Here is a 44,003-nt window from a genome sequence, read left to right on the forward strand (position 1 = left end):
CATTGGCGAGCTCGACGCCGGAACCGTCCGCCTTCACGCGGATCTTCACGTTGTAATCAACCACCCGCTTGACGGGCACCAAGATCTTCATCGCCAGATCACCGTTCAGAAGAGATGAGCCTCGCGCCGCGCTGTCCCTGACAGCAGGACAGCGGCATCGCGGCCCTCGGCTGGAATGCGCTGGGACCGTAACGACGCCCGTTTGCGCTTGTCAACGTCCGTCCGGGCCCGAGTCGGGGGCAAAACAGCGCGGCTTCAGCCACGGGCGGGCTTGCGCCCGAACAGGGCGATGCTGCGGTGCACGAAGAGCGGGGTCAGCGCGGCGCCCGTCGCCAGCCCGCCCAGATGCGCCCACCAGCCGACATTGCCGTCGGCGCCGAGCAGGGCGGAAGCGGCCTGCAGCAGGATCCAGCCGCCGAGCGCATAGAGGGCGGGAATGTGGATCGGAATCCAGTTGAAGGCGAGGCCCCAGATCCGGACCTGCGGATAGATCATCAGATAGGAGGCGATGACGCCGGAGATCGCACCCGAGGCGCCGATCAGCGGCTGCTGCGAATCCGGATACATACCGGCATGGAAGAGCGAGCCGCCGAGCCCGCAGAGGAAGAAGAAGGCGAGGAAGCGGGCATGGCCCATCGCATCCTCGACATTGTCGCCGAAGACCCAGAGGAACAGCATGTTCCCGACGAGATGCGCGAGATTGGCGTGCAGCAGGATGTTGCTGAACAGGGTCGCCCAGGCCGGGACATGGGCAAGCCCTTCCGGCAATTGCGCCGTGCCGAACAGCACGGAGGGAATCATGCCGAAGCCGGCCATGATCGCCAGCTCCGCCTCCTCGCCGCCGGGCCAGAGCTGCAGCACGAGCTGAAGGGCGAGGCTGGCGCCGATCAGCCCGTAGGTGATGTAGGGCGTTCGCATGAAGCGCAGCGGCACGCCGTCATGCAGGGGGACGAACATGGCCGAGCTCAGCGATTCCCGCCGGGCACCCAGAGCACGTCGCCGGCTGCCTTGGCATTGAGGTAGCGGGAGGCGACGAACAGGAAGTCCGAAAGGCGGTTGATGTATTTCAGCGCGGGAGCGGTGACGGTCTCGCCCTCGGTCGCGGCGAGCTCGGTCATCAGGCGCTCGGCGCGGCGGCTGACGGTGCGCGCGAGATGGAGATGGGTCGCGGCCGGCGTGCCGCCGGGCAGGACGAAGGAGCGCAAGGGAGCGAGATCGGCGTTCAGCTGGTCGATCTCGACCTCGATCCGGTCGACCTGCGCCTGGACGATGCGCAGGGGTTCGAAGGCGAGGGGCTTGTCCGTCTCGGGCGTCGACAGATCGGCGCCGAGATCGAAGAGATCGTTGCTGATCCGGCCGAGCATGGCATCGACCAGCGCATCCTCCGTCGTTGCGTGCAGGCGGGCGAGGCCGATACAGGCATTGGTCTCGTCGACCGTGCCATAGGCGGCGACGCGCAGGTCGAATTTCGGGCGGCGCGGGCCGCTCGTCAGCCCGGTCGTGCCGTTGTCGCCGGTGCGCGTGTAGATGCGGTTGAGCTTGACCATGCCACGCTTATAGCGCGGCCCCGGCCGGACGGAAGCGCGTTTGCGGTGGGGCGTCCCGTCAGAATGTGTAACCGAGCCTTGCGCCGATATTGGCGGGGCCGCGGTTGCCGGTGCCCGGCTTGTCGGAGCAGCCGACCGTGCTGAAATGTTCGAGCGTGGTCACGAGGCTCCAGCGATCCGAGAGCCGGAAGCCGAGAGCGGCGGCCTCGCGCGTGCCGGTGTTGCAGCCGACCGCGAGGCGATTCTCCGGGATGACCAGTCCGGTCTTGCCGTCGTTCAAGGCGGCGCCGAAGCTCGCCTCGACGAAGACGTCGCGCGTCACGTCGAAGGTCCAGGTTGCGCCGGCATAGGCATAGCGCGTGCCGTTGAGATTGAGGCTCGCGCCGATGTTGAAGCGCGGGATGAAGGCCGCCGCGAGCCGGTCGCTCAGGGGAATGAGGCGGGGCGACAGCAGATCGGCGCTCAGGTTGGGCAGGCCACCCTCCCGGCCGCCGGGATTGGCGAGGCCGGCGCCGACACGGGCTTCCCATGCGGGAGCGGGTGGTTCGGTGGCGGGCGCGTAGCTGGAGACACTGCCGGAGAGGGACCGGGTCTGCGCTGAAGCGGCAGAGGCTGCCAGGCAAACGGCAAGAAGCGGCAACGCGACGCGAACCATGGGCCTTCGACGGTGAGCGGGTGAAGAGGCGTTAGTGAAGCACACATACTCGTGTCCGGAATGTGGCAAAGCCCGGTGATCCGGGTCTCCATCCACAGTCGCGCAAGTCGCGCGCTTCTTTGATTTCAATGGCTTGCGCGCAGTGTCGCAGGCGATCAGCCGTTGCGCCACCACAGGACGATGACGATCAGGACGATGGCGACGAACTGCAGGATGACGCGCAGGCGCATCAATCGCTGCGAGGTATTGGCACTGCCGCCGCGCAGCATGTTGATCAGCCCGAGCAGCAGGACGACGGCGACGGCGCCGACCGCGACGGACACGAGCGTATTCGAAAACGTCATGGCGACACGCTTAGGACGGTGCGAGGGACTTGGCCAGCGTCCAGATGGGGCTGGCGCCGGTTGGGCAGTGGGTCAGCTCGTCGCAGCCGTCTGCGCGAGCGCTCGGCCGCGGACGGACATGGAGAGGTCGCCGGCGAGCGCGCGGCTGATCGAGGGCAGGCCGTCGAGCAGGTCGGGCACGAAGGCCTGCGACGGGGGCGGGCGGCGCGGCAGGGCATGGAGCGCTGCGGCCATCACGCGCGGGTCGCGCTCGCCCTCGCCGGTCTGCGAGGGGTCGTAGAGGACGTCGACCAGCTTGAGCTCGTCGGCGCGGCCGGCGCGGATCGCCTGTTCGAGGCGTGGCCGGACACGGGGCACGATCAGCGCCGGTTTGTCGAAGGACAGGATCTCGCAGAACGTATTGTAGCCGCCCATGGCGACGACGCAGTGGGCCCGGTTCATCAGCAGTTCGAGGCGAGGCTCGAAACCGAGGCCTTCGAGCTTCGGATTGCGGGCGATACGCTCGGCGAATTCCTTGCGCTTCTCGCGCGACATGAAGGGGCCGAAAACGATGAGCGCGGGCAGCTCGATCGTCGGATCAGCCTCATAGGCCGAGATCACCCAGTCGATCACGCCGGCGCCGTCGCCGCCGCCGCCTGGCGTGACCAGGATGAAGGGCTGCTTGGTGATGCGCGGATAGCGGTTCGGCGGCATCGGGCTCGGCACTGCGCGCTTGAGATAGCCCATGTAGCGCAGCTTGTCGGCGAAACGATGCTGGTTCGGCAGGCCGGTCAGCGGCTGATAGACGTTGTCGAGCCCGTAGACGAAGATGTCGTCATAGACCGTGTCGAGTGCGTCCAGCGCGCCGTTGCGGCTCCATTCCTCCAGTACGGCGGCAGGTTCGTCGAGCACGTCGCGCAGGCCGAGCACGATGCGGGCGCCGCGGCGGCGCAGGATGTCGAGCGAGGGCTTCAGTTCGCCGCGCAGGCCGACCGGTTCCTTGTCGACGATGACGACGTCGGGGTCGAAGGAGAGCACGGTCTGCTTGATGATGTCGGCCCGCAGGCGGATGGTGTCGTCGAGAGCGAGATTGAGATGGTGCGGCTCGTAGCTGCCGTCGCTCTGCTTCTCGACGCCGGGAATGCGGACATAGTCGACGCCGTCGCCGAACTGGAAGCTCGAGATCACCGACGAGCCGGAGACGATGATCACCGAGATATGCGGGAAGCTCGCGATCAGCGCATTGGCGATCGCGCGGCAGCGGCGGATATGGCCGAGCCCGAAGGTGTCGTGGCTGTAGATCAGGACGCGCGGAGCATGGGGGCTACGCGGCGCGCGTTCGGCGCCGGCAAGGTCGACGACGTTTGAAGGCATCGGAACGTCGCCCCCCGGAAAGGCCAGACGACCTCTTGGCGAGGACGAACGCAGTTGAAAACTCTGGAGCGATTATAACTGGTTGCCGGGGACGATCCAAGCCCGTCGGAGCACTGTCGGACGCGATAATCCGCAGGCTGCCGATCACGTCATCGCAAGCCGGCATCGCCGTTCGCGGCGCTGCCGGGCAAGGCGATGAGATGGCGCGGATCGACTACCCGGACCGCAGGGTGGGTGGCGGCGACGCTCAGGATATCGGAGAGGGCGGACCAGGCGGTTTCGTCGTGGTCGCGATGGTGGAGCAGCAGGCCCAACTCGATGTCGCCGGCCTCGCCTCGTCGTCTTTCCGCGAGTTGGGCGACGAGTTCGCCGAGAATATCGGGGGCCGGGCGGCCGATACGGCCGCCATGCCAGTCCATGATGTCGACATGGGTGTTGAGCAGGCGTGGGCCTCCTTCGGCGCCGAGGCGATAGCCCCGGAAGCAGGAGAGGCCGACAAAGCCGAGCGCGCCGAGGCGCGCGGCGTGGCCCTGGGCGACGCGGTTCCAGGGTGGCACGAAGATCGGCAGGGTGGTGTCGCCGAGCAGATCGTGCAGGCGCTGACGGCCTCGCGCAATGTCGCTATCGACATCGGCTGCTGCGCGCTCGGCGCCGAATTCCGATTTCTTGCTGCCGGCAGGGGCGTGGTTCTGATGGACGGCGCCATGCTGGCAGGGCCGCAGCAGCGGCATGCCGCGCAGCGCCGTTGCCAGGGCGGGCTCGGCGAGCAAGGGGATGACCGCGAGCAGGACCGGTGCCGTGAAGCGTTCGGCCAGATCCGAAAGGCGGTCGAGCGCCGGGCTCGGTGCCACGGCATCGTCGTCGCGGAGCCAGAGGCCGATCGTTCGGCCGGATTCGCTCCAGTGGTCGAGTTCGAGGGCGAGTGCCTGCCAATGCTTGGCATTCATGGCGTGGCTTTCCCGGGAGACGATTTCAGCTTGGCGCGGCGGTTCCGGATGGCCAGCGCTAGGCCTTCCGCCAGCCTTTCGGCGGCGCGTGCCGGTGTACGCTCGGCGAGGATGAAGCGGCGCGCGGCCGAGCCCATGCTGTCGCGCAAAGCCTTGTCGCGCAGCAGGCTGGTCAGTGCTGCGGCGAGCGCTGCCTCGTCGTGCTCCGGGACGAGCAGGGCAGTTTCGCCGGATCGCACGGTCTCGGACACGCCACCACTGTCGAAGGCGACGACCGGCAAGCCCGCTGCCTGGGCTTCGAGATAGACCAGCCCATAGGCCTCGCCGATGCCCGGCCAGATGAAGATGTCGTGCCGGGCCAACTCGGCTTGCGTGGCGTCACGGTCGAGCTGGCCGCGCCAGGTGATGCGGTCTGCAGGGAGACGAGCGAAAGCAGCGCCGATCTCGGCATGGCAGGGGCCATCGCCGATGATGGTCAGCGTCCAGTCCTCTTTCCGGCAGCAGTCGAGGATGCGGGCGAGGGTGAGATAGCTCTTCAGCTTGGCGCCGTCGCGCATCATGGCGACGGTGATCAGGCGCGGTGCGCCTGGCGAGGCGACAGACCGGGTGGTTTCAGGGCCGGTTGCGATGAAGGGGGGTAGGGACAGCAGAGCCGTGCCCGCGCTCCGCCAGCGTTCGAGCCCCTGCCGGTCGCGATCGGTGAAGTAGAAATGGACATCGCCGGCCGCGAGCGCCTGCCGGGCGGCTGCGGCGTGCGCGGCCCATTCACCGCTGGTCCGCCGGGTGGAATCGCTGGATTCGGCGGTGACATAGGGGATGCCGAGCGCCGTTGTCATCTCAGGGCCTAGGAAGTCCGGCGAGCGGTAGTAGTTGTGATAGGTGAACCAGAGATCGGGCCGTGGCTTGCCTTCCCGATAGCTGGCGAGCAGGGCATCGCGCAGGCCGGCGGCATCGGCGGCGGCGCTTTCGAAACGAGCGGGGTCGGGCTCGCGAAAATAAGCCCTGGGTGCGCCGACCGGCTCGACGGCATGGCCGAGGCTTTCGAGCGCGGCTACGAGCTGGCGGGCCATGCGGCGGTCGCCGGAGACGCCATCGTCTCCGAGCGGGTTGAGCGGGGTGTGGAACGCGATGCGCAAGGCGGTCTTCGTGGGGCGGTGCGTGTCTGATGTCAGCGGTAGGGATCGGCCGCGTCGCGCAGGCCGTCGCCGAGGAAGTTGAAGGCGAGGATGATCACGATCACGGGCACGACCGGATAGAGCAGCCAGGGATAGAGCGCCACCACATTGATGTTCTGGGCCTCGTTGAGCATCACGCCCCAGCTCGTGATCGGCGGCCGCAGGCCGAGCCCGAGGAAGGACAGCGCTGTCTCGCCGAGGATGGTCTTGGGGATGGTGATCGTGGCCGAGGCGATGAGATGGCTCATGAAGCCGGGCACGAGATGAAGCGCGATGATGCGCTTTGGCTTGGCGCCCATCAATTGGGCGGCAACGACATAATCCTCTTCGCGTAGCGAGAGCAGTTTTGAGCGTACCGAGCGGGCAAGCCCGGTCCAGTCCATCAGGCCTAGGATCACCGTGATGCCGAAATAGACCAGCAGCGGGCTCCAGGTCGGCGGCAGGATCGAGGCCAGCGCCAGCCAGAGCGGGATATGCGGCAGCGACTGCACGATCTCGATGATGCGTTGGACGAAGAGATCGACGCGGCCGCCATAATAGCCGGCGATGCCGCCGATGATGACGCCGAGCACGAAGGAGACGGAGACGCCGAGCAGGCCGATCGAGAGTGAGATGCGCCCGCCATAGAGGATGCGGGAGAGCATGTCGCGGCCGAGTCGGTCGGAGCCGAGCCAGAAGAAGGTGCCGTCCTTGGGCGGGCAGACGAGGCGTCGGTTGCCGGGGATCAGGCCCCAGAACATGTAGCTGTCGCCCTCGCAGAAGAAGCGCAGTTTCTGCGGGCGCGTGGTGTCGACCTCGTACTCGCGCTTCAAGTTCTCCATGTTGAGGCGCATTGTGTAGGGGTAGACGAAGGGGCCGATGAAGCTGCCCTCGTGGAAGAGATGGACGCTCTGAGCGGGGGCCCGGATGAAGTCGGTGTTGCGCGTCGTGTAGTGATAGGGCGCGAGGAACTCGGCAAAAGCCGCCATCGCGTAGATCGCGAGGATCACCACGGCGGAGATGACCGCGAGCCGGTGCTTGCGGAACTTCCACCACATCAACTGCCATTGCGAGGCGAGATAGACCCGCTCCTGCTCCGGCGTCATCGTCTCGGTGGCATAGGGTTCGAACGGGGCCGTCGAGACCTCGTGCGCCAGGGGCGCGCCGTCCGGCGGCAGATGGGAGAGCGAGGTCGCCTTCACTTGGTCGCGGCTCCCTGCAGGCGGATGCGCGGATCGAGGATGGCGAGCGCGATGTCCGAGATCAGCACGCCGATCACGGTCAGGAAGGACAGGAACATCAGGAAGGAGCCGGCGAGATACATGTCCTGGCTCTGCAGGGCGCGGATGAGCAGGGGGCCGGTGGTCTGCAGCGAGAGCACGATGGCGACGACCTCGGCGCCCGAGACGATCGAGGGCAGGATGTCGCCGATATCCGAGATGAAGAAGTTGAGTGACATCCGCAGCGGATATTTCCGCAACGCCTTGCCGGGCGGCAGGCCCTTGGCGCGGGCCGTGACGTAGTACTGTTTCTGCAATTCGTCGAGGAGGTTCGCGCGCAAGGCCCGGATCATGCCGGCGGTGCCGCCGGCGCCGATGATGATGACGGGAATCCAGAGGTGCTCCAGCACCGACTTGAGCTTGGCCCAGCTCATCGGCTGGTTGAGATAGGCGGGATCGACGAGCCCGCCGATCGAGGTCCCGAACCAGACATTGGCGAAATACATGAAGACCAGCGCCAGCAGGAAATGCGGCACGGCAAGCCCGACGAGGCCGAGGAAGGTCAGGCCGTAATCGCCCCAGCTGTACTGGTGCGTGGCCGAGTAGATGCCGATCGGGAAGGCAACGACCCAGGTGAAGATGATGGTGGCGAAGGAGACCATCATCGTCAGCAGCAGGCGGTCGCCGACGATCTCCCTGACAGGGCGTTGGTACTCGAAGGAATAGCCCATATCCCCCTGGAGCAGGCCCGCGACCCAGCGGACATAGCGCTCCACCGGTGGCCGGTCGAAGCCGTATTCCTGCTTCAGGAACTCGATGCGGCTCATGTCCGCCTTCTCGCCCTGGGCCTGCATCTCGGCCGCGAGCGTCTCGAAGTAATCGCCTTCGGGCAGGTTGATCACGGTGAAGATCAGCGCGCTGGTGACGATCAGCGTCGGGATCATGATCAGGATGCGCTTGAGGATGTAGCGTAGCAGCACGGGTCAGGCCTTGGTCTCTGGCCTGTCGAACCAGAAGGTATCGGGCATATAGCGGCCGATGAAGGCGCCGGGCTCGAAGCTGTAGAGGCCCTTTTCGGGCACGTTGCGCAGGTCGCGCGAGACGACGATCGGCTGCAACGTGCTGTTGATCACGCCGATGGTGAAGAGCTCCTCGGCGTTGAGCGCCAGCATCTCGCGCCAGATCGCCCGGCGCTGGTCGCGGGTCGAACTCATGCGCCATTCCTCGTAGAGGCGGACGAGCTTGTTGGCCGCGGGCAGGGCCGGTCGCTCGCCCTCCTTGCCGTTGCTCTCGACGAACTGGCCCCAGCGCGGCCACTGGAACTGGGCCGAGGAGGTCGGAGCCAGCGCGTCGGGCTCCATGTCCGAGGTGACCAGCGCATTGTCCATGCCGGCCCATGCCGACATCACGGTCTGGCCGGCGAGGATGCGGCGGCGGAAGACGTCGCGCTGGGTAGAGCGCGGGTAGATCTTGATGCCGACATCGAAGAAATCCTGCTTGAGCAGGTCGAGAATGTCGGTCTCCTCGGTGTTCTCGCCGGCGGTCTCGATGGTGAATTCCAGTCGGCGCCCGTCCTGGAGCAGGCGGATGCCGTCGTCGTCGCGCTTCGTCAGGCCGATCTCGTCGAGCAGGCGGTTCGCCAGTGCCGGATCATGCTGGGTCCAGAGCGAGGTGAAGCGGGGATCGTAGAGGGGGCTTTCCGGCAGGGCGGTGTTGCCGCTCTCCTTGGCGAGCCCGAAGAAGATGACCTTGTTGACGTCCTGCCGGTTGATCGCGACCGAGATCGCGCGGCGGTAGCGGATGTCGCGGTTGAGATCGCGCCAAACCGGGTCGATGGCGTTGAGGTTGGGGAGCAGGGCGAAATAGGCGCCCTCCGCCCGCTTCCACAGCCGGACGTCGAAATTCATCCGCTTCGAGGCTTCCTTGAGGAAGGTATAGTTGTCGAAGCGGAGATAACGGGCCTGGAGATCGGCCTCGCCGGCCGCCGTCTTGGCGGGGACGAGCGCGCTCGTGCCGATCGTCAGCGTCACCTGGTCGGCATAGGGGAGCTGCCGGCCGTTCCTGTCGACGCGGTGGAAATAGGGGTTGCGCTCGAAGACGAACTGCTCGGCCGGCAGTGGCGTGGTGTTGCGCCAGGGCTCCAGCGTCGGCAGCTTCGGGTTTTCCGGGCGGTACATGCGCGAGAGGCGCTCGTGCAGCGCGCCCCAGTCGCGCACGCGGTGTTCCTTCACGCGCTGGGCCAATTCGTGCTTGGGCGCATGGCGCTCGTGGAACTGTTTCAGGTAGCCGGATGGCATGAAGATATAGGTCGGCTGCGCGCCGGCCAGCGCCGGCAGGAAGACCGGGTTCGGCGCCTTCCAGCTGTAGCGGACCTCGGTCTCGCTCAGGATTTCGAAGCGGGGTGGCTCGCCGGCTGAGAACAGGGCCTGGGGCGGACCGCCCGGCGAGAGCCGCTTGTTATTGGCGATATCCTCCCACCAGTAGCGGAAATCCTCGGTGGTGAGGGGCGATCCATCCGACCAGCGATGGCCCTGCCGCAATCTCAGCGTGAAGATGCGGCCGTCCTCGACCTCGCAGCTCTCGAGCACGTCGGGCACGAGGTCGAGATTGTCGTCATAGACCATCAGGCGGGTGTAGCCGTAGAGGGTCATCATGCGGATGTCGCGCTGGTCGCCCATCAGCATGCGGATATTGCCGCCATGACGGCCCTGCTGCCGGCCGAGCGCCTCCAGATCGATGACGCGCGGGTTGGCGGGCAGGCGCGCGGCGACCGGCGGCAGGGCGCCGGCCGCGACCCTGTCCTTCAAGAACGGGCTGTCGATCGCGGTGCCCGAGAAGGGAGTGGGCGCGGCCTGCGCGAGGCGGGGCAGGCTTGCTCCGGCCAGAGCGGCGGAGCCGAGCAGCAGCGCGGTGCGGCGGGTCGGGTCGTGGCGGCGCTGCGTCATGGCACCAGCTCCCGGATATCGGCATTGGGCCGCGCCAGCACGTAATGGCCGTCGCCGAGCGGGAGGGGCGCCAGCGCGGCCTCGTCCGGCCCGGTCTTGAAGGCCGCGTCCCAGTGGCTGTCGTCGGAAGCGCCGCCGGGTGCGGCCAGCTTGAAGTCGAGCGGGCGGTCGAGATCGGCGAAGGGCACCGAGCGCAGCAGCGCGCGGGTATAGGGATGGGCCGGGCGGGTGAAGAGCGCATGGCGCGGCGCCAGCTCGACGATCCGGCCATTGGCCATCACCGCGATGCGGTCCGCCATGTAGTTTACCACGGCGAGATTGTGGGAAATGAACAGGAAGGTCAGGCCGCGCTCGGCCTGCAAATCCTTGAGCAGGTTGAGGATCTGCGCCTGCACGGAGACGTCGAGCGCCGAGACCGGCTCGTCGCAGATGATCAGCTCGGGATCGAGCGCGAGCGCACGGGCAATGCCGATGCGCTGGCGCTGGCCGCCCGAGAAGGAATGCGGATAGCGATTGAGGAAGCGGGTATCGAGCCCGACATCCTGCATCAGGTTGCGCACCCGCTCGTCCTGCTCGGCCTGATCGCCCCGGCCATGGATGACCAGCGGCTCGCGCAGGATGTTCATCACGGTCATGCGCGGCGAGAGCGACGAGACCGGATCCTGGAAGATCATCTGGACGCGCGGACGGAACCTGCGGAGGTTCTCGCCGTCGAGGCCGAGCACGTCGACCCGCTCGCGCCCGTCATCGAAGACGATCTCGCCGGAATCGGGCGTGACCGCGCGCATCACGATCTTGCTGACGGTGGTCTTGCCGCAGCCGCTCTCGCCGACGAGGCCGAGGCATTCGCCGCGCTGGATGTCGAAGCTGACATTATCGACGGCCTTGACGCTGGTCTGGCTGCCCTTGCCGAAGAAGCTGCGCGAGCCCGTGACATAGGTCTTGTGCAGGCCACGGACGCTGAGCAGCGGGGCGGCATCCGCCGCGGGTTTCGGTGGAGGCGCCGCCACGACCGGGCGCGGGCGCGCCTCGCGCAACGCGACGAGCCGCTCGCCGTCCTGCATGTCGAAATGCGGGGAGGCTTCGAGCAGGGCCTTGAGATAGGGGTGGCGCGGGCGACGGAAGATATCCTCGACCGGGCCGCGCTCCATGATCTCGCCGTGGAAGATCACGACGACCTCGTCGGCCATGTTGGCGACGACGCCGAGATCATGGGTGATGAGCAGGATCGCCATGCCCATCTCGGCCTGGAGATCGCGCATCAGGTCGAGAACCTGGGCCTGGATGGTGACGTCGAGCGCCGTCGTCGGCTCGTCGGCGATCAGCAGGGCCGGCTGGCAGATCAGCGCCATGGCGAGCATGGCGCGCTGGCGCAGGCCGCCGGAGAGCTCGAAGGAATAGAGATCGAAGGCGCGTTTCGGATTCTTGAAGCCGACGCGCTTGAGCATCGCCTCGATCAACTCGCGCGCCTGCGCTTTCGGCATGGGGCGGTGCAGGAGCAGCGCCTCCTCGATCTGGTTGCCGATCGTATGGACCGGCGAGAGCGAGGACATTGGCTCCTGGAAGATCATGCCGATGCGCCCGCCGCGCAGCGCCCGGATGCCTTCGCCCTCGGCCGGCAGCGTTGCGATATCGACGACGGTGTCGGGCGCGAGCGGGTCGCGGAACAGGATCTCGCCGCCGGTGACTCCGCCGGCCCGCGGCAGCAGCCCCATGATCGCCTGCGAGATCACCGATTTGCCGGAGCCGGATTCGCCGACCAGCGCGACGGTCTTGCCGGCGGGGACGCGCAGGCTGACGCCCTTCACGACGTCACGGGCGAGGCCATGGATCGTGAAGCCGATACGCAGGTCACTGATGCGCAGGATGTCCATCGTCTGAAGCGGCACGTTCCCGAGGCGTCTACGGCCCCTTGGTTTTCCTCAGGTCACTAGACGTCGAAAGCGGCGGCTTGCCAATCGCTTTCGACGCCTGCGGCGGTTCCGGCGGGCATTGCCCGATGCGGATGACATCGCTGCAACGGGGGCCGCGCCGGAAATCATCGTAGCTGATGCTCCAGGGCAGGGGAGCCGGGGCGCGGTAGGGACCCATCTTGAAATACTGGTTGTCGTCGAGGCCGGGGCCGCCATGCCCGATATGGCCCTGAACCGTCACGATATGGACGCCGTCGGCGATGACCTCGATATGGCCCTCGCCGTCAGGACCGGGCTGCGAGCGGACGACGAAATCGATCCAGCCCTGCTGCGCCGAGGGCAAATCGGCATGGGGCGTGACCCGGATGCCCGGCGCGCAGGCATTGAAATAGCTGGGATAATCCGTGCTGGTCGCGCCGGTCTCGATGGCAACCAGCGCGCGCGTCTGCTGGGCTTCGGTGCGGCTGAGAACGAGCGCTTCACCGGGCAGGCAGCCTTCGGGGCGCTCGCTGCCGCCGATCGGGTAGGAGGGAATCAAATCGGTCTCGACCGTGATGCCGAGGCGGCCGCGATACAGGCGCAGCGCGAGGAACGGCGAATAGTCGCCGATGGCTTCGGGCAGGATCTCGCGCTTCCACTGCGCGATCACATATCTGCGATCATCCTGGGCAAGCGGGTCATTGAGGCGCAGCGCGAAACCGTACCAGACCGCGCTGCGGAACGGGACCAGCACCTCGGGACGCTCCCAGACCTCGGCGCGTTCGCTGCATCCCGCCGCATGCGGCAGGCAGGATGGAGGCGCGATCAAGGTCAGGGCACCGGCGCCGCTATAGGGGGCGGTGCGATCGAAAATCACGCGCCCTGCACGCTGCTCGGGATTGTCCTTGTAGAAAAGCCCGCCTTCGGGGGCGAAACCGCCCTGCTCGAAACCGTCGCGCAGGATGCGTTGGGCGGCTTCCGTGCCGGCCTCGGCAAGAACCGGCGGCGCCCCGGGCGCGACAAGCCCGAAGGCAACCGCGCAGCCCAGCAATCCCGACGCGACGACCTTGTGCAAGCTTCCCCCGCGGATGAACAGCGTTCCCACTTTGCAACGCCGGCATGGCGGCAGCGTGGCGTGGATTGCACTCGGCCGCAACCTCACCACATATGGTCGCTTCGGGCCCGCCGGACCCGTTCGAGCTTGCGCCGCGCGCGCTTCGGTACAGGGTTGCCTCTTGGAGTCCAATCTCTTCCGTTACATCTGGCAGAAGAGCCGGGCCGAGCAGATCGTCGTCCTGCTGATCATCCTTGTCTCGATTCCCTTCAACTGGGCCTCCTTCGACGTGCCCAAGCGCATCGTCAACGACGCGATCCAGGGCGGCGCCTTCAGGGACGGCAAGACCACGGCGACGCTGCTCGACTTCACCCTGCACCTGCCGTCCTGGCTGGGCGGGGCGAGCTACAAGATCTCTGATGGCATCCAGGTCGGTCAGTACGGTCTGCTTATCGGCTTGAGCACCTATTTCCTGCTGCTGGTGCTGATCAACGGCGCTTTCAAATACGTCATCAACCTGCGCAAGGGCATCCTGGGCGAGCGGATGCTCAGGCGCATGCGCTACGACCTGTTCAGCCAGCTCATGCGCTTCCGGCCGGAGGAAATCCGCGCGGTCAAGCCGGCCGAAATCGCCAGCATGATCAAGGACGAGGTCGAGCCGATCGGCGGCTTCGTCGGCGATGCCTTCATCCAGCCGGTCTTCCTGCTCAGCCAGGCGCTGACCGCGCTGGTCTTCATCATGGCGCAGAGCTTCTGGCTGGGCTCGATCGCGCTCCTGATCGTGCTGGCGCAGGCGATCATCATCCCGATTCTCAGGCGCGAGCAGCTCCGGCTCGGGCGCGAGCGCCAGATCGCCTCGCGCCAGCTCGCGGGCCGCATCGGCGAGATCGTCGATGCCGGGCCGATGATCCAGGGCCATGGCGCCACGGCCTATGTCCAGTCCGATATCGCCGGGCGGCTCGGGCGGCTCTTCGACATCCGCTACGCGCTCTACAAGCGGAAATTCGCGGTCAAGTTCCTGAACAACCTGCTGGCCCAGATCACGCCGTTCTTCTTCTACGCCATCGGCGGCTTCTTCGCGCTGCAGGGGCGGCTCGATATCGGCCAGCTCGTCGCGGTGATCGCCGCCTATCGCGACCTGCCTTCGCCGATCAAGGAGCTGATCGACTGGGACCAGCAGCGCAACGACGTGACGATCAAGTACGAGCAGGTCATCTCCCAGTTCAACAGCGACGAGACCCTGGTCCTCGAGGAGGAGAACGGCGTCGCGGCGCTTCCGGCGACGGGCGAGATCCGGCTCGAATCCGTGCAGATGCTGGATAATCGCGGCCAGCCGCTATTGACGCCGCTGTCGTTCAGCGTTCAGCGGCCGGGCATGGTCGCGGTGGTCGGCCCGCCAGGCGGCGGCAAGAACGTGCTCGGCCGGATTCTCGGCCGGCAGGCGACGAGCTATACCGGCCGTGTCCTGATCGACGGCGAGCCGCTCGCGGCCATGTCGGTCGAGCGGGCGAGCCATTTGATCGGCTATTCCGGTGACGATCCCGAGATCATCGCCGGCTCGATGCGCGACAACATCCTGCTGCCGCTCCGCCGCCGCCGGCCCGATCTCAAGACCGAGGGCGGCGTCTCGCCGCCGGAGCACCGCCGCTTCGTCGAGGCTATCCGCTCGGGCAACTCGCCCTTCCCGTTCGAGGCGGACTGGACCGACTACGAGGGTGTCGGGGTGGCCGATGCGGCCGAGCTTGCGGCGCGCGTTCACGAACTGCTCGACGTCTTCGGCTGCACGCAGGAGGTCTATGAGCTCGGGCTCGGCGGCAAGGTGATGCGCCCGGTCAGCGAGCAGGCGATCGAGCGCATCATCACGGCGCGCCGCGTGGTCGCGGCCGAGCTCGCGCGGATCAAGCAGGGCGACCTGATCGAGCCCTTCGTGCTCGACCGCTACAACCGCAATGCGCCGATCATCGAGAACCTGATTTTCGGGACGCGCACCACGACGCGCTTCGACAGCGCGACCCTGCTGTTCGAGCCCTATGCCCAGTCGATCCTGAAGGCGGAGTCGCTGGTCGAGCCCCTGGCCGAGATGGGCGGGCGGATCGTGGCGACCGTCGTCGAGATCTTCGCCGGCCTGCCGCAGGGCCATGCGCTGTTCGAGCGCTATTCGTTCGGGGCGAATTTCGAGTTCGAGCGCCTGAACGAACTGGCCGCGCTGCTGGCCAAGCACGATATGCGCAACCCGCTCGACCAGGAGACGGAGCGCGACCTCGTCGCGCTGGCGCTCGGCTATATCGAGCCCAAGCACAGGCTGAACCTGATCGATGCCCGCCTGGAGCGGCGCATCCTCCGGGCGCGGGAGAGCTTCCGCAAGCATCTGCCGGCCGATGCGGCCGAGGATGTCGATTTCTACGATCCCGACAAGGTGATGGTCGGCGCCAGCGTGCGCGACAACCTGATGTTCGGCCGGATCGGCTATGGCGTGCCCGATGCCGCGCGCAAGGTCGGCGAGATCGTGCTGCAGGCGCTTTCCCGCTCGGGGCTGGGCGATGCGCTCTATCGGCTCGGCCTCGATACCGAGAGCGGCATTCGCGGGCGCTACCTGCCGGCGCGGCTGCGCCAGGCGGTTCCGCTGGTCGAGGCCCTGATCAAGGCACCGCAGATCGCGGTGCTCGACATCTCGGCCCTGCTCGCGATTTCGGACGAGCCGGAGGCGATCGTGGCCCGCTTGCGCAGCTATTGCGAGGGCATGACGCTGTTTCTTCTGGTCGGAGATGCTAATCTTGCGGGAGAGGTCCCGCTGCGGGTGGTGTTCCACGGAGCGACGGGGACGGTCGAGGCGACGGCTACGCCCGACGCGGCCAACGACCGGGCGTCGCGCTTCGAAAGCGCCGGGCGCGAGAACATCGGGCGAATGGAGGCGCGGTCATGAGTCTGGAAACCGATATCGGCTGCCTGCGCTGCATGCCGCTGTTTCAGGACATGCCGGCATCGCGGCTGAAGCTCGTCGCGCTGATGGGCGAGCGGCTGCAATTCGAGCCGGGCGCCATCCTGATCAGCCCGCAGGAGAAGCTCGCGGGCGTCTACGTCATCATGGAAGGCGAGGTCGAGATCTCGCAGCCCCGCGAGGGCGGCGAGGAGCGGCGCTTCGTCAAGGATACCGGCAGCATCACCGGCGACGTGGCGCTGCTGAGCGGCAAACCTTTCATCGCAACCGTCAGCGCGAAGTCGCATGTGCTGGCGCTGCGGATTCCAAAGGACCTGTTCTTCGAGCTGCTGCAGACCGTGCCGGAGTTCAGCCTCGCGGTCTGCCGCGATCTGGCCGAGCGGGTGCACCGGCTCGCCTCCGTCCTGCTGCGGGAGCATGAAACCGTTTGACGAGGTCGATCAGCGCATGAACCGGCCGCAAGCCGCAGGCACGAACCGCACCGGCATGAGTGCGGGCATGGATCAGGTCTCGTCCTGGAGCCGGGACATCCGGTTCGTCTCCGGGCTGATCCTGCTCACCTTCGCGACGACCCATTTCCTCAACCACGCCGTCGGCATCCTCGGCGTCGACGCCATGGAGAAGGTCCAGGACTGGCGTTATGGCCTCTGGCATTCCTGGCCCGGGACCGTCGCGCTCTATGGTTCGCTGATCGTCCACCCGGTCTTCGCGCTCTTGCGCGTGGTGCAGCGGCGCACCTTCAAGATGCCGCTGCGCGAAATGCTGCAGATCGCGCTCGGCCTCGCAATCCCGCTGCTGCTGATCGACCACATCATCAGCACGCGGATCATGGGCATCTATTTCGGTGTCGACGAAAGCTATCGCTCCGTGCTGCGCCGGCTCTGGCCTGGGCTCGCGCTGACGCAGTCGCTGCTGCTGCTGCTGGTCTGGACGCATGGCATCATCGGCATCCATTTCATGCTGCGCGGCCGCGACAGCTATCGCCACTGGCGCGATCCGTTCCTGCTGGCGGCGATCCTGATCCCGATGCTGGCGCTGATCGGCTTCTCGGTCGGCGCGCGCGAGGCGGAGCGGCTGGCGATGCCGGCCGAACTGGTCAGCGACGCGCAGGCGGCGATGTTCGCCCGTGACGTGATGTGGGGCAAGGGAGGGTTCTACGGGCTCGTCGCCTGTTTCCTGCTCTTCATCGGCATCCGCGAGATCCGGGTCCGCACGACGCGCCAGATCACGGTGCGCTTCGTCGGCCATGGCACGCGCCGGCTGGCGCCGGGGCCGACCGTGCTCGAGATGTTCCGGCGCTTCGGCATTCCCCATGCCGCGCTCTGCGGCGGGCGGGCGCGCTGCGCCACCTGCCGCGTGCTGGTGATGGACGGCAACGACAAACTGCCGAAGCCGGGCATGAACGAGGCGAAGCTGCTCAGGCGCATCTCGGCGCCGGAAGGCGTCCGGCTCGCTTGCCAGATCCGGCCGCGCGACGATCTGCAGGTGCAAATCCTGCTGGCCTCGCGACTGAATGCCGGAGCCGGGCGTGCGCTCGAGCTCGACGATGCCGCCGGCAAGCGCGGCCTGACCGTAGTGGTGGCCGATCTCAGGGCGTTCTCGGCGCTCTCCGAGCGGCAATTGCCGCGCGAGCTGATCGGCCTGCTCAACCGCTTCTTCGACGAGATGGGGCAGGCGATCACGGCGCATGAAGGGCGGATCGACGCCTTCTATGGCGACGGCTTCATGGCGGTGTTTGGCCTGGAAGGCCCGCCGTCGAAGGGGGCGCAAGCGGCGATCGCGGCTGCCGGCGATATCGTGCGGGCGGTCGATGCGCTCAATCGCGAATATGGCGCGGCGCTGCCTTTGCCGCTCAGGATCGGCATCGGCATCCATACCGGCGATGCGATCACCGGATCGGTCGAGAACGACAATCTCGGGCGGCGCGAGATCACGGTCGGCGAGACTGTGATGGTCGCGAGCCAACTCGAATCGGCGACGCGGCGCGTGCTGGCCGATATCGTCGTCTCCGAGGACACGATCCGGGCGAGCGGGCGCAGCTATGCCGGCACCACGGCGCTGAAGATCGCGATCAAGGGGCGCGAGAAGCCATTGACCGCCTATGGCTTCGCCAGCGCGCCGGAAATCGCCCGCCGCAAGCGCGAGGATGTGGCGGTGCCCGCGCCGGTCGTCTCCGGAGGCGAGGCGGATGCTGCTGCCGAGGAGGCGCCGGAGCAGGGCGGGGCACCTGAAAGAGGCTGATCCTTGCGCGCTCGGCTGGTTTTTTGCGAGCGCGCGTGCCTATGGTCCGCCGCCTTCACCTGATGACGATTGACGCATGACACCCGAACAGCCCCAAGAGGCCTTTCACGACCTGCTGCGCGGCATGGCGGCGCTCTCGGGCAACCGCATCGTCGCCGATATCGCGCGGCTTTACGGCAAGGGCGCGCCGCCCGACCTCTCGATCGCCTGCAATCACAAGCAGATCGCCTCAAAGCAATGGCTCGCCGAGGCGTTGGCGCAGACCTATCCCAGACCAGAGGGGCCGGTCTGGGTGCTCGGCGCCTGGTATGGCGTTCTCGGCGCGCTGCTGCTCGACGATGACAGGCTCGCGGTCCCCGGGATCGTCAGCCTCGACATCGACCCAACCTGCGCGCCCACCGCGGAAATCCTGAACCATCGCCACGTCGCGACGGGGCGGTTCCGGGCGGTGACGGCGGATATGATGGCGGTGGATTTCGCGGCGCAGACGCCGGCGCCGGGGCTCGTCATCAACACCAGCTGCGAGCATCTCGAGGATGTGCCGGGCTGGATCGCCACCTTGCCGCAGGGTCTGCCGCTGGTGCTGCAGTCCAACGACTATTTCCGCGAGCCGGATCACCGGAGCTGCGTGCCTTCGCTCGACGCTTTCCGCGAGCAGGCGGGGCTGTCCGAGGTCTGGTTTGAAGGCGCGCGGCCGACGAAGAACTACACGCGCTTCATGCTGATCGGGCGGCGATGACCGAGCGCATGGCGCCGCGCATCGCGGTGGCGATGAAGGGTTATCCGCGTCTGTCGGAGACCTTCATCGCGCAGGAATTGCTGGGCCTGCAGCAGCGCGGTCTGCCCTTCGAGATCTGGTCGCTGCGCCATCCGACCGATGCGGCGAAGCACCTGATGCACCATCAGATCACCGCGCCGGTGCGTTATCTGCCGGAATATCTGCAAGACGAGCCGGCGCGAGTGGCGCACGGCTTGCTTGCGGCTCTTCTGCGGCCGGGCCTGCTGCGTTTGCTGCCAGTCTTTCTGCGTGATCTCGCCCGCGACCGGACGCGCAATCGCTGGCGCCGGTTCGGGCAGGCCTGCGTGATGGCGCGCGAATTGCCCTGGGATATCCGGCATCTGCATGTGCATTACCTGCACACGCCGGCTTCCGTGATCCGCTATGCCGCCCTGCTCGGCGGTCTGACATGGTCGTTCTCAGCCCATGCCAAGGACATCTGGACGACGCAGGATTGGGAGAAGCGCGAGAAGATCGCCTCCGCCGCCTGGGGCGTGACCTGCACGCGCGACGGGCATCGCGAACTGGAACGCCTCTCCGACCGGCCTGACAAGGTCGCGCTGCTCTATCACGGGCTCGATCTTGCGCGTTTTCCGGCGCCGGGACCGCGATCGGCGCGGGATGGTTCGGACGAGACTGATCCGGTGCGCTTCGTCACCATCGGGCGCGCGGTCGCGAAGAAGGGCTTCGACGACCTGCTGGAAGCTTTGGCCAGGCTGCCTTGCACGCTGAACTGGCGCCTCACGCATATCGGCGGCGGCGAGAAGCTTAAGGCTCTGCAAGTGCAAGCGCAGGCGCTCGGCCTCGACGACAAAGTCACCTGGGCTGGACCGAAGGCGCAGGACGAGGTCATCGCCGCTCTGCGGGCGGCCGATCTCTTCGTGCTGCCCTCGAAGGAGGCCGGGGACGGCGACCGCGACGGCCTGCCCAATGTGGTGATGGAGGCAGCGAGCCAGGGCTTGCCGATCGTCGCGACCGATTTCGCGGGGATACCGGAATTCGTGCGTCAGGGCGTCGAGGGCCTGCTGGTGCCGCCGGGCGATGTCGCCGCTCTGGCCGTCGCGTTGGGCGAACTTGCCGGTGCGCCCGAAAAGCGTGCGATGTTGGGTGAGGCGGCTTGTGCGCGCCTGACGGAAGCTTTCTCAGCGCAGGCCGGGCTCGACCGGGTTGCGGCGATGCTGAAGCGCTCGGCCGGGGAGGGTGCATGAGCGCCTCCGTCCTGATTGCGGTGACACATCTGCTCGGCAGCGGCCACCTGGTTCGCGCGGCGAATCTGGCGCGGGCTTTGGCGCAGGGTGGTTTCTCGGTGACGTTGGCCAGCGGCGGCATGCCGTTGCGCGCGATGGAGGGCGAGCCCTTTGCCTTCGTGCAGCTGCCGCCGATCAGGACCGAAGGCACCGATTTCCGGACGCTGCTCGACGAGGCAGGCGAGCCGATCGATCCGGAGCGCAGGACTGCACGCATCGCCAGGCTCGAAGAGCTGGCCGCGCGACTGCGGCCGGATGTCGTGATCGTCGAGCATTTCCCCTTCGGCCGGCGGCAGCTGGCCGGGGAGTTCCTGGCGCTGATCGCGGCCGTGAAGGCGGTGCGGCCCGAGGCGCTCGTGCTCTCCTCGGTGCGCGACGTGCTGGTGACGCCGCGGCCCGACCGGATCGTCGAGGCCGAGGAGCGGATCGCCGGGATATTCGACGCGGTTCTCGTCCATGGCGATGCCGGTTTCCTGCCGCTCGACCGGTCGTGGCCGGTGGGCGAGGAGCTTGCGGCGAAGCTGCGCTATACCGGCTATCTCGCTGATGACCGGCCGGTCGGCACCGCGCAGGACAATGACGAGGTCATCGTCTCCGGCGGCGGCTCGGCCGCGGCCCTGCCGCTCTTCGCCTGTGCCGTCGCGGCGGCACGGCTCGACCGCTCCGGGCGGCGCTGGCGGCTTCTCGCCGGGCGCGGCATGGCGGAAGACGATATCGGGCGGCTCGCTTTCGAGGCGCCCGGAAGGGTCGTGATCGAGCGGGCGCGGCCGGACTTCCCCGCGCTACTGGCCGGTTGCGCGGTGTCGATCAGCCAGGCCGGGTACAATACCGTGCTCGATCTCGTCGCGGCCGGGCGGCCGGCGATCGTCGTGCCCTTCGATGCCGGCAACGAGACCGAGCAGACCGTCCGGGCCGAGGCGATGGAGCGGGCGGGGCTGGCGCGCTGCTTCCGGCTGTCGGGCGACTTCGTCGGGGATGCGGTGGCGCTGGCGGACGCTGCCGGGGACGCGATTGGCTTTCGGTCACCGGCCCTGTCCATCGATCGTGATGGCGCCACCCGCTCGGCTGCTATCGTGAGAGAGCTTCTCGCCGCTGCCGCTGCCCGCGCGCGACACTGAGCCGGCATGCCCTTTGCGTGGGCCGGGGTGCAGCTTTGCGAATTGCCGCTTCCGGTCTTTCGCTCTAATGAGGGACGATCCGCCTCCCTCCTCGGTCGGCTCTGGGTTACCCGGCGAATTCCGGTCATGGCCCTTTGCCTGGAGACAAGATGATGACGACGACGACTGCGCCCGGCCTGCCCGACATCAAGCTGTCGGTGCGCCAGACTTTCGGGATCGATTCCGATCTCGAGGTGCCGGCCTATTCCGCAGCCGATCCGCATGTGCCGGACCTCGACCCGGATTACCGCTTCGACCGCGACACCACGATCGCGATCCTCGCCGGCTTCGCGCATAACCGCCGCGTCATGATCTCGGGCTATCACGGCACCGGCAAGTCGACCCATATCGAGCAGGTCGCGGCCCGCCTCAACTGGCCCTGCGTCCGCGTCAACCTCGACAGCCATGTCTCGCGCCTGGACCTCGTCGGCAAGGACGCGATCGTGCTGAAGGAAGGCAAGCAGATCACCGAGTTCCAGGACGGTATCCTGCCCTGGGCGCTGCAGAACAACATCGCGCTCGTCTTCGACGAATACGATGCTGGCCGCCCGGACGTGATGTTCGTGATCCAGCGCGTGCTGGAGCAGTCCGGCAAGCTGACGCTGCTCGACCAGAAGCGCGTCATCCGCCCGCACGGTGCCTTCCGTCTGTTCGCCACCGCCAACACGGTCGGCCTCGGCGATACGTCCGGCCTCTATCACGGCACCCAGCAGATCAACCAGGGCCAGATGGACCGCTGGTCGATCGTCACCACGCTGAACTACCTGCCGCATGACAACGAGGTCGCCATCGTCCTGGCGAAGTCGAAGCACTATCAGAGCACGCCGGACGGCAAGGACGTCATCAACAAGATGGTCCGCGTCGCCGATCTCACCCGCAACGCCTTCATGAACGGCGATCTCTCGACCGTGATGAGCCCGCGTACGGTCATCACCTGGGCCGAGAACGCGGCGATCTTCGGCGATATCGGCTTCGCCTTCCGCGTCACCTTCCTGAACAAGTGCGACGAGATGGAGCGCACGCTGGTGGCCGAGTTCTTCCAGCGCTCCTTCGGCAAGGAACTGCCGGAAAGCGCCGCGAACGTGGTGCTCAGCTAACAGAAGGGCACGAGCCATGGCGCAGTATCAGGGAAGCTGCCACTGCGGGCGGGTCGCCTACGAGGTCGAAGCCGATCTCGGACAGACGATCACCTGCAACTGCTCCTACTGCCAGCGCCGCGGCTCGATCCTCACATTCTCGCCCGCCAGCGCCTTCACCCTCACCAAGGGCGAGGATGCGCTGACCGAGTACCGCTTTCACACGCAGAAGATACAGCATCTCTTCTGCGAGACCTGCGGCATCGAGTCCTTCGCGCGCGGCGCGATGCCGGACGGGACGCCGACGGTCGCGATCAATGTGCGTTGCCTAACCGGTGTGGAGCCGACCGAGCTCCAGTCGATCCAGTACGACGGCCGGTCGCGGTAACAGTCACGGAACCCAGAGGACGGCCTCAGTCTTGTCCATCTCGAACCGCAAGCCAGGAACGCCGAAGGAGGCTCCGGCCGAGCCGCTGAAGCGGGCGATCTCCGGCGCCATGAAGGCGATCGCGCGCAAGCCGGAGATGGAAATCGTCTTCGCCGCCGACAAGCCGTCGCTCGTCGGCGAGCGGGCGCGCCTGCCCGAGCCGCCGCGCAAGCTCAGCCCCGGCGATGTCGCGATCCTGCGCGGCCATGCCGATTCGATGGCGCTGCGCCTTGCCTGCCATGATGCTGCGATCCACCGCCGCGCTGCGCCTGAGGGCGATGCGGCGCGGGCCGTGTTCGATGCCGTCGAGCAGGCCCGCGTCGAATCGATCGGTGCACGGCGGATGTCCGGCATGGCCGGGAACATCTCCGCGATGCTGGAAGACCGCTATCATCGCGGCGGCCGCTACGAGGAGATCACCGATCGGGCCGATGCGCCGCTGGAGGATGCACTGGCGCTGATGGTGCGCGAGCGCCTGACTGGCCTGAAGCCGCCGAAGGCGGCCGAGAAGGTCGTCGAGCTCTGGCGCGAGCAGATCGAGGCCAAGGCCGGCGGCGATCTCGACAGGCTGACCAAGACGATCGAGGACCAGCGCGGCTTTGCCCGTACGGTGCGCGACATGCTGGCCGCGCTCGACATGGCCGAGCAGACGGCACAGGGCGACGAGCAGGACGAGGACGAGGACAACCAGGACCAGTCCTCCGAAGACCAGCAGCAGCAGGACGGTGAATCCGAGCAGGAGAGCGGCGCCGACCGTTCCGAGGTCGAGGTCAGCGAGGACGCGACCGAGGAACTGCAGGACGGCGCCTCCGAGGCGACCGACGCTCCGGCCGGCGACTGGGAGGAGGAGGACGAGAACTCTGAATCCGAGGAGGCCGGCGAGGCGCCGCGTCCGCGCGAGAGCCGCGGCAACGAGCGGCCGCAGACCGATTACAAGGCCTATACCCAGAAGTTCGACGAGGTCGTCACGGCCGAGGAACTCTGCGACGCCGAGGAATTGACGCGCCTGCGCGCCTATCTCGACAAGCAGCTCGCCCATCTCCAGGGCGTGGTGGCGCGCCTCGCCAACCGCCTGCAGCGGCGCCTGATGGCGCAGCAGAACCGCACCTGGGAGTTCGATCTGGAGGAAGGCGCGCTCGACCCGGCCCGCCTGCCGCGCATCATCCTCGATCCGTTCCAGCCGCTGTCGTTCCGGCAGGAATCGGACACGAATTTCCGCGACACGGTCGTCACCTTGCTGATCGACAATTCCGGCTCGATGCGCGGCCGGCCGATCACGGTCGCGGCGACCTGCGCCGACATCCTGGCCCGGACGCTGGAGCGCTGCGGCGTCAAGGTCGAGTTGCTCGGCTTCACGACCCGCGCCTGGAAGGGCGGCCTGTCGCGCGAGGCCTGGCTGCAATCGGGCAAGCCGGCCAATCCCGGCCGCCTCAACGATCTGCGCCACATCATCTACAAGGCGGCGGATGCGCCCTGGCGGCGCGCACGCAAGAATCTCGGCCTGATGATGCGCGAGGGACTGCTCAAGGAGAACATCGACGGCGAGGCGCTGGACTGGGCGCACAAGCGCATTCTCGGCCGGCCTGAGCAGCGCAAGATCCTGATGGTGATCTCGGACGGCGCGCCGGTCGACGATTCCACCCTCTCGGTCAACGCCGGCAACTATCTCGAGCGGCATCTGCGCCATGTCATCGCCGAGATCGAGACGCGCTCGCCGGTCGAGCTCATCGCCATCGGCATCGGCCATGACGTGACGCGCTATTATCGCCGCGCCGTGACCATCGTCGATGCCGAGGAGCTGGGCGGCGTGATGACCGAGAAGCTCGCCGAATTGTTCGAGGAGGACGGTCCAGGCGGTTCCGGCTCCAAGCGCCGCGGGCATTGATGCGTCTCACGCGCCGCGCTGCGCTGGCAGGGCTCGGCGCGCTCGCGCTGCCCAGTGTCGCGCAGGCGATCGAGCAGACCCGCTTCCCTGTCGGGATATCAGCGCGGCCGATCGCGGCTTTCGAACCGCGACGGCCGGATCAGCGCCGCTTCGGCGCGCTGCAATTCCGGGGCGGGCTCGTGCTCTCGTCCGGCCACCCGCGCTTCGGCGGCCTTTCGGGACTGGCGCGCCTGAATGGCGGGCGCGATCTCGTGGCGGTGTCGGATCGGGGCTACTGGCTGACCGCGAAGGTCGCTTCCAGCAATGGCAAGCTGACCGGGCTTGAAGATGTCGAGATGGCGGCGATTCTCGGTGGCTCCGGCCGGCCGCTGACCCGCTCGGGGCTCTACGACACCGAAAGCCTCTGCATCCATGACGGCGCGGCTTATGTCGGGATCGAGCGCAAGCATGAGATCGCCCGTTTCGACTGGGCCCGCGACGGCGTCGAGGCGCGGGCGCGGCCCGTCCCGCTGCCGCCTGAGCTGAAGCGCCTGCCGCGCAATCGCGGGCTGGAGGCGCTCGGCGTCATGCCTGCGGGGCCGTTTAAGGGCGCGCTGGTCGCCATCGCGGAGCGTTCCGGCAAGGAGGACGAGCCGACGCTCGGCGCGCTCCTCGGCGGTCCGCAGCCCGGCCTGTTCAAGCTCGCCCGGCATGACGGCTACGACATCACCGATCTCGCCTTCCTGCCCTCCGGCGACATGCTGGTGCTGGAGCGCTGGTATCAGCCGCTGCGCGGTGTCGGCATGCGGATCAGGCGAATCGCCGGGCGCGACATCCGGCCAGGTGCGCTGGTGGATGGAACGCGCCTGATCGAGGCCGATATGGGCTTCGAGATCGATAACATGGAGGGGCTGTCGGTCCATCTGGAGGAGGGGCGCACGATCCTCACCCTGATCTCGGACGACAATTTCTCGTTCCTCCAGCGCACGGTTCTGCTGGAGTTCGAGCTGATTCCGTAACCGGCGTCATGGTCGGGCTTGTCCCGACCATCCACGTCTCCTTCATCGGGAGCGGTGTTCAAGACGTGGATGCTCGCCACAAGGGCGAGCATGACGACAAAGCCAAGTCCCAAACGAAAAAAGCGGCCTTGCGGCCGCTTCCTTCAAACCCGAAAAGGCTGACCGCTCAGTTGGCGGCGAGCTTCTTCTCGAGGTCGCGCTTCAGCGTAGCAGCGCCGGTCGAGAGGTCGCCGGCCGAAGCCTTGAGCAGGAAGGCGTCGAGGCCGCCGCGATGCTCGACCGAACGCAGGGCGTTGGCCGAAACGCGCAGGCGCACCGAACGGCCGAGCGCGTCCGACTGCAGCGTGACGTTCACGAGGTTCGGACGGAAGACGGTCTTCGTCTTGCGGTTCGAGTGGCTGACGAGGTGGCCGGTCTGGGTGGCTTTCCCGGTCAGTTCGCAACGGCGGGCCATGGTATCGTTCCTTACGTTCCCGGGGGCGCTCAAACAAAAAAACCGACACGCGACGTGCCGGCGAGCACCGGAAGTCAATTTGAAGTCGGGGGTTCCATAGCCAAGGGCGGAGCTTGCGTCAAGGAAAACTCCGGCAGGCCGTTCACATGGCCTTCAGCGTTAACGGGGTGTAAAGATCGCGGTCCGATGCTTCAACCGGCCGTCGCTTCGCCGCGCGGGGAAGACGGTCACGATTCGGGCCGATTCAGAGTGCATTCAGCGCAGGATCGCGCCTTCCGGAGACAATGGATGAAGTCCGCCGTCGCATCGTCCCTCGCAGGCTTCGTCCTCGCCGCCGGTCTGGCCGCAGGGGCCAACGCGGCTTCGCTCGACGCGCGCTATGACGTCTCGCTCCTGGGAATCACCCTGGGCACGGCGAGCCTCAGCGGCGGCATCGACAATTCTGGCTACAAGCTCGACATGTCGGCGAAGCTGACGGGAATCGCCGGGGGCGTCACGGGGGGGCGCGGCTCGGGCGCGGCGACGGGCGTGCTCGTCGGCGGCCGGCTTGCGCCGAAGACCTTCGCGGTGAGCTCCGCCAATTCCAGCGAGAGCCGGACGGTACGGATGGCCCTGGCCGAGGGCAGCGTCGCCGGAATCGATATCGAGCCGCCGATCGACGAGAAGCCCGATCGCGTGCCGCTGAACGACAGCCACAAGCGCAATATCGTCGATCCGCTGAGCGCCTTCCTGATGCCGGTCAACGGCAAGGGCAAGGATGGCGCCTGCAACCGCACGCTGCCGATCTTCGACGGCGCGGCGCGCTACGACATCAAGCTGACGAGCGCCGGCACCCGCAACGTCAAACTCGAGGGCTATAGCGGCCCGGTCTCGATCTGCCAGGCGCGCTATGTGCCGATCGCCGGCCACCGGGCGCTCCGGCCCAGCACCAAGTTCATGGCGGAGAATCGCGACATCACGACCTGGCTCGCGCCGATCGCGGGCACCGACGTGATGGTGCCGGTGCGCATCTCCGTGAAGACAATGATCGGCACCGCCGTGATCGAGGCCTCGAGCTTCAAGGTCGATCCCGGCGTGACCGCCAGCGCGCGGAACTGAAGGACGCGTTCAAGGCGCGCGCTTGTAGCCCTGATCGTCCTCGAAGACCGGCCGGAAGAACGAGCGCTCGTAGTTGATGATGAAGCGCTCCTTCTCGTTCATCGCGAAGGCGGCCTGGCATTCGGGATCGTCGAACGAACGCTTGCGGTAATCCTCATAGGCCGCGAGCGAGGGAAAGCTGAACATCGCGAGCGCGACGTTCGACACGCCCTCCGACGGCATGAAATAGCCGTGGTGCTTGCCGCCGAATTTCTCGACGAGCCGGATCCAGAGCTTGCCATAGGCCTCGAAGGCATCGAGCTTGTGGGGATCGATGACGTAGCGCAGGTAGCAGGTGACCATGGTCAGGCCGCCTTCGCGGTGCTGAGGAAGGTCTTCATCCGCTCCAGCGCCTTCTCGATATTCTCAAGGGAGTTGGCATAGGAGAGGCGGATATAGCCCTCGCCATGGACGCCGAAATCGGGGCCGCCGATGGTGGCGACACCGGTTTCCTCCAGCAGCGCCGAAGCCAGCTTCTTCGCCTTCCAGCCGGTCTGCGAGACGTTCGGGAAAGCGTAGAACGCGCCCCGAGGCTCGATGCAGGAGACGCCGGGCAGGCCGTTCAGGCCCTTGACCACTGCCTTCCGGCGCCGGTCGAACTCCGCCAGCATCATATGGACCGCGTCCTGCGGGCCGGTAAACGCCGCCAAGCCCGCCCATTGCGCGGGGGCGTTGACGCAGGAATGCGAGTTCACCGCGAGCTTGCGGGCATTGTCGAGCAAGGGCTTCGGCCAGACCGAGTAGCCGAGGCGCCAGCCGGTCATCGCATAGGTCTTGGACCAGCCGTTGAGCAGGATCAGCCGGTCGCGGATCTCCGGATAGCTCAGCAGGCAGACATGCTTCTCGCCGTCATAGACCATCTGGTCGTAGATCTCGTCCGACATCACGGCGACATCGGGGAACTTCGTCAGGCCCGCGACGAGCTTGTCGATCTCGGCCTTGGGCGTGACGCCGCCGGTCGGGTTCGCCGGCGAGTTGATGATGAGCAGCCTAGTCTTCGGCGTGATCAGCGCCAGCGTCTCCTCGGCGGAGAAGGCGAAGCCGTTCTCCTCGCGGATCGGCACCGGGATCGGCGTCGCGCCGGTATATTCGATCATCGAGCGATAGATCGGGAAGCCGGGATCCGGATAGAGGATCTCGGCACCGGGCTCGCCGAACATCAGGATCGCCATGAACATGGTGACCTTGCCGCCGGGCACGATCATCACGCTCTCGGGCGAGACCTCGACCGCGAAGCGCTTGTGCAGGTCGGCCGCGACCGCCTCGCGCAGGGGCAGGATGCCATTGGCCGGGGTGTAGCCGTGATGGCCGTCGCGCAAGGCCTTCACCGCCGCCTCGACGATATGGTCGGGCGTCGAGAAATCCGGCTGGCCGATGCCGAGATTGATGATGTCCTTGCCCTGGCGCTGCAATTCGGTGGCGCGGGCCAGCACGGCGAAGGCGTTCTCCTCGCCGATGCGGGAGAAGGAGGGGACGACGTGAAGGGTCATGGCGCGTTTCCTCGGGCTCTGGCGCGGCGGCCGGCTAACCCTGTCTTGGCGCCAAACCGCCACGGCTGGCAAGCGCGGGCGGCGCATCGCAGGATTGTTGCATGCTGCATACAGCATGATTAAATAGTATGACTATCAGCCAGATTGGGCCTTGCCGAGCCGCGGGCTATGGGCATGATGGCTAGTCTCAAATCGTTTGAATGTGAGATCGGCAAGCGGCCGACAGCGCCGCGCCGAACGAGAGGAAACGAGGATGGCCAAGGCACCCGGCAAGACCCCCGGCAAGAAGCCGGTTCGGCGCATCAAGCCCGAGCAGTTGCGCTCGAAGGCGTGGTTCGACAATCCCGACAACGCCGACATGACTGCGCTCTATATCGAGCGCACCATGAATTTCGGCCTGTCGCGCGAGGAGTTGCAGTCGGGCCGGCCGATCATCGGCATCGCTCAGACCGGCTCCGACATCGCGCCCTGCAACCGCCACCATATCGAGCTGGCTTCGCGCGTCCGCGACGGCATCCGCGAGATGGGCGGCGTGCCCTTCGAATTTCCGATCCATCCGATCCAGGAAACCTGCAAGCGGCCGACCGCGGCGCTCGACCGCAACCTGCAATATCTCTCGCTGGTCGAGATCCTCTACGGCTACCCGCTCGACGGTGTCGTGCTGACGACGGGCTGCGACAAGACCACGCCGGCCCAGATCATGGCGGCCGCGACGGTCGACATCCCGGCGATCGCGCTGCCGGGTGGGCCGATGCTGAACGGCTCCTTCCGGGGCGAGCGCACCGGTTCCGGCACGATCGTCTGGAAGGCGCGCCAGATGATGGCGGCCGGCGAGATCGACTATAAGGGCTTCGTCGACCTCGTCGCTTCCTCGGCGCCGTCGGCCGGCCACTGCAACACGATGGGCACGGCCTCGACCATGAACTCGCTGGCCGAGGCCATGGGCATGACGCTGCCCGGCGCTGCCGCGATCCCCGCGCCCTATCGCGACCGCTACGAGATGGCCTATCTCACTGGCAAGCGCATCGTCGAGATGGTCTGGGAGAACCTGATCCCCTCGAAGATCCTGACGCGCGAGGCCTTCGAGAACACCATCGTCATCAACTCGGCGATTGGCGGCTCGACCAATGCGCCCGTCCATGTCAACGCCATCGCCAAGCATATCGGCGTCAAGCTCGACAACGAGGACTGGACCAAGATCGGCTACGAGATCCCGTTGCTGGTGAACCTGCAGCCGGCCGGCGAATATCTCGGCGAGGACTATTATCGCGCCGGCGGCCTGCCCGCCGTGATCGCGGAGCTGATCGAGAAGGGCAAGCTCAAGCCCGCGATCACCGCCAACGGCAAGACGCTCGAAGAGAACTGCAAGGGCGCCTTCTCGATCGCCCGCGAGGTGATCAAGAGCTACGACCAGCCGATGAAGGCCCAGTCGGGCTTCCTCAACCTATCCGGCAACCTGTTCGATTCCGCGATCATGAAGACCAGCGTGATTACGCCGGAGTTCCGCAAGCGCTATCTGGAGAATCCGAAGGACCCGATGGCCTTCGAGGGCCGCGCCATCGTCTTCGACGGGCCGGAGGATTACCATCACCGCATCGACGATCCGGCGCTTGCCATCGACGAGCACTGCATCCTGTTCATCCGCGGCGTCGGCCCGATCGGGTATCCCGGCGCGGCCGAGGTCGTGAATATGCGGCCGCCGGATTATCTCATCAAGAAGGGCGTCACCGCGCTCGCCTGCGTCGGCGACGGGCGGCAGTCCGGCACTTCGGGCTCGCCCTCGATCCTCAACGCCTCGCCGGAAGCGGCGACCGGCGGCGGACTCGCCATGCTCAAGACCGGCGACAAGGTGCGTATCGACCTGAAGAAGCGCACGGCGAACATCCTGATTTCGGATGAGGAGCTGGCGCAGCGCAGGGCGGCGTTCAAGGCTTCGGGCGGCTACAAGTATCCGAAGAGCCAGACGCCCTGGCAGGAGATCCAGCGCAAGATCGTCGACGAGCTCTCCGAGGGCATGGTCCTTAAGCCGGCGGTCAAGTACCAGAAGATCCACAAGAAGTTCGGCATCCCGCGCGATAATCACTGAGCGGGTTGCCGCGTTCGACTGGGCTTTGAAGGGTGTCTTCCCGCGCGCGCTGCGGCATGTAATGTCGCGGCGCAGACACGGGACCGCCACTCGGAAAGGGCACTGTCTCGAGCGCGGCAAAGGCGCCTTCTCGTCGTACGATCCCGCATCTGCGCAGCGGCACTTCGCGCCGCAGCGCGTGCGGGATGACACATTTCATCGGCGCACTTTCGCCCGCGCCATGCCCCACGCCATTCCGCCCGTGCATCGGCGTTCGCTGCGCGACGCGCGCCCAACGGGGCTGACAAACGATACGACCCTCGACACTATGGCAGGCGTTTCTCCCGCCTCCATTTGAAACGATTTAAACCATGGCACAGAGCCCGCAGGTCGAAGCCTTCCGCAAGCTCCACGAGGCCGGCTGCTTCGTGATGCCCAACCCCTGGGATTTCGGCTCGGCCCGCTGGCTGCGCGGGCAGGGCTTCAAGGCGCTGGCGACGACGAGCGCCGGCTATGCCTTCACGCAGGGGCGCGCCGACCAGGACGTGCCGCGTGACATGATGCTCGCTCACATCGCCGAGATCGTGAAGGCGGTGCCGGATCTGCCGATCAATGCCGATTTCGAGAACGGCTATGCCGATACGCCGGATGGCGTCGCTGCCAACGTCAAGCTCTGCGTCGCGACCGGCGTCGCGGGCTTGTCGATCGAGGATGCGACCGGGCGCCAGGACGAGCCGCTTTACCCCTTCGAGCTTGCGGTCGAGCGGATCAAGGCCGCGCGCAAGGCGATCGACGAGACTGGCTCCGGCGTCGTGCTGACGGCGCGCGCCGAGTGTTTCCTGACCGGCCATGCCGAGCCGCTGAAGGAATCGGTACGGCGGATCGAGGCCTATGCGGCGGCCGGCGCCGACGTGCTCTATGCGCCCGGCCCGAAGACCCCGGCCGATATCGCGGCGATCGTTGCGGCGGCTGGCGGCAAGCCGGTGAACACGCTGATCTATGGCGACTTCGGATTGTCCGTTGCGGATATTGCGGCGACTGGCACGCGCCGCATCTCTATTGGCGGCGCGCTGGCGCGGGCGGCCTGGGCCGCCTTCATCGAGGCGACGCGCCTGATCGCGGAGGAGGGCAGCTTCCGGGGCTTTGCCGGCAACGGTCCCTCGGCGCCGTTGAATCCGTTCTTCACCAAAGACCTCGCGGAGCGCTCATGAGCGGTACGCTCCTGGTCGCCCCGGCCTGGCTCGGGAATAGCGGTCTTTGGACGATCGACGCGAAAGGCCGGCGCAAGGCCATCGACGCCGATGATGCCGGACTTTCGGACGATCTCGCGGACCGGCTGGAAGCCTGGATGGACGCGTTCGACGCGATCTATGAAGAGGATGACGAGGCGCGCTCGCGCTTTCCCGACGCCGTCGAACAACTGGCCTGGGAGGCCGAGGGTGCGGCCATCGTCGAGGCGATCCGCGACGAATTGGGCGCAAGCTGGACCGTGACCGCCGATCTCGCCGGCTGGCAGGAGATGACGAAGCCATGATGCCGATGATCGCACCGCCCGCCCAGTCCACGGTTCCCGCAGGTTGGAAGGCGCCACCGTTCCCGCCGGCCAAGGTTCTGGAAGGCCAGTATTGCCGGCTGGAGCCGCTCGATGTCGCCAGGCATATCGACGATATCTGGGCCTGCGATGTCGCGCGCGACGATGTCTGGGACTGGCTGCCGGCCGCGCCGCCGAAGAGCAAGGACGAGTACCGCGCCCTGCTCGACTCGATGGTGGCCAAGGCCGGCATCGTGCCGCTCGCCGTGATCGACAAGGCCGATGGCAAGGCCAAGGGCCATCTCTGGATCATGGAGATCCGGCCCGAGCATGGCGTGTTCGAGGTCGGCTGGATCACCTATTCCCCGGCCCTGCAGCGGACGCGCGCGGCGACTGAGGCAATCTATCTCGTCGGCGATTACGGCTTTTCGCTCGGCTATCGCCGCTACGAGTGGAAGTGCAACAACCGGAACGAGCCCTCCAAGCGGGCCGCCCTGCGCTTCGGCTTCCTGTACGAAGGCCTGTTCCGCCAGCACATGGTGGTGAAGGGCGCAAATCGCGACACCGCCTGGTTCTCGATTCTCGACGGCGAATGGCCGGTGCGGGCGCAGGCTTTCCGGCGCTGGCTGGCGCCGTCGAATTTCGATGGGCAGGGCCAGCAGAGGCTCTCGCTCGGGGCTTTCAACCAGACCGGCGGCCATGTCGGCGCGGTCGCGCTGCGCCGGGCCGGGTTGGCTGATATCCCGGCGATCCTCGCGCTCAAGAATGCGGCCTATACGCCGAACGAGAGCATCATCGGCGTGCCCTCGCTGCCGCGTATCGCCGATTACACGCAGGTCGTCGCCGAGCACGAGGTCTGGCTTGCGGAAGGCGAGGACGGTGAGTTGGAAGCTGCGCTGGTGCTCGATATCGAGCCCGAGGATTTCACCGTCTGGAGCGTCGCCGTGGCGCCCGAGGCCGGCGGCCGCAAGCTTGGCGCCGCGCTGATGACCTTTGCCGAGGAGCGGGCGCAGGCGCTCGGCTATGCTTCGGTGCATCTCTACACCCATGCCAAGCTGACCCAGCGCATCGGCTGGTACGAGCGGCTGGGCTTTTCCATCACGCATCATGAGGACATGGCCGACCGGCGGCTGACCCATATGCGCAAGACTTTCGCAAAAGCCGGGCAATAAGAGGAAACGAGCATGGCAGGACGTTTGAAGGGCAAGGTCGCGGTCGTCACCGCCGCGGGGCAGGGGATCGGCCGGGCCATCGCCGAAGCCTTCGTCGCCGAAGGCGCCACCGTCTGGGCGACCGACAAGGACGTCACCCTGCTGGACGGCATTCCGAAGGCGAAGAAGCGCAAGCTCGACGTGCTCTCCAGCAAGGCGGTCAATGCCTTCGCCGAGAAGGTCGGGCCCGTCGACATCCTCGTCAACGCTGCCGGCTTCGTCCATCACGGCACGGTGCTCGACACCGACGACAAGGCCTGGGATTTCTCCTTCGACCTCAACGTCAAGTCGATGCACCGCACGATCCAGGCCTTCCTGCCGGGCATGCTGGAAAAGGGTTCGGGCTCGATCGTCAATATCGCCTCAGGCGCCGGCTCGGTGCGGGGCATCCCGAACCGCTATGCCTATGGCGCGACCAAGGCCGCGGTGATCGGCCTGACCAAGGCGGTCGCGGCCGACTACATCAAGAAGGGCGTGCGCGCGAACGCGATCTGCCCCGGCACGATCCAGTCGCCCTCGCTCGACCAGCGCATCAAGGACCTTGCCCAAGCGACGAAGACGACCGAAGCCGCCGCAAGGCAGGCCTTCATCGACCGCCAGCCGATGGCGCGTCTCGGCACGGCCGAGGAGATCGCCTGGCTCGCGGTTTATCTCGCGGCGGACGAGTCGAGCTACACCACCGGCCAGATCCATCTGGCGGATGGCGGCTTCGCTCTCTGAGGCGAGTGCCGCTTGCCTGAGCTGCACGTCATCCCGGGCCGTCCCGGGATGACGCCGAGATTTCCGTTTCAAGTCAACGCGCTTCGGCGCGCATGATCCGAACCTTCAGGACAGATCCGATGCATATTCTCGTTCTCGGCGGCGCCGGCATGGTCGGGCGCAAGTTCATCGAGCGGCTGGCGCGCGACGGCCAGCTCGGAGGCAAGCCGGTGACCCGCGTAACGGCGCAGGACGTCGTCGTCGCTTCGCCACCCCCGGCCGCGCCTTTCGATTTCGAGGCGGTGGTCTCCGATCTTTCAAACCACGGCGAATCCGAGAAGCTGATCGCGACGCGGCCGGAGGTGATCATCCATCTCGCGGCGGTGGTCTCGGGCGAGGCCGAGGCCGATTTCGACAAGGGCTACCGGATCAATCTCGACGGCACGCGCTATCTCTTCGAGGCGATCCGCCATGCCGAAGGCTACAAGCCGCGCGTGGTCTTCACCTCCTCGGTCGCGGTGTTCGGCGCGCCCTTCCACGACAAGATCGAGGACGAGTTCTTCACGACGCCATTGACCAGCTACGGCACGCAGAAGGCGATCGGCGAGCTTCTGCTCTGCGACTATTCGCGGCGCGGCTTCTTCGACGGCGTCGGCATCCGCCTGCCGACGATCTGCGTGCGGCCGGGCAAGCCGAACAAGGCGGCCTCGGGCTTCTTCTCCAACATCATCCGCGAGCCGCTGAACGGCGAGGAGGCGGTGCTGCCGGTCTCCGACCAGGTCCGCCACTGGCATGCGAGCCCGCGCTCGGCGGTAGGCTTCCTCGTCCATGCCGCAACGATGGACACGGCCGCGATCGGCCCGCGCCGGGCGCTGACCATGCCGGGCTATTCCTGCACCGTCGCCGAGCAGATCGAGACCCTGCGCAAGGTCGCGGGCGAGAATGTGGTGAAGCGCATCCGCCGCGAGACCGATCCCGTGATCGACAAGATCGTCGCGGGCTGGCCGCGGAACTTCAACCCGCAGCGGGCGCTGGCGCTCGGCTTCAAGGCGGAGGCGAATTTCGAGGAGATCATCCGCGTGCATATCGAGGACGAGTTGCACGGTACCTTCGTGAAGTGATCGAAAAAGAAGGGCGGCCGGTGAGGCCGCCCTTTTCGTTTGGGACGCTTCCCGGCCGTCAGGCTTCGGGAGGACTGGCGGATGCCGGCGCGGTCTGAATCACCGCCGGTCGGGCCTCGATGGTCTGCACCCGGTTCCGGCCGTCGCCCTTGGCTTGATAGAGATACTCGTCGGCGATGCGCAGCATGTCCTTGAACTGCTCGCGCACGAGATGGGCCTCGTGCACGCCGAAGCTCGCGGTGACGTACCGGCCCCGGAGCGTCTCGATCCGCAGTTCCGCGATGGCCTCCCGCAAGCGCTCCGCGATCTGCATGGCCTCCTTGAGGCCCGTCCCCGGCAGGAAGGCGCAGAACTCCTCGCCGCCGAGGCGCGCGACCAGATCATAGGGGCGCAGCACGCGCCTCATGGTCTCGGCGATGGCGACGAGGACCTCGTCGCCGGCATCATGGCCGAACGTGTCGTTGATGCTCTTGAAGTGGTCGATATCGAGCACGATGACCGAAAGCGGCTTCTGCTCGCGGCGCGAGCGCGCGATCTCGGAGCCGACCACTTCGGCGAGCCAGCGGCGATTGCCGAGGCCGGTGAGCGTATCCGAGAAGGCCTGCCGCTTCAGGCGGTTCAGCTTCTCCTCGAGGGTATTGATGAGCGCGCGAACCTCGTCGGTCAGGCGGCCGACATCGTCGTTGCGCAGCTTGGCGAGGCGCGGGATACGGCCCTCGACCCGGTAGCTCTTGAGGCCGCGTGCGAGCTCGCCGACCGGCAGCAGCAGATGCCGCATCACGATGAAGGCAAAGGCGGTGCCGACGATCGTGGCCAGAAGGATGATGACAAGGATCGCCTGGGCGCTGATCGCCGCGCCGGATGCGACATAGGCCGCGATGGCAATGATCGGGACGTGGGTTGCGACAAAGCAGCCGGCAAAGGCCTGGGCCAGCAAGGAAGAACTGAAAAATTCGCGAATCTGCGTCGTCTTGGCTTTCACAAGGCACACTCCGTTTCCCCAGAGTGCGCCACGGCTAGCAGCCGGGGTTTTCAGCAAAGATGACCGGTTTCGCTCGCATTTTAACGAGCGTGGGCCTTCCCACAGAGAAAGGGGCGGCGGTCATCGACCGCCACCCCTCGAGATCGCTTCGTTTCCGGTCCGGAAGCGCTCAGGCCGGGCAGGGTTCGGCCTGTTCCTGCTGGCGGCGCGCGGGCATGCCCAGCGCCGGCTGGCCGCGCACCGGTTCCTCCTCGGGCTCCAGCTCGGGCGCATGGGCCCAGCCGCTGGCGCTCCAGCTCTTCAGCGCCGCCCAGGTCGAGCGGTCGAGCCGGAACTGCTCGCAGGGGAACAGCCCGCCACGCGCCGGCAGCGACTTGAGGAAGGAGCCCTCGGCCCGGAAGCCTGACTTCTCCAGCACCCGCCGCGACGCCGGGTTGATGACGCGGGTATCCGCCTCGATCGCGGCGAGGTCGATCAGCGAGAACAGGCTGTCGATCAGGCCCTGCACGGCTTCGGTCGCGTAGCCCTTGCCCCAGTGCGGGGTGCCGAGCCAGTAGCCGATGAAGGGCACGCCCGAGGCCTGCTTGTGCGCGCCGATCATGCCGATCAGCTCGTTCGGCTTCGAACGGGGCGTGATCGCCAGCACGAGGTGCTCACCCAGGGCATTGCCCTTGCGGGCGCCGAAGACGAAGGGCTCGACCGCCTGGGACGGGTAGGGATGGGGAATCGATGCCGTCATCTCCGCCACCGCCTTTTCACCGGCCAGGCGCAGGATGGCATTGGCATCGGCCATGCGGGGCCAACGCAGCCAGAGACGGCGGGTCTCGAGCCGGAAGACATCGTCGCGGGTCAGTTCGGGGAACATGTCGTCTCTCCGTCGGCGCAAACGAAAAAAAGGGAGCTGGGACTTTGGTCCCATCTCCCCTTCGCTGACCTTCGGGAGACCCTATTCGGGCCTTTTAACCCTTGATCCGTTCGGTTCGATGGAACCGGCGGATCGAGAGAATTCCCTATCCGCCTTTTACTCTGCGGCCTCTTGGGCCGGGACTACGTTCACGAAAGCTCGGCCGAGTTTCGTCGTGAATCGGACTCGGCCATTCGTCGTCGCAAAGAGGGTATGGTCTTTGCCCATGCCGACATTGGCGCCGGCATGCCACTTGGTGCCGCGCTGACGAATAATGATGTTGCCGGAAACGACCGCCTGGTCGCCGAACTTCTTCACGCCGAGGCGCTTGCTTTCAGAATCACGGCCGTTACGCGACGAGCCGCCTGCCTTTTTGTGAGCCATAACGCCCTACCTCAAAAACTGTCGTGTCTCTCTAACCCGAATCGGCGGCGAAAGCCACCCGTCTCGGATACGAAATGCCGGAGCACCATTCTGTCAGGAGCGACAGACCGGGACGATCAGTCTCGGCGATGGTGATCCGGCGCGGATTAGCTGCGCCGGGAAACCCGGTCTCAGGCCTCGGACGCCTCGTCCTTGGCCTTCTTGGCAGGGGCCTTCTTGGCCGCGGCCTTCTTCGGCTTCTCAGCCTCCTCGCCAGCCTCGGCCTTGGCGGCCTTCGGCGCAGCCTTCGCCTTGGCGGCGACCGGAGCAGTGGCGGCATCGGCCTTCTTCATCTCCGGCTTCTTGCCGCCGGTGAGGATGTCGGTGATGCGGATGACGGTCAGCTCGGCGCGGAAGCCGCGCTTGCGCTTGGAGTTCTGGCGGCGGCGCTTCTTGAAGGCGATGACCTTCTCGCCACGGGCCTGCTCGACGATCTCACCGACGACGGTGATCTCGGAAAGGGCCTTGGCATCGAGCGTGGTCTTCTCGCCCTCGGTGAGCATCAGCACCGAATCGAACGCGACGGTGTCGCCGGCGTTGCCCTCGATCTTGGCAGCGGTGATCTTGTCGTTGGCGGTGACGCGGAACTGCTTCCCGCCGGTCTTGATGACTGCGAACATTTTGTCCTCCATGTTCGGCCCCGTCCTGTCGCGGCTTCCGGATGGGAGCCCGTGGGACGGCTTTTTGGCAGTCGATTGCGTGGTCTGGCTTGCTCTTGCCGGCATGCGACGCAGCGCACATGCCAAAAGAGATCGGGCGCGGGTTTCCCCACGCCGGACGGTGCTCGATAGTCGCAAGGCCGGGGGAGGTCAAGCGAAAGCGGCTGTGAAGAGTGGAATTCTCCTGTCCGGGAGGCTTGCCCCCCGGGCGCTGCTTGTGTAACAAGCGCCTCGCTTCGATCGAAGGCGACCGCGGACAGGTGGCAGAGTGGTTGAATGCACCGCACTCGAAATGCGGCATACCTGCAAGGGTATCGGGGGTTCAAATCCCTCCCTGTCCGCCACTCTTCCAGCCTAGCGCTTTGATTTTGCTCAGATATTTTTGAGGCGACTGGCTCTCGCCCCACCATTTACCCCACCGGCTGAAAATCCTTCACCTTCCGGTCATTTCGAACACGTCGGCAGCGTCCTCGCCTTCGCGCAGCCCTTTGAACGATGCGTGCCGCAGTTTGCCGTCATCAGTCCAGGCTCGGAAGTCGACCTCTGCCACAAGCTCGGGCTTGATCCAAACCGCTTCCTTGCGTCGCCCTGTCCCGGTCGCGGCCGGCTTGTCGGTGACGAGCTTCGCCATCTGCTTGCGCAACGCGCCGCCGCTCGATGCCGTGAAGCCGGTTCCGACGCCGCCAACATAGACCAGCGCACCATCCTTCATCGCGCCAAGCAGCAGCCGGCCGATGCCGCCAAGCGCAGCTCGGGATGGCTCATACCCGATGATGGCGAAGCCTTCGGATTGCACGCACTTGATCTTCAGCCATTCGCCACCCCGGCCTGATCGGTAGGGAGCCGATCGGCGCTTTGCGATAATGCCCTCTAGGCCCATCTCGCACGCGAGCTTCAGGAAGGCGGCGCCGTCCGCGTCGATGTCCTCGCTCATGCCGATGGAGCCATGTGGCTGAGACGCGAGAGCATCCGCCAACATGTCGCGCCGATCGGCTTGCGGCAGGGAGCGCAGATCGTGGCCGTTGAGATAGAGCAGATCGAACGCATAAAGCCGGGCTTCCGAGGCGAAGCGCTTGCCGCCTCGGCCACCTAGCGCACGCTGGAGCGCCCCGAAATCGGACGCGCCGCGCTCATCGAGCACGACCGCTTCGCCGTCGAGAATGGCGCTATCCAGGCCCAGCTCGCGAGCATCATGGGCGATGGTCGGAAAGCGCGTCGTCCAGTCATGTCCGCCTCGTGTGATGATGCGAACCCGGCCCCGCTCAATATGGACAGCGAGCCGATAGCCGTCCCATTTCACTTCGAAAGACCAATCATCGCCAACCGGCGGCTTGCTCTGGAGCTGCGCCAGGCAGGGCTCAACCAGATCGGGCATCGGGTCCGCGAACAGATCGCGCTCGGGCTTTCTCCGCCGCGCCGGTCCCTTGACGGTATCGACGCCCAGCCCGGCCCTGAGAACCCGACGCGCACACATTGGACATAACCCACGCAACGAAACGAGTCGCCAACGGGTGGCAGATTGAATCGTTCCGGTTGCCCGCCTCCCATTTAGGATCTGCCGATGGGGCTGTCCTGAACCAGAATCGATTCGGTTGGAACTAATCGACAGGGCGCGGCTTCTCTCGCCAGGCTTCCAGGGTCGCAATCATCATGGCGCAAGTTTTGACGGTCTGCCGGGTGGGCTCAGAATGGGCGGTGCGCGACGCAACCGGCGAGCATTATGGCCATTCACCCGTTATCGACGAAGCCATAGAAGCCGCGCATCGACTGTCGCGCCGAAACGGCAGCGCTGTCGTCATAAGCGCGGAAGCCGCTTTCCACATTCAGACATCGGCGGGATTGACCGGCCAAGATGGCAGCGCAGCGCAGTCAGCGTCGACCTCGGGCGCCTAGAGCAGCTCATTCATGGATTGCGCGGCGCCATAGTCTTTGACTGGCCGCCAATGCGTGGGCTGCCACTTGAGGCGGCGGCCCTTTTCATCAAGCCATATTTCTTTTCCTTCGGCGTTTCGCTGATAGCGAAGGTCCGCCTCCAGGATGCCATCTGTTACGCGGATAGCGTGGCCGATCTTCATCCGGCCCTGCGGCATTCCCAGCGTCCAGCTCATGTAGGCATCCCCGAAGTTGGCGGCACATTAACGCCAACCCGTTGCCGATTTCTTACGTTAGGTAACTTATCCACGATTTGATGCTGCTCGGGGTTACAGGAACACCGCAGCCCAGCCGCTGTTGAATCAGCGGCGGGGAGTTGCGTGAGGTGTTCCCATGGTTGCCTTGAGAAAGCCGGCCGAGCTGCCGCCCCGTCGCCATAGCGCCATGAAGCGCGAACTTTATCGAGAGCGATGCAGGGACGAGGACGGCAACCGCTACACCGTCGTTGTCTGGCGCGATTGGCCAGGCACAAGCTTGACCTCGTACACGCTCGAAGATGGAACGCCCGTCCATTACGAGGACGAGTGCTATTTCCTGATCGAGCCAACCCGTCAAATGTTAACGCGGTGCGACGATTGACGTGTTCCATCATTGCACGATGAAAACGGCATTAGAGCGAGCGTTTGAGCTGGCGCGATCGGGCAGGTTTGGGAAAATCCGCGAGCTTGAGCGAGCGCTATCGGCTGAGGGCTATCCGACACACCAGCTCAATGGCCCCGCGCTGTTCGAGCAGCTTCGCAGGCTGATGAAGGCTTCCAAGCCGCCAAGCGACAAGGCCTGATCGATTGGACGAGAGCGCATTCCGGCTGCGGCTGACATGGCCGGGCGAAGACGAGAACGATTATCTCGTGCTCGATGAGCGGGCGAACATCATTGGCAGAATCTACAGAGAGGTAGCGACCTCGCAGGGCAGATGGCTATTCTTCGTGGGACCGGGCAATCTGCCAAGGCGCGCCGATTTCCATGGTTACGTCGATAGCCTCGACGAGGCGAAGGCCCGCTTCAGACAGCTATGGCCTCGGTATCGCGAGCAGTGGTCGGAGGAGCGCCTGGAAGAAGCCCTGGCGCAGCAGCGCGCGGCATGGGCATCCGGGAACTAACGCACGCCATGATAAAGGGGACCAGCAGCCTGCCAGTCCCCTTCTGCGTGGTTCAGGCGCGACACTGAGGGGCCACGCGTCGCATAAACGACGCTGCCGCCGGCAGAGTTCCTGAGAGCGATGTGAGAGTACGCAGCAGCTCAAGGCGCGGTAGGGGAGGAACTGCTCAACCGGCCGCCAGTTGATCTCCTGATCGGCTAGGCCGGTCCTCCCAAACCTCAAACCCGAGATTCCCCGGTCTCGCGCCGGGGAGCCACCTATGGAGAGAGATATGGCTAGCAACAATTTTGCCGACGATCCGAAGAAGGCCTCTGAAGCCGGTAAGAAGGGCGGGCAGAACAGCCACGGCGGCCAGCAGTCTCAGCAGTCGTCGGATCGTTCCCAGTCGGGTTCTGCGGACAATCAGCGGGGCGGTTCTGGCAACTTTGCCAACGATCGGGAGCGCGCTTCTGAGGCCGGTCGAAAGGGCGGCCAGTCATAGCGAAAGCGCTCGGTCCGTCGAGCGTGTGAATTGGGTGAGCGGGTCCTTCGGGGCCCGCTCTTTCTCCGTGAGCTTACCGGATAGGAAACGCTGTGGTACGCATGGCGCGGTACAGGATGAGTTTACTCATTTAGGTAAAAGCTAAAGGCCACGGTTAGATGACGCTTGCGAGAGCCTCGCGCTATGGATCGCGGCACTCGTAACCCACGAAACACATTTCCCGATCTTGGCTTTTGATGAAAGCGGGGACAGCTTTTTCTGTGGGGCGGCAAAAGCTCCTGTCCCTGACAAACCGAGCCTCAACTTCTTCTCTAACGAGCAGCGCTTCTCCTTTTCGAGCAACTTCTCGACGGCTGTCTTCACATTTGGGAAGAAGCGTCCCAGCCTCGATGCGCGCTGGGGCCGCGGAAGCGACTGAGACCACGGCGATTAGCCAAAGCGGACAGGACCAACGAGATAGCGCGTTGAGATAGGCCTTCAACGCTGTCCTCCGCGAATCATGGAAGCCAAGTATTCGGCTTTGCCAAGCTCTTACCAACCTGGCACTGAAAGATTTATAGCGAATGGCCTCGGGAAACCGGGGCCATTCGCTATTCGCGGTCACACGACGGGCGGGCGATAGGGATCGGCGTTTTCATCAAAGCGGGACCAGCCACCTGCGCGATAATCGGCCTCGCGGGTCGCGCGGTCGATCGGGGTAGCGCCATCAAGAATAGCCTGGACGGCGGCCTCGTGCTCGGGAGCCGTGCGGACGGAGACCACCGATCCGCCGCGGCGGACGGTCTCGGCATAGTAGTGGGCCTCGTCCTCGTCGTGGCCCTCCTTCACGAAGGAGCCGACCAATCCACCGGCGGCAGCACCAGCGACGGCACCCGCGGCGGTCGAGGCGAGCCAGCCTGCGGCGACGACCGGACCGATGCCCGGAATGGCGAGCATGCCGATGCCAGCCAGGAGACCGGCGGCGCCGCCGACGCCCGCGCCGATGCCGGCGCCTTCTGCAGCGTTGGTTTCGCCAGTGTCACCGTCGCGACCAACGACGCTGATGTCATTGCTGGACACGCCGGCCGCTTCAAGCTGTTCGACGACGGAGCGGGCGGTTGTGTAGCTATCGTAGGAACGGGTGATGGTGCGGGTCATTTCGTTCTCCAGTTTTTCGGGTGCGAGCGGCACGGATCAGTTGCGGGTGATGTTGCCGCGGTAGTCCACGGAGACGTTGACCTGCTTGCCCGAGTGCGTGGCCTTGCCCCTCCAGACGCCGTTGTCGTCCTTCTTCAGGGCGCTGACGCTCGAATAGCCGTTCTCTTCCAGCCGGCTCTTGGCCTGGCCTTCGGTGAAGCTATTGGCGCCCGGGAGCGGTGCGTTCTTGTCAGCGTCAGCCTTGGGAGCTGGCATCGGCGAGGTCGTGCTCGTCTGGGCGAGGGCGCCGAAGGACATCGAAGCCGCGATCAGCGAAACGAGAATTGTTTTTTTCATTTTCCGACACTCCTGAATTGGCGCGGACTGAGCCGCGAAGTGGGTGTCTAACTTTGAAGAATGCGATTCTGTTCCGAGGAGATTTCAACCAACTTCGGAACGCTCCAGTGCTGCACTCGTTGTCTGAATCTCACCCCTCGGAGCTACGATGAAACCAGAGCACGATGACAAGACCGGAACCGGCGACCTTGATCCCGCAGGAGTCGAACTGGTCAGCCGTTTGCTCGAAATCATTGCCGCTGAAGGGCTAGTCAAACCCGAGCTTTTAGAGCCTCACGCTACGGTCGACGATATTGGCTTCACGATCGACGACCTCACGCTGATCGGTAATGCGATCGAGCGCGAGTATGATTGCGACATGATGCCAGACGAGGCCATGCAGCGCTGCAAGACTGTCCGCGAACTTGTTGAGCTCATGGGATGTGTTTTGGAGTGCGCCCTTGCGGGTAGACAGGATCAGGCTGCGGATTTGACCATGAGCCG

43 protein-coding genes, 1 tRNA gene and 1 pseudogene are annotated in these 44,003 nt (G+C 66.0%); 21 read left to right on the top strand and 24 right to left on the bottom strand.

What is annotated here, in order from left to right; translation table 11 throughout:
- The 13 genes and pseudogenes from NUV79_RS22390 to NUV79_RS22450 all read right to left on the bottom strand — a co-directional run.
- Positions 1 to 91 (bottom strand): annotated as a pseudogene (locus NUV79_RS22390) (electron transfer flavoprotein subunit beta/FixA family protein); the annotation flags it as partial.
- Positions 92 to 255: 164 nt separating this feature from the next.
- Positions 256 to 957, bottom strand: a complete 702-nt coding sequence (locus tag NUV79_RS22395) for a rhomboid family intramembrane serine protease (protein WP_257735291.1) — start codon at positions 955 to 957, stop codon at positions 256 to 258.
- Between the two features lie 8 nt (positions 958 to 965).
- The gene (locus NUV79_RS22400) at positions 966 to 1,547 is read right to left on the bottom strand and encodes a cob(I)yrinic acid a,c-diamide adenosyltransferase (protein WP_257735292.1); all 582 of its coding nucleotides are present in this window, start codon (positions 1,545 to 1,547) and stop codon (positions 966 to 968) included.
- A gap of 58 nt (positions 1,548 to 1,605) precedes the next feature.
- Positions 1,606 to 2,202: an acyloxyacyl hydrolase gene (locus tag NUV79_RS22405; RefSeq protein ID WP_257735293.1), complete on the bottom strand. Its 597-nt coding sequence runs from the start codon at positions 2,200 to 2,202 to the stop codon at positions 1,606 to 1,608.
- A gap of 155 nt (positions 2,203 to 2,357) precedes the next feature.
- Positions 2,358 to 2,546 (bottom strand): twin transmembrane helix small protein, encoded by a 189-nt coding sequence (locus NUV79_RS22410; RefSeq protein ID WP_047578113.1) that lies wholly within the window; start codon positions 2,544 to 2,546, stop codon positions 2,358 to 2,360.
- 72 nt (positions 2,547 to 2,618) lie between these two features.
- A complete protein-coding gene (locus NUV79_RS22415) occupies positions 2,619 to 3,899 on the bottom strand; it encodes a glycosyltransferase family protein (RefSeq protein ID WP_257735295.1) in 1,281 nt (426 codons plus the stop codon).
- A gap of 149 nt (positions 3,900 to 4,048) precedes the next feature.
- A complete protein-coding gene (locus tag NUV79_RS22420) occupies positions 4,049 to 4,846 on the bottom strand; it encodes a polysaccharide deacetylase family protein (protein WP_257735297.1) in 798 nt (265 codons plus the stop codon).
- On the bottom strand, positions 4,843 to 5,982 hold the full coding sequence (locus NUV79_RS22425) for a glycosyltransferase family 4 protein (protein ID WP_308218241.1): 1,140 nt from the start codon (positions 5,980 to 5,982) through the stop codon (positions 4,843 to 4,845). The genes NUV79_RS22420 and NUV79_RS22425 overlap by 4 nt, the downstream gene beginning before the upstream one ends.
- Positions 5,983 to 6,014: 32 nt before the next feature.
- Positions 6,015 to 7,202 carry an ABC transporter permease gene (locus NUV79_RS22430; RefSeq protein ID WP_257735298.1) on the bottom strand — a complete coding sequence of 396 codons (1,188 nt, stop codon included), beginning with the start codon at positions 7,200 to 7,202 and terminating at the stop codon, positions 6,015 to 6,017.
- A complete protein-coding gene (locus tag NUV79_RS22435; RefSeq protein WP_257735331.1) occupies positions 7,199 to 8,197 on the bottom strand; it encodes an ABC transporter permease in 999 nt (332 codons plus the stop codon). Before NUV79_RS22435 ends, NUV79_RS22430 begins: the two co-directional genes overlap by 4 nt.
- Before the next feature lie 6 nt (positions 8,198 to 8,203).
- Positions 8,204 to 10,165 carry an ABC transporter substrate-binding protein gene (locus NUV79_RS22440; protein ID WP_257735299.1) on the bottom strand — a complete coding sequence of 654 codons (1,962 nt, stop codon included), beginning with the start codon at positions 10,163 to 10,165 and terminating at the stop codon, positions 8,204 to 8,206.
- Positions 10,162 to 12,039 (bottom strand): ABC transporter ATP-binding protein, encoded by a 1,878-nt coding sequence (locus NUV79_RS22445; RefSeq protein WP_257735332.1) that lies wholly within the window; start codon positions 12,037 to 12,039, stop codon positions 10,162 to 10,164. Before NUV79_RS22445 ends, NUV79_RS22440 begins: the two co-directional genes overlap by 4 nt.
- Positions 12,040 to 12,067: 28 nt before the next feature.
- Positions 12,068 to 13,132, bottom strand: a complete 1,065-nt coding sequence (locus tag NUV79_RS22450) for a polysaccharide lyase family 20 protein (protein ID WP_257735300.1) — start codon at positions 13,130 to 13,132, stop codon at positions 12,068 to 12,070.
- Positions 13,133 to 13,292: 160 nt separating this feature from the next.
- Here NUV79_RS22450 and NUV79_RS22455 point away from each other — a divergent pair, with 160 nt between their 5' ends.
- From NUV79_RS22455 to NUV79_RS22500, 10 genes are all read left to right on the top strand, one after another.
- Positions 13,293 to 16,034 carry an ABC transporter ATP-binding protein/permease gene (locus NUV79_RS22455; RefSeq protein WP_257735301.1) on the top strand — a complete coding sequence of 914 codons (2,742 nt, stop codon included), beginning with the start codon at positions 13,293 to 13,295 and terminating at the stop codon, positions 16,032 to 16,034.
- Entirely contained in the window at positions 16,031 to 16,480 is a 450-nt protein-coding gene (locus NUV79_RS22460) for a Crp/Fnr family transcriptional regulator (protein ID WP_257735302.1), read from the top strand. The genes NUV79_RS22455 and NUV79_RS22460 overlap by 4 nt, the downstream gene beginning before the upstream one ends.
- Entirely contained in the window at positions 16,467 to 18,290 is a 1,824-nt protein-coding gene (locus NUV79_RS22465) for an adenylate/guanylate cyclase domain-containing protein (protein ID WP_257735303.1), read from the top strand. Before NUV79_RS22460 ends, NUV79_RS22465 begins: the two co-directional genes overlap by 14 nt.
- A 76-nt stretch (positions 18,291 to 18,366) precedes the next feature.
- Positions 18,367 to 19,029, top strand: coding sequence for a class I SAM-dependent methyltransferase (locus tag NUV79_RS22470; protein WP_257735304.1), 663 nt, complete (start codon positions 18,367 to 18,369; stop codon positions 19,027 to 19,029).
- An 8-nt stretch (positions 19,030 to 19,037) separates the two neighbouring features.
- Entirely contained in the window at positions 19,038 to 20,276 is a 1,239-nt protein-coding gene (locus NUV79_RS22475; protein WP_465246829.1) for a glycosyltransferase family 4 protein, read from the top strand.
- Positions 20,273 to 21,433 carry a glycosyltransferase family protein gene (locus tag NUV79_RS22480; protein ID WP_257735306.1) on the top strand — a complete coding sequence of 387 codons (1,161 nt, stop codon included), beginning with the start codon at positions 20,273 to 20,275 and terminating at the stop codon, positions 21,431 to 21,433. The genes NUV79_RS22475 and NUV79_RS22480 overlap by 4 nt, the downstream gene beginning before the upstream one ends.
- A gap of 149 nt (positions 21,434 to 21,582) precedes the next feature.
- Positions 21,583 to 22,569: a cobaltochelatase subunit CobS gene (gene cobS, locus NUV79_RS22485; protein ID WP_374679316.1), complete on the top strand. Its 987-nt coding sequence runs from the start codon at positions 21,583 to 21,585 to the stop codon at positions 22,567 to 22,569.
- 16 nt (positions 22,570 to 22,585) lie between these two features.
- Positions 22,586 to 22,936 (top strand): GFA family protein, encoded by a 351-nt coding sequence (locus NUV79_RS22490; protein ID WP_257735309.1) that lies wholly within the window; start codon positions 22,586 to 22,588, stop codon positions 22,934 to 22,936.
- A 31-nt stretch (positions 22,937 to 22,967) separates the two neighbouring features.
- The gene (cobT, locus tag NUV79_RS22495) at positions 22,968 to 24,860 is read left to right on the top strand and encodes a cobaltochelatase subunit CobT (protein ID WP_257735310.1); all 1,893 of its coding nucleotides are present in this window, start codon (positions 22,968 to 22,970) and stop codon (positions 24,858 to 24,860) included.
- Positions 24,860 to 25,858 carry an esterase-like activity of phytase family protein gene (locus NUV79_RS22500; RefSeq protein WP_257735311.1) on the top strand — a complete coding sequence of 333 codons (999 nt, stop codon included), beginning with the start codon at positions 24,860 to 24,862 and terminating at the stop codon, positions 25,856 to 25,858. Before cobT ends, NUV79_RS22500 begins: the two co-directional genes overlap by 1 nt.
- A 166-nt stretch (positions 25,859 to 26,024) precedes the next feature.
- Here NUV79_RS22500 and rpmB read toward each other — a convergent pair whose 3' ends face one another.
- Positions 26,025 to 26,312, bottom strand: a complete 288-nt coding sequence (gene rpmB, locus NUV79_RS22505; RefSeq protein WP_257735312.1) for a 50S ribosomal protein L28 — start codon at positions 26,310 to 26,312, stop codon at positions 26,025 to 26,027.
- A gap of 288 nt (positions 26,313 to 26,600) precedes the next feature.
- On the opposite strand from rpmB, the gene NUV79_RS22510 reads away from it, so the two are divergent.
- Positions 26,601 to 27,410 carry a DUF3108 domain-containing protein gene (locus tag NUV79_RS22510; protein WP_257735313.1) on the top strand — a complete coding sequence of 270 codons (810 nt, stop codon included), beginning with the start codon at positions 26,601 to 26,603 and terminating at the stop codon, positions 27,408 to 27,410.
- Positions 27,411 to 27,419: 9 nt separating this feature from the next.
- On the opposite strand, the gene NUV79_RS22515 is transcribed toward NUV79_RS22510, so the two are convergent.
- Both NUV79_RS22515 and NUV79_RS22520 read right to left on the bottom strand, forming a co-directional pair.
- Entirely contained in the window at positions 27,420 to 27,752 is a 333-nt protein-coding gene (locus NUV79_RS22515; protein ID WP_257735314.1) for an NIPSNAP family protein, read from the bottom strand.
- A 2-nt stretch (positions 27,753 to 27,754) separates the two neighbouring features.
- Positions 27,755 to 28,939, bottom strand: coding sequence for a pyridoxal phosphate-dependent aminotransferase (locus tag NUV79_RS22520; RefSeq protein ID WP_257735315.1), 1,185 nt, complete (start codon positions 28,937 to 28,939; stop codon positions 27,755 to 27,757).
- Positions 28,940 to 29,192: 253 nt separating this feature from the next.
- Here NUV79_RS22520 and NUV79_RS22525 point away from each other — a divergent pair, with 253 nt between their 5' ends.
- The 6 genes from NUV79_RS22525 to denD all read left to right on the top strand — a co-directional run bounded on the left by NUV79_RS22525 (position 29,193) and on the right by denD (position 35,566).
- Positions 29,193 to 31,025, top strand: a complete 1,833-nt coding sequence (locus NUV79_RS22525; RefSeq protein ID WP_257735316.1) for an IlvD/Edd family dehydratase — start codon at positions 29,193 to 29,195, stop codon at positions 31,023 to 31,025.
- Positions 31,026 to 31,375: 350 nt separating this feature from the next.
- Complete coding sequence (locus NUV79_RS22530; RefSeq protein ID WP_257735317.1) at positions 31,376 to 32,215, top strand: isocitrate lyase/PEP mutase family protein; 840 nt, start codon at positions 31,376 to 31,378, stop codon at positions 32,213 to 32,215.
- Positions 32,212 to 32,538 (top strand): hypothetical protein, encoded by a 327-nt coding sequence (locus NUV79_RS22535; protein ID WP_257735318.1) that lies wholly within the window; start codon positions 32,212 to 32,214, stop codon positions 32,536 to 32,538. Before NUV79_RS22530 ends, NUV79_RS22535 begins: the two co-directional genes overlap by 4 nt.
- Positions 32,535 to 33,707 carry a GNAT family N-acetyltransferase gene (locus NUV79_RS22540; RefSeq protein WP_257735319.1) on the top strand — a complete coding sequence of 391 codons (1,173 nt, stop codon included), beginning with the start codon at positions 32,535 to 32,537 and terminating at the stop codon, positions 33,705 to 33,707. The genes NUV79_RS22535 and NUV79_RS22540 overlap by 4 nt, the downstream gene beginning before the upstream one ends.
- Before the next feature lie 12 nt (positions 33,708 to 33,719).
- Positions 33,720 to 34,466 (top strand): SDR family oxidoreductase, encoded by a 747-nt coding sequence (locus tag NUV79_RS22545; protein ID WP_257735320.1) that lies wholly within the window; start codon positions 33,720 to 33,722, stop codon positions 34,464 to 34,466.
- A gap of 119 nt (positions 34,467 to 34,585) precedes the next feature.
- The gene (denD, locus tag NUV79_RS22550) at positions 34,586 to 35,566 is read left to right on the top strand and encodes a D-erythronate dehydrogenase (RefSeq protein ID WP_257735321.1); all 981 of its coding nucleotides are present in this window, start codon (positions 34,586 to 34,588) and stop codon (positions 35,564 to 35,566) included.
- Positions 35,567 to 35,624: 58 nt separating this feature from the next.
- On the opposite strand, the gene NUV79_RS22555 is transcribed toward denD, so the two are convergent.
- The 4 genes from NUV79_RS22555 to rplU form a co-directional block, all read right to left on the bottom strand.
- On the bottom strand, positions 35,625 to 36,548 hold the full coding sequence (locus NUV79_RS22555) for a GGDEF domain-containing protein (protein WP_257735322.1): 924 nt from the start codon (positions 36,546 to 36,548) through the stop codon (positions 35,625 to 35,627).
- A 169-nt stretch (positions 36,549 to 36,717) separates the two neighbouring features.
- Positions 36,718 to 37,413: a GNAT family N-acetyltransferase gene (locus NUV79_RS22560; protein ID WP_257735323.1), complete on the bottom strand. Its 696-nt coding sequence runs from the start codon at positions 37,411 to 37,413 to the stop codon at positions 36,718 to 36,720.
- Between the two features lie 156 nt (positions 37,414 to 37,569).
- Positions 37,570 to 37,836: a 50S ribosomal protein L27 gene (gene rpmA, locus NUV79_RS22565; protein ID WP_199085184.1), complete on the bottom strand. Its 267-nt coding sequence runs from the start codon at positions 37,834 to 37,836 to the stop codon at positions 37,570 to 37,572.
- A gap of 170 nt (positions 37,837 to 38,006) precedes the next feature.
- Positions 38,007 to 38,495, bottom strand: a complete 489-nt coding sequence (rplU, locus tag NUV79_RS22570) for a 50S ribosomal protein L21 (RefSeq protein WP_257735324.1) — start codon at positions 38,493 to 38,495, stop codon at positions 38,007 to 38,009.
- A 293-nt stretch (positions 38,496 to 38,788) separates the two neighbouring features.
- Here rplU and NUV79_RS22575 point away from each other — a divergent pair.
- A tRNA-Ser gene (locus NUV79_RS22575) sits at positions 38,789 to 38,878 on the top strand.
- A gap of 89 nt (positions 38,879 to 38,967) precedes the next feature.
- Here NUV79_RS22575 and ligD read toward each other — a convergent pair.
- Both ligD and NUV79_RS22585 read right to left on the bottom strand, forming a co-directional pair.
- Positions 38,968 to 39,909, bottom strand: coding sequence for a non-homologous end-joining DNA ligase (gene ligD / locus NUV79_RS22580; RefSeq protein WP_308218242.1), 942 nt, complete (start codon positions 39,907 to 39,909; stop codon positions 38,968 to 38,970).
- Positions 39,910 to 40,423: 514 nt separating this feature from the next.
- Positions 40,424 to 40,642 (bottom strand): hypothetical protein, encoded by a 219-nt coding sequence (locus NUV79_RS22585; protein ID WP_257735326.1) that lies wholly within the window; start codon positions 40,640 to 40,642, stop codon positions 40,424 to 40,426.
- A gap of 609 nt (positions 40,643 to 41,251) precedes the next feature.
- Between NUV79_RS22585 and NUV79_RS22590 the strand changes: the two genes are divergently transcribed.
- Together NUV79_RS22590 and NUV79_RS25330 are read left to right on the top strand one after the other, a co-directional pair.
- Complete coding sequence (locus NUV79_RS22590; RefSeq protein ID WP_257735327.1) at positions 41,252 to 41,566, top strand: hypothetical protein; 315 nt, start codon at positions 41,252 to 41,254, stop codon at positions 41,564 to 41,566.
- Positions 41,567 to 41,837: 271 nt separating this feature from the next.
- Positions 41,838 to 42,047 (top strand): con-10 family general stress protein, encoded by a 210-nt coding sequence (locus NUV79_RS25330; protein WP_091863018.1) that lies wholly within the window; start codon positions 41,838 to 41,840, stop codon positions 42,045 to 42,047.
- 600 nt (positions 42,048 to 42,647) lie between these two features.
- On the opposite strand, the gene NUV79_RS22605 is transcribed toward NUV79_RS25330, so the two are convergent.
- Both NUV79_RS22605 and NUV79_RS22610 read right to left on the bottom strand, forming a co-directional pair.
- Complete coding sequence (locus NUV79_RS22605) at positions 42,648 to 43,184, bottom strand: general stress protein (RefSeq protein WP_257735328.1); 537 nt, start codon at positions 43,182 to 43,184, stop codon at positions 42,648 to 42,650.
- Between the two features lie 36 nt (positions 43,185 to 43,220).
- Entirely contained in the window at positions 43,221 to 43,520 is a 300-nt protein-coding gene (locus NUV79_RS22610) for a PepSY domain-containing protein (protein ID WP_091862968.1), read from the bottom strand.
- Positions 43,521 to 43,668: 148 nt separating this feature from the next.
- Between NUV79_RS22610 and NUV79_RS22615 the strand changes: the two genes are divergently transcribed.
- The coding region (locus tag NUV79_RS22615; protein ID WP_257735329.1) for a phosphopantetheine-binding protein at positions 43,669 to 44,003 on the top strand (335 nt) is incomplete at its 3' end.

The organism is Allobosea sp. 47.2.35 (genome assembly GCF_024655635.1).
In the GTDB taxonomy this organism is placed as follows: domain Bacteria; phylum Pseudomonadota; class Alphaproteobacteria; order Rhizobiales; family Beijerinckiaceae; genus Allobosea.

Excerpts from the sequence above, each read along its gene's own strand:
- NUV79_RS22395 (WP_257735291.1), bottom strand. The coding sequence starts at position 957 with ATGTTCGTCCCCCTGCATGACGGCGTGCCGCTGCGCTTCATGCGAACG.
- NUV79_RS22400 (WP_257735292.1), bottom strand. The coding sequence starts at position 1,547 with ATGGTCAAGCTCAACCGCATCTACACGCGCACCGGCGACAACGGCACG.
- NUV79_RS22405 (WP_257735293.1), bottom strand. The coding sequence starts at position 2,202 with ATGGTTCGCGTCGCGTTGCCGCTTCTTGCCGTTTGCCTGGCAGCCTCT.
- NUV79_RS22410 (WP_047578113.1), bottom strand. The coding sequence starts at position 2,546 with ATGACGTTTTCGAATACGCTCGTGTCCGTCGCGGTCGGCGCCGTCGCC.
- NUV79_RS22415 (WP_257735295.1), bottom strand. The coding sequence starts at position 3,899 with ATGCCTTCAAACGTCGTCGACCTTGCCGGCGCCGAACGCGCGCCGCGT.
- NUV79_RS22420 (WP_257735297.1), bottom strand. The coding sequence starts at position 4,846 with ATGAATGCCAAGCATTGGCAGGCACTCGCCCTCGAACTCGACCACTGG.
- NUV79_RS22440 (WP_257735299.1), bottom strand. The coding sequence starts at position 10,165 with ATGACGCAGCGCCGCCACGACCCGACCCGCCGCACCGCGCTGCTGCTC.
- NUV79_RS22445 (WP_257735332.1), bottom strand. The coding sequence starts at position 12,039 with ATGGACATCCTGCGCATCAGTGACCTGCGTATCGGCTTCACGATCCAT.
- NUV79_RS22460 (WP_257735302.1), top strand. The coding sequence starts at position 16,031 with ATGAGTCTGGAAACCGATATCGGCTGCCTGCGCTGCATGCCGCTGTTT.
- NUV79_RS22465 (WP_257735303.1), top strand. The coding sequence starts at position 16,467 with ATGAAACCGTTTGACGAGGTCGATCAGCGCATGAACCGGCCGCAAGCC.
- NUV79_RS22470 (WP_257735304.1), top strand. The coding sequence starts at position 18,367 with ATGACACCCGAACAGCCCCAAGAGGCCTTTCACGACCTGCTGCGCGGC.
- NUV79_RS22475 (WP_465246829.1), top strand. The coding sequence starts at position 19,038 with ATGGCGCCGCGCATCGCGGTGGCGATGAAGGGTTATCCGCGTCTGTCG.
- NUV79_RS22480 (WP_257735306.1), top strand. The coding sequence starts at position 20,273 with ATGAGCGCCTCCGTCCTGATTGCGGTGACACATCTGCTCGGCAGCGGC.
- cobS (WP_374679316.1), top strand. The coding sequence starts at position 21,583 with ATGATGACGACGACGACTGCGCCCGGCCTGCCCGACATCAAGCTGTCG.
- NUV79_RS22490 (WP_257735309.1), top strand. The coding sequence starts at position 22,586 with ATGGCGCAGTATCAGGGAAGCTGCCACTGCGGGCGGGTCGCCTACGAG.
- NUV79_RS22500 (WP_257735311.1), top strand. The coding sequence starts at position 24,860 with ATGCGTCTCACGCGCCGCGCTGCGCTGGCAGGGCTCGGCGCGCTCGCG.
- rpmB (WP_257735312.1), bottom strand. The coding sequence starts at position 26,312 with ATGGCCCGCCGTTGCGAACTGACCGGGAAAGCCACCCAGACCGGCCAC.
- NUV79_RS22510 (WP_257735313.1), top strand. The coding sequence starts at position 26,601 with ATGAAGTCCGCCGTCGCATCGTCCCTCGCAGGCTTCGTCCTCGCCGCC.
- NUV79_RS22515 (WP_257735314.1), bottom strand. The coding sequence starts at position 27,752 with ATGGTCACCTGCTACCTGCGCTACGTCATCGATCCCCACAAGCTCGAT.
- NUV79_RS22520 (WP_257735315.1), bottom strand. The coding sequence starts at position 28,939 with ATGACCCTTCACGTCGTCCCCTCCTTCTCCCGCATCGGCGAGGAGAAC.
- NUV79_RS22525 (WP_257735316.1), top strand. The coding sequence starts at position 29,193 with ATGGCCAAGGCACCCGGCAAGACCCCCGGCAAGAAGCCGGTTCGGCGC.
- NUV79_RS22530 (WP_257735317.1), top strand. The coding sequence starts at position 31,376 with ATGGCACAGAGCCCGCAGGTCGAAGCCTTCCGCAAGCTCCACGAGGCC.
- NUV79_RS22535 (WP_257735318.1), top strand. The coding sequence starts at position 32,212 with ATGAGCGGTACGCTCCTGGTCGCCCCGGCCTGGCTCGGGAATAGCGGT.
- NUV79_RS22540 (WP_257735319.1), top strand. The coding sequence starts at position 32,535 with ATGATGCCGATGATCGCACCGCCCGCCCAGTCCACGGTTCCCGCAGGT.
- NUV79_RS22545 (WP_257735320.1), top strand. The coding sequence starts at position 33,720 with ATGGCAGGACGTTTGAAGGGCAAGGTCGCGGTCGTCACCGCCGCGGGG.
- denD (WP_257735321.1), top strand. The coding sequence starts at position 34,586 with ATGCATATTCTCGTTCTCGGCGGCGCCGGCATGGTCGGGCGCAAGTTC.
- NUV79_RS22560 (WP_257735323.1), bottom strand. The coding sequence starts at position 37,413 with ATGTTCCCCGAACTGACCCGCGACGATGTCTTCCGGCTCGAGACCCGC.
- rpmA (WP_199085184.1), bottom strand. The coding sequence starts at position 37,836 with ATGGCTCACAAAAAGGCAGGCGGCTCGTCGCGTAACGGCCGTGATTCT.
- rplU (WP_257735324.1), bottom strand. The coding sequence starts at position 38,495 with ATGTTCGCAGTCATCAAGACCGGCGGGAAGCAGTTCCGCGTCACCGCC.
- ligD (WP_308218242.1), bottom strand. The coding sequence starts at position 39,909 with ATGCCCGATCTGGTTGAGCCCTGCCTGGCGCAGCTCCAGAGCAAGCCG.
- NUV79_RS22585 (WP_257735326.1), bottom strand. The coding sequence starts at position 40,642 with ATGAGCTGGACGCTGGGAATGCCGCAGGGCCGGATGAAGATCGGCCAC.
- NUV79_RS25330 (WP_091863018.1), top strand. The coding sequence starts at position 41,838 with ATGGCTAGCAACAATTTTGCCGACGATCCGAAGAAGGCCTCTGAAGCC.
- NUV79_RS22605 (WP_257735328.1), bottom strand. The coding sequence starts at position 43,184 with ATGACCCGCACCATCACCCGTTCCTACGATAGCTACACAACCGCCCGC.
- NUV79_RS22610 (WP_091862968.1), bottom strand. The coding sequence starts at position 43,520 with ATGAAAAAAACAATTCTCGTTTCGCTGATCGCGGCTTCGATGTCCTTC.